The sequence below is a fragment of the Photorhabdus hindustanensis genome, assembly GCF_002968995.1.
GTDB lineage: Bacteria > Pseudomonadota > Gammaproteobacteria > Enterobacterales > Enterobacteriaceae > Photorhabdus > Photorhabdus akhurstii.
This window is the reverse complement of record NZ_PUWT01000039.1, coordinates 1-57,671: the sequence shown is the minus strand read 5'-3', so window position 1 is coordinate 57,671 and position 57,671 is coordinate 1. Positions and strand designations below refer to the sequence as shown.

The 57,671-nt window shown below is 42.9% G+C and carries 44 protein-coding genes and 3 pseudogenes (1 of these 47 running past the window's edge); 21 read left to right on the top strand and 26 right to left on the bottom strand.

The window, feature by feature from the left end:
* The 3 genes from pqiA to rlmKL form a co-directional block, all read right to left on the bottom strand.
* Window positions 1–560, bottom strand: the 5' portion of a protein-coding gene (pqiA, locus tag C6H66_RS14990) for a membrane integrity-associated transporter subunit PqiA (RefSeq protein ID WP_040152866.1). The gene continues 688 nt to the left of window position 1, outside the view; 560 of the gene's 1,248 nt are visible here — the first part of the coding sequence; its start codon is at window positions 558–560; the stop codon falls past the left edge of the window.
* An 85-nt stretch (window positions 561–645) separates the two neighbouring features.
* Entirely contained in the window at window positions 646–2,559 is a 1,914-nt protein-coding gene (locus C6H66_RS14985; RefSeq protein ID WP_105395997.1) for an ABC transporter ATP-binding protein, read from the bottom strand.
* A 5-nt stretch (window positions 2,560–2,564) separates the two neighbouring features.
* The gene (gene rlmKL / locus C6H66_RS14980) at window positions 2,565–4,682 is read right to left on the bottom strand and encodes a bifunctional 23S rRNA (guanine(2069)-N(7))-methyltransferase RlmK/23S rRNA (guanine(2445)-N(2))-methyltransferase RlmL (protein ID WP_105395996.1); all 2,118 of its coding nucleotides are present in this window, start codon (window positions 4,680–4,682) and stop codon (window positions 2,565–2,567) included.
* Window positions 4,683–4,782: 100 nt separating this feature from the next.
* On the opposite strand from rlmKL, the gene C6H66_RS14975 reads away from it, so the two are divergent.
* The 3 genes from C6H66_RS14975 to C6H66_RS14965 all read left to right on the top strand — a co-directional run bounded on the left by C6H66_RS14975 (window position 4,783) and on the right by C6H66_RS14965 (window position 8,992).
* Window positions 4,783–5,898: a YcbX family protein gene (locus C6H66_RS14975; RefSeq protein ID WP_105395995.1), complete on the top strand. Its 1,116-nt coding sequence runs from the start codon at window positions 4,783–4,785 to the stop codon at window positions 5,896–5,898.
* A gap of 273 nt (window positions 5,899–6,171) precedes the next feature.
* Window positions 6,172–7,455, top strand: a complete 1,284-nt coding sequence (locus C6H66_RS14970) for a glycosyltransferase (RefSeq protein ID WP_082300865.1) — start codon at window positions 6,172–6,174, stop codon at window positions 7,453–7,455.
* A 241-nt stretch (window positions 7,456–7,696) separates the two neighbouring features.
* Window positions 7,697–8,992 carry a glycosyltransferase gene (locus C6H66_RS14965; RefSeq protein ID WP_105395994.1) on the top strand — a complete coding sequence of 432 codons (1,296 nt, stop codon included), beginning with the start codon at window positions 7,697–7,699 and terminating at the stop codon, window positions 8,990–8,992.
* 12 nt (window positions 8,993–9,004) lie between these two features.
* On the opposite strand, the pseudogene C6H66_RS14960 reads toward C6H66_RS14965, so the two are convergent.
* The 6 genes and pseudogenes from C6H66_RS14960 to pepN all read right to left on the bottom strand — a co-directional run.
* Window positions 9,005–9,294: pseudogene (locus C6H66_RS14960) on the bottom strand (transposase); the annotation flags it as partial.
* A 48-nt stretch (window positions 9,295–9,342) separates the two neighbouring features.
* Entirely contained in the window at window positions 9,343–9,678 is a 336-nt protein-coding gene (locus tag C6H66_RS14955; RefSeq protein ID WP_105395993.1) for a hypothetical protein, read from the bottom strand.
* A 1,783-nt stretch (window positions 9,679–11,461) separates the two neighbouring features.
* Window positions 11,462–12,007, bottom strand: a complete 546-nt coding sequence (locus C6H66_RS14945) for a cell division protein ZapC (protein ID WP_105395992.1) — start codon at window positions 12,005–12,007, stop codon at window positions 11,462–11,464.
* A gap of 191 nt (window positions 12,008–12,198) precedes the next feature.
* Window positions 12,199–13,209 carry a quinone-dependent dihydroorotate dehydrogenase gene (pyrD, locus tag C6H66_RS14940; RefSeq protein ID WP_105395991.1) on the bottom strand — a complete coding sequence of 337 codons (1,011 nt, stop codon included), beginning with the start codon at window positions 13,207–13,209 and terminating at the stop codon, window positions 12,199–12,201.
* A gap of 369 nt (window positions 13,210–13,578) precedes the next feature.
* The gene (locus C6H66_RS14935; RefSeq protein WP_046396460.1) at window positions 13,579–13,848 is read right to left on the bottom strand and encodes a CCDC90 family protein; all 270 of its coding nucleotides are present in this window, start codon (window positions 13,846–13,848) and stop codon (window positions 13,579–13,581) included.
* 210 nt (window positions 13,849–14,058) lie between these two features.
* Window positions 14,059–16,671, bottom strand: a complete 2,613-nt coding sequence (pepN, locus tag C6H66_RS14930) for an aminopeptidase N (RefSeq protein ID WP_105395990.1) — start codon at window positions 16,669–16,671, stop codon at window positions 14,059–14,061.
* 346 nt (window positions 16,672–17,017) lie between these two features.
* On the opposite strand from pepN, the gene pncB reads away from it, so the two are divergent.
* The 5 genes from pncB (at window position 17,018) to C6H66_RS14905 (ending at window position 24,398) form a co-directional block, all read left to right on the top strand.
* Window positions 17,018–18,232, top strand: a complete 1,215-nt coding sequence (pncB, locus tag C6H66_RS14925) for a nicotinate phosphoribosyltransferase (RefSeq protein WP_105395989.1) — start codon at window positions 17,018–17,020, stop codon at window positions 18,230–18,232.
* Between the two features lie 207 nt (window positions 18,233–18,439).
* Complete coding sequence (asnS, locus tag C6H66_RS14920; RefSeq protein ID WP_105395988.1) at window positions 18,440–19,840, top strand: asparagine--tRNA ligase; 1,401 nt, start codon at window positions 18,440–18,442, stop codon at window positions 19,838–19,840.
* Between the two features lie 337 nt (window positions 19,841–20,177).
* Window positions 20,178–21,323: a porin gene (locus C6H66_RS14915; protein WP_105395987.1), complete on the top strand. Its 1,146-nt coding sequence runs from the start codon at window positions 20,178–20,180 to the stop codon at window positions 21,321–21,323.
* 504 nt (window positions 21,324–21,827) lie between these two features.
* The gene (gene ompC, locus C6H66_RS14910) at window positions 21,828–22,985 is read left to right on the top strand and encodes a porin OmpC (protein WP_282183121.1); all 1,158 of its coding nucleotides are present in this window, start codon (window positions 21,828–21,830) and stop codon (window positions 22,983–22,985) included.
* 222 nt (window positions 22,986–23,207) lie between these two features.
* Entirely contained in the window at window positions 23,208–24,398 is a 1,191-nt protein-coding gene (locus tag C6H66_RS14905; RefSeq protein ID WP_105395986.1) for an amino acid aminotransferase, read from the top strand.
* A 147-nt stretch (window positions 24,399–24,545) separates the two neighbouring features.
* Here C6H66_RS14905 and C6H66_RS14900 read toward each other — a convergent pair whose 3' ends face one another.
* The 4 genes from C6H66_RS14900 to C6H66_RS14885 all read right to left on the bottom strand — a co-directional run bounded on the left by C6H66_RS14900 (window position 24,546) and on the right by C6H66_RS14885 (window position 28,567).
* Entirely contained in the window at window positions 24,546–25,193 is a 648-nt protein-coding gene (locus tag C6H66_RS14900) for an MBL fold metallo-hydrolase (RefSeq protein WP_105395985.1), read from the bottom strand.
* 45 nt (window positions 25,194–25,238) lie between these two features.
* On the bottom strand, window positions 25,239–25,787 hold the full coding sequence (gene mepK / locus C6H66_RS14895; RefSeq protein ID WP_105395984.1) for a peptidoglycan L,D-endopeptidase MepK: 549 nt from the start codon (window positions 25,785–25,787) through the stop codon (window positions 25,239–25,241).
* Between the two features lie 99 nt (window positions 25,788–25,886).
* The gene (ldtD, locus tag C6H66_RS14890) at window positions 25,887–27,611 is read right to left on the bottom strand and encodes a L,D-transpeptidase (protein ID WP_105395983.1); all 1,725 of its coding nucleotides are present in this window, start codon (window positions 27,609–27,611) and stop codon (window positions 25,887–25,889) included.
* Between the two features lie 302 nt (window positions 27,612–27,913).
* Window positions 27,914–28,567 (bottom strand): TetR/AcrR family transcriptional regulator, encoded by a 654-nt coding sequence (locus C6H66_RS14885; RefSeq protein ID WP_046396467.1) that lies wholly within the window; start codon window positions 28,565–28,567, stop codon window positions 27,914–27,916.
* Between the two features lie 153 nt (window positions 28,568–28,720).
* On the opposite strand from C6H66_RS14885, the gene C6H66_RS14880 reads away from it, so the two are divergent.
* Window positions 28,721–30,034, top strand: a complete 1,314-nt coding sequence (locus tag C6H66_RS14880) for an FAD-dependent oxidoreductase (protein WP_105395982.1) — start codon at window positions 28,721–28,723, stop codon at window positions 30,032–30,034.
* Window positions 30,035–30,732: 698 nt separating this feature from the next.
* On the opposite strand, the gene C6H66_RS14875 is transcribed toward C6H66_RS14880, so the two are convergent.
* The 12 genes from C6H66_RS14875 to C6H66_RS14820 form a co-directional block, all read right to left on the bottom strand.
* Window positions 30,733–31,848, bottom strand: coding sequence for an ATPase, T2SS/T4P/T4SS family (locus C6H66_RS14875; RefSeq protein WP_105395981.1), 1,116 nt, complete (start codon window positions 31,846–31,848; stop codon window positions 30,733–30,735).
* Window positions 31,849–31,861: 13 nt separating this feature from the next.
* Window positions 31,862–32,959, bottom strand: a complete 1,098-nt coding sequence (locus C6H66_RS14870; protein WP_036778911.1) for a type II secretion system F family protein — start codon at window positions 32,957–32,959, stop codon at window positions 31,862–31,864.
* 6 nt (window positions 32,960–32,965) lie between these two features.
* Window positions 32,966–34,522: a GspE/PulE family protein gene (locus C6H66_RS14865; protein ID WP_105395980.1), complete on the bottom strand. Its 1,557-nt coding sequence runs from the start codon at window positions 34,520–34,522 to the stop codon at window positions 32,966–32,968.
* Between the two features lie 22 nt (window positions 34,523–34,544).
* The gene (gene pilP / locus C6H66_RS14860) at window positions 34,545–35,087 is read right to left on the bottom strand and encodes a type IV pilus biogenesis protein PilP (protein ID WP_044467156.1); all 543 of its coding nucleotides are present in this window, start codon (window positions 35,085–35,087) and stop codon (window positions 34,545–34,547) included.
* Entirely contained in the window at window positions 35,074–36,375 is a 1,302-nt protein-coding gene (gene pilO2 / locus C6H66_RS14855; protein WP_105395979.1) for a type 4b pilus protein PilO2, read from the bottom strand. Before pilO2 ends, pilP begins: the two co-directional genes overlap by 14 nt.
* Window positions 36,376–36,393: 18 nt before the next feature.
* Window positions 36,394–38,004 carry a PilN family type IVB pilus formation outer membrane protein gene (gene pilN, locus C6H66_RS14850; RefSeq protein ID WP_105395978.1) on the bottom strand — a complete coding sequence of 537 codons (1,611 nt, stop codon included), beginning with the start codon at window positions 38,002–38,004 and terminating at the stop codon, window positions 36,394–36,396.
* Between the two features lie 4 nt (window positions 38,005–38,008).
* Window positions 38,009–38,350 (bottom strand): toxin co-regulated pilus biosynthesis Q family protein, encoded by a 342-nt coding sequence (locus C6H66_RS14845; RefSeq protein ID WP_036778921.1) that lies wholly within the window; start codon window positions 38,348–38,350, stop codon window positions 38,009–38,011.
* A 119-nt stretch (window positions 38,351–38,469) separates the two neighbouring features.
* Complete coding sequence (locus C6H66_RS14840) at window positions 38,470–38,994, bottom strand: hypothetical protein (protein WP_105395977.1); 525 nt, start codon at window positions 38,992–38,994, stop codon at window positions 38,470–38,472.
* Window positions 38,995–39,058: 64 nt separating this feature from the next.
* Window positions 39,059–40,645 (bottom strand): shufflon system plasmid conjugative transfer pilus tip adhesin PilV, encoded by a 1,587-nt coding sequence (gene pilV / locus C6H66_RS14835; protein WP_046396473.1) that lies wholly within the window; start codon window positions 40,643–40,645, stop codon window positions 39,059–39,061.
* Window positions 40,646–40,753: 108 nt separating this feature from the next.
* Window positions 40,754–41,551, bottom strand: coding sequence for a prepilin peptidase (locus C6H66_RS14830; protein ID WP_105395976.1), 798 nt, complete (start codon window positions 41,549–41,551; stop codon window positions 40,754–40,756).
* A gap of 174 nt (window positions 41,552–41,725) precedes the next feature.
* Window positions 41,726–42,292 carry a type 4 pilus major pilin gene (locus C6H66_RS14825; RefSeq protein WP_046396474.1) on the bottom strand — a complete coding sequence of 189 codons (567 nt, stop codon included), beginning with the start codon at window positions 42,290–42,292 and terminating at the stop codon, window positions 41,726–41,728.
* A gap of 677 nt (window positions 42,293–42,969) precedes the next feature.
* The gene (locus C6H66_RS14820; protein ID WP_105395975.1) at window positions 42,970–44,757 is read right to left on the bottom strand and encodes a Hint domain-containing protein; all 1,788 of its coding nucleotides are present in this window, start codon (window positions 44,755–44,757) and stop codon (window positions 42,970–42,972) included.
* A 790-nt stretch (window positions 44,758–45,547) separates the two neighbouring features.
* Between C6H66_RS14820 and C6H66_RS14815 the strand changes: the two genes are divergently transcribed.
* From C6H66_RS14815 to C6H66_RS14760, 12 genes and pseudogenes are all read left to right on the top strand, one after another.
* Complete coding sequence (locus C6H66_RS14815; protein WP_105395974.1) at window positions 45,548–45,997, top strand: phage tail protein; 450 nt, start codon at window positions 45,548–45,550, stop codon at window positions 45,995–45,997.
* 13 nt (window positions 45,998–46,010) lie between these two features.
* Window positions 46,011–47,099 (top strand): phage tail sheath family protein, encoded by a 1,089-nt coding sequence (locus tag C6H66_RS14810; RefSeq protein ID WP_105395973.1) that lies wholly within the window; start codon window positions 46,011–46,013, stop codon window positions 47,097–47,099.
* An 11-nt stretch (window positions 47,100–47,110) separates the two neighbouring features.
* Complete coding sequence (locus C6H66_RS14805) at window positions 47,111–48,466, top strand: phage tail sheath family protein (RefSeq protein ID WP_105395972.1); 1,356 nt, start codon at window positions 47,111–47,113, stop codon at window positions 48,464–48,466.
* 54 nt (window positions 48,467–48,520) lie between these two features.
* On the top strand, window positions 48,521–49,708 hold the full coding sequence (locus C6H66_RS14800) for a phage tail sheath family protein (RefSeq protein ID WP_105395971.1): 1,188 nt from the start codon (window positions 48,521–48,523) through the stop codon (window positions 49,706–49,708).
* 11 nt (window positions 49,709–49,719) lie between these two features.
* A complete protein-coding gene (locus C6H66_RS14795) occupies window positions 49,720–50,178 on the top strand; it encodes a phage tail protein (RefSeq protein ID WP_040152823.1) in 459 nt (152 codons plus the stop codon).
* Complete coding sequence (locus tag C6H66_RS14790; protein ID WP_011146007.1) at window positions 50,175–50,354, top strand: DUF5908 family protein; 180 nt, start codon at window positions 50,175–50,177, stop codon at window positions 50,352–50,354. The genes C6H66_RS14795 and C6H66_RS14790 overlap by 4 nt, the downstream gene beginning before the upstream one ends.
* Window positions 50,341–51,024, top strand: a complete 684-nt coding sequence (locus C6H66_RS14785) for a CIS tube protein (RefSeq protein ID WP_105395970.1) — start codon at window positions 50,341–50,343, stop codon at window positions 51,022–51,024. Before C6H66_RS14790 ends, C6H66_RS14785 begins: the two co-directional genes overlap by 14 nt.
* A complete protein-coding gene (locus C6H66_RS14780) occupies window positions 51,021–52,622 on the top strand; it encodes a phage baseplate assembly protein V (RefSeq protein WP_105395969.1) in 1,602 nt (533 codons plus the stop codon). Before C6H66_RS14785 ends, C6H66_RS14780 begins: the two co-directional genes overlap by 4 nt.
* A 12-nt stretch (window positions 52,623–52,634) precedes the next feature.
* Window positions 52,635–53,078, top strand: a complete 444-nt coding sequence (locus C6H66_RS14775) for a GPW/gp25 family protein (protein WP_105395968.1) — start codon at window positions 52,635–52,637, stop codon at window positions 53,076–53,078.
* Window positions 53,075–53,498 (top strand): annotated as a pseudogene (locus C6H66_RS14770) (hypothetical protein). Before C6H66_RS14775 ends, C6H66_RS14770 begins: the two are co-directional and overlap by 4 nt.
* 43 nt (window positions 53,499–53,541) lie before the next feature.
* Window positions 53,542–56,283 carry a hypothetical protein gene (locus tag C6H66_RS14765; RefSeq protein ID WP_105395967.1) on the top strand — a complete coding sequence of 914 codons (2,742 nt, stop codon included), beginning with the start codon at window positions 53,542–53,544 and terminating at the stop codon, window positions 56,281–56,283.
* Window positions 56,276–57,430: pseudogene (locus C6H66_RS14760) on the top strand (hypothetical protein); the annotation flags it as partial. The gene C6H66_RS14765 and the pseudogene C6H66_RS14760, both read left to right, overlap by 8 nt.
* A gap of 19 nt (window positions 57,431–57,449) precedes the next feature.
* On the opposite strand, the gene C6H66_RS14755 reads toward C6H66_RS14760, so the two are convergent.
* A partial coding sequence (locus C6H66_RS14755) for a transposase (protein WP_146111051.1) occupies window positions 57,450–57,671 on the bottom strand: 222 nt, incomplete at its 5' end.

The following is a 57,671-nucleotide window of genomic DNA, read 5'->3' as shown; positions in this document are numbered from 1 at the left end:
GCTCTCACCTGGAGAAGGCAGAACAGGCAATATGGCAAAAAACTTAAACCTAACCCAATATCACCATAAGCCATCAATTTAACAAAGCTGACTAATACCCCTGCCAGAAAGATTTCAACCATACACCAGCTTTTCATCTGAAATAAAACCCTGGCCAACCAGATTTTTATCTTCTGAGAAATAACAACACCCTGGCATAAGAGAATAATCGCTACCATACAAAACGCAGGCACCAATTGAACACAGAGTAAAAAGAATGTTCCCACACTGACGTAATTCTCATTAAACATCACCTGAGGGATTTGAGATAAGGTAATTTCACTGCCAATTCCCGCCACACTCATGCTAACAAACGGAAACAAGCAAGCCATTAACAGCATAAATAATGCACTGACTGCATAACCTGTTGGCTGATGTTTAGGTTCTTTCCACCATGTGACTAATGCCGTCTTACAACGAGGACAAACCGCCTTCGTTCCCTGAACCTCTTCTGGCAATGTCACCAGCAAATCACATTGAGGGCACAATACCATTTCATGATGATGGCTACTGGAACACAAGGTTTTTCTCCTGTAAGGAAATTGGGAATATCCACAGAATCATACTCGGAAAAATTCCGCGGTATGATTCTGCTAATTATGTTAACTATTGGTTATTTTTCAATGTTTCCAATTCATGCCAACGATCAAAAGCAGCTTCTAATGCTCGCTCTTTGTCAGACAACTCAGTCAGTATTTTTTGGGTTACTACATGAGGCTGACTAAAAAAGTCAGGATCACTCACTTGAAACTGTAACTGATCAAGCTCTTCTTCCAATTTCTCCAGCAATGATGGTAATCGCTCTAACTCTCGTAATAAATGGTGGCTCATTTTGTTACGAGAATTTTTTGGCGGTTCCTTAATCTTTTCTACTTTAACTTCCGTTTGCAGTTTTTTCCCATTTTGCTGGCGCAACGATACAACCTGTTCGCGCTGTTGCTGAGCATCGTAATAACCACCAACATAATTATTGATCACACCATTACCTTCAAAAATCCAACATTCGGTCACGGAGTTATCAACAAATTGACGATCATGACTCACCAGCAATACAGTACCTGTATAATTGTCTACCAGCTCTTCCAGCAACTCTAATGTTTCCACATCCAGATCGTTGGTTGGCTCATCAAGCACCAACAAATTACTGGGTTTCAGAAACAGACGCGCCAGTAACAACCGGTTCCTTTCACCACCAGAAAGCGCTTTAACCGGTGTCATTGCCCGTTTTGGATGAAACAGAAAGTCCTGCAAATAACCCAGAACATGACGAGGACGACCATTCACCATCACTTCCTGTTTACCTTCTGCCAGGTTATCCATTACGGTTCTTTCCGGATCAAGCGCTATCCGATGCTGGTCAAAATAAGCAATTTCTAGTTTAGTACCACAATGAACTCGGCCACTATCAGATTGCAGCTCACCTAACATTAGTTTCAATAAAGTTGTTTTGCCACAACCATTTGGTCCCACCAGTGCAATTTTATCCCCACGCTGAATTTGCGCACTGAAATTATTGACCAGTTTCTTTTCACCAATTTGATAGTTAACATTTTCCAGCTCAAAGACAATTTTGCCGGAACGGCTCGCTTCTTCCATCTGTATTTTAGCGGTTCCCATTACTTCACGGCGTTGGGAACGTTCAACACGTAATGCTTTCAATGCTCTGACACGTCCTTCATTACGAGTACGACGCGCTTTAATCCCCTGACGAATCCATACTTCTTCCTGAGCCAACTTACGATCAAATTCAGCATTTTGCATCTCTTCCACACGCAATGCTTCTTCTTTGCCTTCAAGAAATTTATCGTAATTACCCGGCCACGACACTAACTTACCGCGATCTAAATCGACAATGCGGGTTGCCATATTGCGAATAAATGAACGGTCATGGGAAATGAAAACAAGACTACCCTGAAAATCTTTCAGGAAGTTTTCTAGCCATTCAATCGTATCAATATCCAGGTGGTTAGTGGGTTCATCAAGCAGTAAGACTTTTGGTGAACTGACCAACGCCCTCCCTAATGCCGCCTTACGCAACCAACCACCTGAAAGTGAAGAGAGCTTTGCCTCCGCAGGTAAAGAGAGCTGTTTCAATACGTCATTAATACGGCTGTCCAGTGACCATAGCCCACGAATATCCAGCACCTCCTGCAATTCCGCCAAGCGGTTGAGGTTTTTCTGATTCGGTTCTTGCTCCACCAAACGGGAAACCTGATGAAAAGATTTAATATATTCGGCCTGCTCCTGAACACCTTCGGCAACAAAATCAAAAACCGTCCCCTCCACATCACGGGGAGGGTCCTGTTGTAAACGGGAAACAACCAGATCCTGTTCGTAAATAACCTGACCATCATCCAACGGCTGCTCTTTTGCTAATACCCGTAACAAAGTCGACTTTCCAGCACCGTTACGACCAACCAGACAAACTCTTTCATTTTCTTCTATATGCAATTCTGCATTATCAAGTAATGGCGCATCACTGAACGACAACCACGCACCAGATAAATTGATCAACGACATAGTAATTATTTTTCCTCACCAGCGTGGCGTAATAACCAGCAGTTGTGAATCTGACGGTTACGGGCAAAATCCTGCGACTGAGTTTTACTGGTGATCTCTTCCGCCACCAAGCCAACTCTTTCCAGCTCAGCAAAATCCATTTTAAAACCTCGTTTATTATTGGAGAACATCAGCGTTCCCCCACGACGCAACAAGCGCTTAAGCTGTCTCATCAACATGATATGGTCGCGTTGTACATCAAATGCATCTTCCATTCGTTTAGAATTGGAGAACGTCGGCGGATCAATAAAAATCAAATCAAACTGTTCACTGGCCTGAGATAACCAAGCGAGGCAATCTGCCTGAATCAACCGATGCTGACGCCCTGTTAATCCATTAGCCTGTAAGTTCCGCTCAGCCCATTCGAGATAAGTGCGAGACATATCAACCGTCGTTGTTGAACGCGCGCCTCCCAATCCAGCATGTACTGTCGCAGATCCGGTATAAGCAAACAGATTCAGAAAATCTTTCCCTTCACTCATTTCACCTAGCATTTTCCGGGCAATACGATGATCAAGGAACAAGCCGGTGTCCAAATAGTCAGTTAAATTAACCCAAAATTTTGCGTCATACTCATTTACCAGAAAGAATTCTCGTTTTTCTGCCATTCTTTCATACTGGTTTTTACCCTTCTGACGCTGACGAGTTTTAAGTACTAATTGATTTGATGAGAGTCCAAGAACTTGCATCGTTGCACTGATAGCATCGAATAAACGCTGACGCGCTTTATTGGTATCAATACTTTTCGGCGGAGCATATTCCTGAATCACCACTTTATCCGCATAACGGTCAACAGCCACATTGTATTCTGGCAAATCAGCATCATACAGACGATAACAATCAATCCCTTGCTGTTTCGCCCAATTAGTTAATTTCTTTTCATTTTTACGCAGGCGGTTGGCATAATCTTCCGCCACATTCATCTCTGATGAGTGCGGTTTATCTGACAACTGATAATTTTTCTGTACGCAATCCAGTGGACCATTTTTAGCTTTAAACTCACGTTCAGCCCGTAATTGCAAGCAGCTCAGCAACTCAGGCGATGCACTGAATAGAGACAAACGCCAGCCAGGGAAACGGCTTTTCATTATCCGCCCAAATAAACTGTGTAATGCAACCAATGCAGGTTCACTTTCCAAGCGCTCACCATAAGGTGGATTACTTAACACTGTTCCGGCAGGACCTTCTGATAACGGATTTTCCAGACGACTGGCATCACCTTGCTGGAAAGTTATCAACTGTGCAACCCCGGCTCTACGAGCATTTGACCGAGCCATATCCAACACTCTACGATCAATATCAGAACCAACAAAACGGGAAGCTGTCTCCTGAAGACCTTTACGAAAGCGGGTTTGCGCTTCTGTGGTCACCTCACGCCAAATTTCTTCATCATGTTGCAACCAGGCAATAAAGCCCCAGTGGTTACGATGCAGCCCAGGAGCACGATCAGCCGCCATCATTGCTGCTTCAATCAATAATGTGCCGGAACCACACATAGGATCGACCATCGGAGTACCAATCTGCCAGCCTGAACGTAGAATAATCGCCGCAGCCAGATTTTCTTTCAGCGGAGCCTGACCAGCAAGATCGCGATAACCTCGGATATGCAAACCATCGCCACTCAAATCCAATGCAACACTGGCTCTCTCTTTATTCAAAAAAACATTAATGCGAATATCCGGCTGTTGCTTTGCCACATTGGGGCGTTGATCTAACTTACGAATAAAGCTATCGACAATGGCGTCTTTAACCTTGAGTGCGCCATATTGCGTATTCCGTATCTCTTCATTTGTGCCACTGAAATGCACAGAGAAAGTACTGTCTATAGAGAAAATCTGGCTCCAATCAATAGACTGAACGCCAAGATAGAGATCTAAATCGCTATAGACATTAAATTCGTTTAGCGGTAGCAAAATACGTGATGCCAGCCTGCTCCACATCAGGCTTTTATACATCACTCTGTCATCACCTTGAAAATGAACTCCGCCTTGCACAATTTTGCATGATTGCGCCCCCAGCATTTCCAGTTCGTTCTTCAATAATTCTTCTAATCCACGCGCCGTGCTGGCAAACAGAGAGTTCATGTTACATATCACCAAAAAGAAAATTGTTACGCATTATAGCTAATCCAGGTGACATGTCATAAAGTTGCGTGTGTAAAAAATGTTTCATGGAGATTAACGGATGATCACTCTGTCTCGCCTGTATACCCACCCGGTAAAGTCTATGCGTGGTTTGCAACTTTCCCATGCATTAGTCAGTGAAAGCGGCCTTATATTTGATCGCAATTTTATGATCACAACGACAGACGGGACTTTTATTACCGCCCGTAAATATCCGCAAATGTTGTTATTTACTCCGGCTATGTTAAATAACGGTATTTATCTGCGTGCGCCCAACGGAGAAAATGCCACCGTACTTTACAGTGATTTCCTACCTGAACAGCAGCCCACGGAAGTATGGGGCAACCATTTTACAGCCCTAATTGCACCAGAAACAATTAATCAATGGTTAAGTCGTTTCTTTGATATTCCAGTGCAATTACGCTGGTTAAGCCATGAATTAAGCCGCAGGGTAAAAAAACACCCTGAAATTCCATTATCATTTGCTGATGGTTATCCATTTCTACTCATTAATGAAGCTTCATTTCACTTATTACAACAGCGTTGTCCGGCCAGTATTAAATTAGAGCAATTTCGCCCAAATATTGTTATTACCGGTGCGGAAGCATTTGCAGAAGACAGTTGGCAATCAATTCAGATTGGCGATGTTATTTTTGATTTACCCAAACCCTGTAGCCGCTGTATTCTGACAACCGTCAGTATTAATAAAGGTATTAAAAATCCCAACGGAGAGCCATTAGCGACATTGCAATCATTCCGTACAGCAGAAAATGGTGATGTCGATTTTGGTCAGAATCTCACTGCCCGTTCAAGTGGTATTATTAGAATCGGAGATAATGTCACTATATTAGCTAAAAAAAATCCGCGTAAATATGGCAGTGGCGAAAAAGCTGAAGATATTGATTTACCAAAAATAAATGAGCAATCTGTCACTATTGAATATAATGGAAAAACCTTTACAGGTAATAATCAACAAATTATTTTAGAACAACTGGAACAACAAGGAATTAAAGTATCCTACTCATGTCGGGCGGGAATATGTGGATGCTGTAAGATTTCTTTAGTTAAAGGAGAAGTTTCTCCTTTAAAAGCCACAGCGATTAAAAACGATGGCCATATTCTAGCTTGCTGTTGTATTCCAAAGAATAACCTTATTCTTAATAATAGCGAAGAATAGATCTTTAAATTAAAATCAAACTAACGTGCCATAAATTGGCACGTTGAACGCCAATTCCTCTATCCTTCCTTCCCATTGTGGCGCTAACACCGCTTAAAAGGGGAGGAAATCAATAAATTTTATAAATCAATCACAACGGTGATTGTTATAACGAATTTATTATTACAATAATGAATTAATTATTACCATAATGAATTTATAACTACTGTCATAAAATGATTACACTCTAACAGGAGCTTAAGTCACTCAGAAAAAACACCAAAGGAGTAAGTCATGGCACGTATTGTCATTGCAGCGGTCGCAACCCCTGGACATGTCTATCCAATGTTAAAGGTCGCTCAATCACTAATAGCACAAGGACATCAGGTAACCGTATTTACCGGTGCATTATTTCGCCAACAGGTAGAAACTTTAAGCGCGCAATTTGTCCCTTTTGATGAACAGATAGACTTTGACTATCGTCATTTAGAACAGCATTTCCCCGACCGTGCTCAACTTCCTCCGGGAAATGTACAAATGGCACTGGCATTCAAAAATTTCTTCTCAGCTCCAATCCCAGTTCTTGACCGCCAATTACGACAGATTATCCGTGAACAACAAGCAGATCTGCTTATAGCCGAGAACTGCTTTTATGGCATATTACCCTTGCTACAAGAAGAAAAAACCCATCGTCTTCCAGTGATAGTCATTGGCATAACACCTTTGGCTTACTCTTCGAAAGATTCAATTTTCTGGGGGCCTCGTATCCCACCTGCGGTATTACCACCAGAATTGACACATGAACAACTCGTAGATGAAACCAACCAACAACTCATAGCCGAAGTACAAGATAGCTTCAATGACGCATTAGTTCAGTCAGGAAGCTCTGCGTTAACCAGACCTTTCAACGATGAAGTGATTATCAGTGCTGATCGCTTTTTGCAACTCTCAACTCTGGCATTTGAATACCCACGAGAAGGATTGCCTGATACAGTCCATTTTATTGGCCCCCTCCCCAATCCAGCACCGACAGCAACATCACCTCAATTATGGGAGGAAGATGATCCACGTCCATTGGTTATAGTTACTCAAGGTACTATCTCCAATACCGATTTAAATCAGTTGATTCTCCCCACATTGCACGCACTGGCTACATTACCGATACGTATATTGGCAACCACCGGTGGCAGATCGGTAGAAACACTGAGTAAAGATCTACCTGAAAATGCACGCATTGAAGAATTTATTTCATTTGAGCACTGGCTGCCAAAAGCTTCATTGCTAATATCCAACGGAGGTTATGGAACCATCAATTATGCTCTCAGCCACGGGACTCCGTTACTCATTGCAGATGCAGGAGAAGGCAAGCAGGAAGCAGCTTTTCGTGTTGTATGGGCTGGATGCGGAACTAATCTGGATACAGCACACCCCACTGAATTTCAACTTAAGCAAACAGTGGAAAATATGCTGAGTACAGACTTATTTAAACAACGTGCGCAAATTGTCCAAAAAGATTACGCAAGACATGATGCATTAGCAGCAATATCCCGTCACGTAGAACAATTAATTCTTGAATAAAGCCGCAGTAACCAAACCCTAGATACCTTCGTCTTTCCTCTCCGTTTTAGTGCTAACACAGACTAAGAGGGGGAGGAAATCGGCATATGTCATAACTTCATAAAAAATAAATTACAGTGATTATTGTCATGATAAATTATTATTACTACAATGAATTTGTAACAGTAATCATGAAATGATCACACCCTGAGTCAGGAGCTAACTAGCGTAATTAAATCAAAACAGTACAAAGGAGTAAGTTATGGCACGAATTGTCATTGCAGCGGTCGCAACGCCCGGGCATGTCTATCCGATGTTAAAAGTAACTCAATCACTGATAGCACAAGGACATCAGGTAACTGTATTCACCGGCGCATTATTTCGCCAACAGGTAGAAGATTTAAATGCAACATTTATCCCCTTCGATGAGCAGATAGACTTTGATTACCGCCACTTAAAACAACGTTTTCCTGATCGAGCGCACCTTCCTCCAGGAAATCTGCAAATGGCGCTAGCGTTTAAAGATTTCTTCTGTACCCCAATCCCATTCCTTGACCGCCAACTACAACAAATCATCCATGAACAGCAAGCAGAACTCCTTATAGCCGAGAACTGTTTCTATGGCATATTGCCACTGCTGCAAAAAGAAAAAACTCATCGCCTTCCAGTGATCATAATTGGCATAACGCCTCTGGCTTACTCTTCGAAAGATTCAATTTTCTGGGGACCACGTATTCCCCCCGCATTACTACCATCAGAGTTGACACATGAACAACTCGTGGATGAGGAAACACGACAACTAATAACCGAAGTTCAGAATAGCTTCAATGACGCATTAACTCAGGCGGGATGCGCTACGTTAACCCGATTTTTCAATGATGAAGTCATTTTGGGTTCTGATCGCTTTTTGCAACTTTCAACCCTGGCATTTGAGTACCCACGAGAAGAATTGCCTGATACAGTCCATTTTATTGGCCCTCTCCCCAACCCCGCCCCGATAACAGAATCACCTCAATTATGGGAAGAAGATGATCCACGCCCATTGGTTATAGTCACTCAGGGCACCATGTCTAATACTGATCTAAACCAGTTAATTTTCCCCACATTGCGTGCACTGGCTACATTACCTGTGCGTGTATTAGCAACCACCGGTGGTAGTTCAATAGAAATACGGCCAGAAAACATACCTGACAACGCACGTATCGAAGAATTTATCTCATTTGAGCACTGGCTGCCAAAAGCTTCATTGCTAATATCCAACGGGGGTTATGGAACCATTAATTACGCCCTCAACCACGGTACACCAGTACTCATTGCCGATACGGGGGAAGGTAAACAGGAAACAGCGTTTCGCGTCGTATGGGCTGGATGCGGTATTAATCTGGATACAGCACAACCGACGGAATCTCAGCTTAAGCAGACAGTGGAAAATATGCTACGTACAAATTTATTTAAACAACGGGCACAAATCGTCCAAGATGATTACGCCAGTCACGACGCATTAGCAGCAATATCCCATCACGCAGAACAATTAATCTTCGAAAATCGTGCTAATTAACCTGAGTTCTGGTTAAACCGTCACTAACATATCCATTTCTGAGTAGGAGATATTCAGTGACGGTTTGTTCTCTTTGATACAATAAGCTATGAGTCCCCCGACACATTCAACATTAATCTCTGCACACCATGATGCCGTGAATATTCTATCTGAAAAATATTCTTTAATTGATCATTGATAACTTCTATGATGAAACGCTTTGACAACATCATGTTATCCCACACCGAAAGCGCTTTTGCCTCCATGTTATTGCGTGTATCAGTGATGAATGTCACGCCTGTTGCGTTTAAATCATCAAACAGAGCCTAAAAGAGTTCAACTAAATTTATCCAGAATTCAGGTTAATTAAGTTAATTTACGTATAAATTAACATGAAAATTAAACATGACAGCCACTCCGCCTTTCAACCAGACATTCACACTATCATCTCGTAAAGGGGATAAATAGCCTATATTGTTACCGATGTAAATATTATCTCCCACCCAATTACGTAAATCATTCTCATGTATATACGGCAAGTTAAAACCAGGAACTCCACAGTTAAATTTATCCCCATCTAGTTGAAAAGTTACTGTAACATTATGACCTTCCAAGTTTACTGTTGCATCTTCTGTATTTTGATCCAGCCATTGATTAAAAGCCAATAAGATAGCTATTTTGAAAGAAACAAGTGATAAAGTCATCATAGATACATCTCCCACATCATTTAATTATCAATAACAGAATGATTAATTCGAAATTATTTAATTTTTCTTTGGCAGCAGTTAGTAAGAAATCTAATTACTCCTTAATTTTATCTTCATTGTTTTGATCTATAAGCTGTTTTATTTTAGCCATCAATATACCTCCAGAAACTATTAATTAGATGGATAATTACATTGTGACAAATAACTACCCTTGATGTCTAAATAATATAAGGTTATGACAAAATAATAAGATTATCTCAGAAAACTAATCAACAAAACTAAGTATAGTACGTGTTTAGTTGATATCTGAGAATACCATCACATTATCAGAAAATAGATAAATTGAACCCAAGAGAAAAATTAGTGAATATAACAGCAAGTGACGAATTAAATTAATTATAGGCAGGTCAAAGCCACTTAAGTTGAACATCATAAATTTCTGGAAACGACAAATGTCAACACATCTATTTATCTTTAAAGAGCTTGGGCTAATCATGGACCATCGTTGCACCTGAGAAAAATCAGTCGCGGCATATGCTGTTTCTCTGTCTATTCGCTCCGGCTCAATAAAACAGAGTGGCATTGGCAATGACTGGAAAAATTGAATTAGTTTATGTTCGTACCTCACCCTTTGCGAGAAGTCGAGATGGACAAAAGCTATTTCGGGGGTAAACGTAAGGGAAAACGTTGACGAGGTTCAGCCGGGAAAGTCCCTGTTTTTAAGCTTTCTCTCAAGGAATATGAATGGAGATTTAACACACCTAGTGTAAAAGACCAGTTATACATTCTAAAACAAATAGTTAAAGAGAAAATATAATTGTTATTTAGGACAGCCTCAAGCTTTTATATAAAAGACGGATTTAACTACAAGTGCGGATCTTTAAAAAGACGTTAATTTAAGTCCATTAATCATTAACAGGGGGTTAAAAAGAAATTAGTGAGAAAAAATATTATCCGAAAAACATAAAAAGGTATATTTATACCATCAGGCTATTTACGGGTTGATTTATGAAGATAAAATAAAGGAGGGCGACTGATGAAAACTGCTCAGAGTTGCCGGTAAGACAGCGCTATTAAAGAGAAAGTGAGTATGATTAACGTTGGTCAAACGTAAAATACAGTATACCATGATGATTAAATTGAATAAAAATCAAGTAATAAAAGTAGTAAAAACAACAGCAAAAATCTTATGGTACCGATTAAAACCAGAGGTCAAAAATATGGCTTTTAATAACAGTTTAAAACCAATCGATCATAAAGCTATCAGTAAAAAATGAAAAAAACAATTGGCTTTATCAATGTATATACTCCTAGTCAGCAAATACAAATAATAATATAAAATAGATTAACAAGACAATGAACTTAAAAAAAAAGAATAAGACTCTAATAATGCTTTTAACTTAGGGATAAACTTTTGATGCCAGAGAGGAATAAATTTTTGGCAAAAATCATCGACGCAGCAGTAAAGTTCTTCTAAATTAGACATGCCTGATGATCTCCACAATTTTGTTTTCTTTAGCAAAAACTTTGATCGAGCCTCAGGCACTGAGCTCCCTTCTTAAGCAAATCTCAGGTTAATTAACTTCATTATATCTCCTCTCCATCTCAAAGCTAATACTATCCAGAGGGGAGGAAATTATTAAAATACTTCTTATCTATTTTTCACACCAACTTCAAATAAACAAGCTATAGCTATTACATATAATAGGCAAATCTCTGTGATAATAGCCAACAGGAGATTCTAGGACACAGAAAAAAGTGACTTACTCATAATCACCCCAAATCAAACCGCGGTGCCATAAATTGGCATACAAACAGGTTCCACAAATGGCATCAATCGATCATTCATAATCTTAATTGGATCGCAAAAACTCATTACCCGATCGGATAACGTTAATTGTAGTTGAGCTAACAGACAAAGGCTCGCGCTATCTCCAGCTTCTACGACCAAGAATACAGCATCTGTCCCGCAATCCTGGAGCCGTACCTGAATTAGCTCGCCTTGTACCGGCTTTTCTATCATGGCAAAACGGGAAAAATACCAGCTTCTTGGCATCTGCGGCTTAATAAAGCGGAAAGCCACTAACGCATTAAGAATTAATTCAGCCCTGGATTCATCTGAAATATTAATTTGGCGTGTCTGTTCTTCAAAACAATAATAAAGCGTCGCATCTTCTACAGAAAACGAAGTTTCTCCCATTGCATAGGGTGTCAGTATCTTCGCAGGAAAACAGGAACGAAAAACCATACCATTAGACAGGTCGAGCATTACACGGTCATGGTCAGTATCAAAATACCAGCGCCATTGGTCATCGGGTTTAATGTTCATGAGTTATCCTTTTATGCCAGAAAAACTTACATCGCCAAACAGATTGTAAATAACTTGCCCGCTATTCAGTGAAATAAGCCCTGCCATAATTAAAAGACACGTGAAGATACAGATAAAATTTAGATGTTCAGAGCAAATATAGATGAGTTGGGGGCAAAAATAAACCCCCAATGATAAATTAACAGCAAGATTTAGATATGATTGACGATATCTTTGATTAATTTTGGACCATGATAGATAAATCCAGAGAAAATCTGTATCAAAGAAGCCCCCGCCGCTATTTTTTCTCTGGCAGAGACAAGTGAATCTATTCCACCAACACCGATAATGGGAATTTTACCGCTTAATTCCTGAGAGAGCTGATGAATAATCTCTGTACTACGCAACTGGACCGGCCGACCACTTAACCCACCAGCTTGTTGGCAATAGTTAAGTCCTTCAACTAATCTCTTGTCTAACGTTGTATTAGTTGCAATAGCACCATCGATATTATGACGAATTAAACTATCTGCAATTTGAATCAACTCTTCTTGAGAAAGGTCTGGCGCAATTTTTACCGCAACAGGGACATATTTCTGGTATTTTTGTTGAAGTTCACTCTGTTTATTTTTAATCGCCGATAATAGATCATCCAACGCTTCGCCGTATTGAAGCGTTCTTAAGCCAGGTGTGTTAGGTGAAGAGATATTAATTGTGATATAGCCAGCATGAGGATAAACTTTATCCATGCAGATTAAATAATCATCTTTCCCATGCTCTACTGGCGTATCTTTATTTTTGCCAATATTGATCCCAATAACTCCGCCATATTTTGCCTTTTTGACATTCTCTACCAGGTTATCAACACCAAGATTATTGAAGCCCATACGGTTAATTAACCCTTCTGCTTCAACGATACGGAATAATCTCGGCTTATCATTTCCTGCCTGAGCGCGTGGGGTTACAGTGCCAATTTCAATAAAACCAAATCCCATTGCACCAAATGCATCAATACAATCGCCATCTTTATCAAGGCCCGCGGCCAGACCGAGGGGATTTTTAAACGATAGACCCATACAAGTAACAGGCTTCGTCGCAACTGACTGGCGGATCAGAAACTCGAAAGGACTACCGGTAATACGCTTAAGCTGACGGAAGGTTAATTCGTGCGCCCGTTCCGGATCAAGTTGGAACAACGCTTTCCTGACTAGTGGGTAGCACATAATTCTGAACCTATTTAATTAATCTATAAACATTAAATTATAAAAGTAAAACTATACACATTCATGTGCCACTTAGAAATTTTTGAACTAAAAAGCGCTCATTTTTAATCCTAAAAATATTTAGGCAGGTAGAGTAACCGAATAATATGGGATGAATCTACAGAAATATGCTAATTAGGCGCAAATCTCTCCTAGATGTTGCGCGTGAAAGTCGGGAAAATGCATTGATATAACAAGAATACACTGGTGACTACAATCGTTGACTTTTTTGCCCAAGATACTTTGCTTCTCTCGAACAACTCAAAGGGAGGCAAACCAATGGATGCTCTTTAATATCTTGAGCAATTTTCATACTACAAGTATCAAGCATCAACCAATAAAAATGTATTTCAATGCCGCAATAACAACAGCAATACCAACTGCTAATGTCAGTTTCTTAATCCAATCTAAATCTGTTTTTATAGTACCAATATCGGTTTTAATGCTCTCAGTAGCAACTGTTAGATCTGCTTTGGTGACAACACTTATGTTTTGCAGTTCTGTAATAACTTCAACGATTTTTTCAGACTGCTCATCGTTAAAACCAGACGCTTTGAGTGCCTTAACTGCTGTATGTGTATCCATTGTAAGTAAAGCCATTCTTTTATCCTCTAAAGTTGCTGGTTGACCGCCCTTAAATTAACGATAATACCATAGAGATATAAAAATTAACCACATATCAGTTTTACCATGAGATACTGACCACTGCATTTTACTTCCAACCCAATGCTGGCAAGAAGAAATTTATTATCCAGAAGATAAATTGGAAAAAATATCGGGCTAAATAACCATTAGCCCGATAAACAATTATCAGCTTTCTAATGCCTTGGTAATTTTTTCAAACAGATCACCAGACAGATTTTCCAATTCTTTCAACTGTTCCAACGCACTACGCATCATGTTTTGACGTTTTTCATCATAACGTTTCAGGCGAATCAGTGGTTCAATCAAACGAGAAGCAACTTGTGGGTTACGGCTGTTAAGATCAGTCAAAATTTCCACCAGGAATTGATAACCGCTGCCATCTTCAGCATGGAATGCAACTGGATTATTAACAAATGTTCCAATCAGAGCGCGCACCCGGTTTGGGTTACTGATACTAAATGAACGATGATTCAGAAGATTACGCACATTAGCCAGCACATCTGCCGCCGGGCTACTTGCCTGTAAGCTAAACCATTTATCCATCACCAGACCATCCTGATGCCATCGATCATCAAATTCCGCCATAAGTTGATCACAGCAAGGCAACTCTGCCAGCACCGCACCAGATAATGCCGCCAGTGCATCAGTCATATTGTCAGATTGATGATATTGATTTGATACCACTTTATCAGCCTGCCCTTGATGACCAAAGGCCAGATAATATAGACAGATATTACGCAGAGAGCGCAGAGCAATATCCTGATGAGCGACGCGGTATGCACCGATATTGATAGCGTTATAAATCACCGCAAACTCATCAGCCATTTCCTGAGCCAACGTACGGGTGATTGCATCCAGAACTTCATGAATCGCTTTAGGATCGATAATCGTAAACAGTTCCGCCATCTCACTTTCTGATGGTAAAGTCAGAATATGAGCCGCCAGAGCCGGATCAATTTCTTCATCCAATAATACCGCTCGGAAAGCATCCACCACATGCATTGGCAATTCGATCGGCTGCTTCTGCTGATAACGGATAACGTTCAATTTGATATAGTTTGCCATCAGCGACTGAGCCGCATCCCAACGTGAAAACGCATTGCGAGCGTGTTTCATCAGGAATGCCAATTGCTGATCACTGAATGTGTAATCCAGTTTCACCGGCGCTGAGAATTCCCGTAATAAAGAGGGAACCGGCAGTGACGGCACATCATCAAATACAAACGTCTGCTCTGCATTGGTCACATTCAATACATGGTGAACCAGTTGACCATCATAACGTAGCGGAATCACATGACCTTTACTGTCATATAACTCAATATCCAGAGGAATATGCAGAGGCAGTTTCTCTTTTTGATCAGTGGTAGGTGGTGTCATCTGACTGACATGCAACTTATATTGCTGCTTTTCTGCATCATATTCATCGCGAACTGTCAGTACAGGAGTACCAGACTGGCTATACCAACGACGGAAAAGTGACAAATCCACATTTGACGCATCTTCCATTGCCTGAACAAAATCATCACATGTTGCAGCACTGCCATCATGGCGATGAATATAAAGCTGCATCCCTGCCTGGAATCGCTCTTCACCTAGCAAGGTATGAATCATACGAATAACTTCCGCGCCCTTCTCATACACAGTCAGGGTATAGAAGTTATTCATCTCAATCACTTTATCCGGGCGAATTGGATGGGCCATTGGGCTGGCGTCTTCCGCAAACTGCGCCGAACGCATAACACGCACATTATTAATACGATTAACAGAGCGAGAACCAAGATCAGAACTAAATTCTTGATCACGGAATACCGTCAACCCCTCTTTTAAGCTCAATTGGAACCAATCGCGGCAAGTAATGCGATTCCCGGTCCAGTTATGGAAATATTCGTGGCCGATCACAGCTTCTATATTAAGGTAATCTCTATCAGTCGCAGTTTCAGACTTCGCCAGCACATATTTGGAGTTAAAGACATTCAGCCCTTTATTCTCCATAGCGCCCATATTAAAGAAATCCACCGCGACAATCATATAAATATCGAGGTCATACTCAAGGCCAAAACGGGTTTCATCCCACTTCATAGAATTTTTCAGGGAAGTCATTGCCCAATCAGCCCGATCGAGATTGCCACGATCAACAAACAGCTCTAATGCAACTTCACGGCCACTACGCGTCGTAAAACTATCGCGCAATACATCAAAATCACCCGCGACCAAAGCAAACAGATAACATGGTTTCGGGAATGGATCTTGCCATTTCACCCAATGGCGCCCATCATCGGTTTCTCCCTGCTCAACCCGATTACCGTTTGAAAGCAGATACGGATACTTGGCTTTATCGGCTGTGATACGCGTTGTAAAACGAGCCAATACATCAGGGCGATCGAGATAGTAAGTGATGTGGCGGAACCCTTCTGCTTCACACTGGGTACAAAGCGCATCGCCAGAAACATACAGACCTTCCAGCGCCGTATTTTTCGATGGATGGATCTCATTAACAATTTTCAAAGTAAACTGAGCCGGCAACTGCTCAATGACTAGCGTCCCCTCCTGCTCACGGTAATGCGCCCACAGTTGACCATTCACATGAAGACTTTTCAGTGTCAAGTCTTCACCATCCAACACTAATGGCGTTATTTCGTGACTCAGACGTTTTATTTGGCTGATTGCAGTGATTTCCGTGTTATCGGCATCAAGATTAAAATCGAGTTCAATATCAGAAATCGTATAGTCGGGAGCGCGATAATCCCGGCGGTACTTAGCTTGTCGCTGTTGTGTCATAAGAAACCTTTTTGTTTCATGCCTGATGGAATTAATTCAATACCAAGCCTTACGCTGCCATAGAAAGAGGTTGAATTTCAAGAGTGAATAACGCACCTTCTGACGTTAAACATTCATTAAGAACGAGTATGATGTTGTGTAAGGAATATGTTTATTCTTTGGTGCTTGTCATCACCTAATGATCAAATAACATGATAACATTTGACCAAAGGCCCTGTTTAGCTTCGATATTTTGGTGAACTATATGATGTTATGCGACTTCAATAACAAAATAATCCCGGTATACTCTTCCCACTTTATCGATTTAGCTAATACGAATACGCTCCGTGAGGATGCATAACGCGCTATGACACTAGACGCTACCCCAATTATAAAATCACTGCTTGATACTGACGCTTATAAACTTCATATGCAACAAGCAGTGTATCACCGCTACAGCCACATGCCTGTTGTTGCAGAGTTTCGCTGCCGCGGCGATGAAATGCTAGGTGAATATGCCACAGAATTACGCTATCAAGTTAATACGATGGCTGATTTGGCATTAACCGATGCTGAATTTAATTACCTTTCCAGTTTGCCTTTTTTCAAGGCTGATTATCTGGATTGGTTAAAAACTTTTCGTTTTAACCCACAACAAGTCAATATTTCTGTTACAGAGGGTGGCCAATTAGCTATCCGTATTTCAGGATTATGGCATGAAGTCATTATGTGGGAAGTTCCACTACTGGCGCTAATTAGTGAATTAGTTCATCGCTATCGCTCACCAGATAATGCAGTGGAAAACGCAGTTAATCAGCTACGCAAGTTGATCAAACTGTTCTATCAAAATGCTGAAAATGAAGGAATCGATCTCTCCAGTTTCAAACTGATGGATTTCGGTACACGCCGGCGTTTCTCACACTGTGTTCAACACGCTATCGTCAGTGAGCTGCAACAGCATTTCCCTTACCTGATTGGCACTAGCAATTATCAACTTGCACAACAGCTTGGGCTCCCTCCGGTTGGCACACAGGCGCATGAGTGGTTTCAAGCTCATCAGCAAATCAGCCCGGATCTGGCTAACAGCCAACGAGAAGCATTACAAAGTTGGCTGAAAGAATATCCTAACCAGTTAGGCATTGCCTTAACCGACTGTATTACAATGGACGCTTTCCTGCGGGACTTTGATGCCCAGTTTGCCAAAAGTTATCAAGGCTTACGCCATGATTCGGGTGATCCCGTTCAATGGGGCGAAAAAGCGATCGCCCATTATCAAAAACTGGATATCGACCCAATGACGAAAACGCTGGTGTTCTCTGACAGCTTGGATTTCCAAAAAGCGCTAGCGCTCTATCGTCATTTCTACAACAGAATAAACCTGATTTTCGGTATCGGTACGCAACTCACCTGTAATATTCCAGGGGTTAAGCCACTGAATATCGTCATCAAACTTGTTGAATGTAATGGCAAACCAGTCGCAAAGCTTTCAGACAGCCCTGGCAAAACCATTTGTGAAGATAACGAGTTTGTTAACAAGCTACGCGCAGCTTTTGATATACCTCAGGTTAAACAAGCTTGTTAACCCAAGTTTCATGCCAAAATACCACTGTGCTGCTGGCAGATAACGCAGCAGCACATCTGAAAAGCGCCTTTCCCCTCTATTTCACCATTTAAATTGATGATTTCCTCTTGTTTCCTGAAACAGGGCAAGTAACATAGAACAAGTTGCCCCTTGTGGGGATATTCAATTTCACAAACCTGAACTGATATATAAAGAAGAGAGAAATCTATGAGCGTAGCGCCTGTAGTCGACGTACTGCAAGGCCGGGTTGCGGTTGATAGTGAAGTCACCGTTCGCGGCTGGATACGTACAAGGAGAGATTCTAAAGCTGGCATCTCCTTCCTCGCCGTCTATGACGGTTCCTGCTTTAATCCATTACAGGCCGTCGTTAATAATAATTTGCCTAATTATCAGGATGAAATTCTGCATTTAACTACCGGCTGTTCTGTCGAAGTAACAGGGACAGTCGTTGCTTCCCTAGGTCAAGGGCAGAATTTTGAACTACAAGCGACCCAAGTCGTGGTGATCGGCATGGTTGAAGATCCTGATACCTACCCAATGGCAGCAAAACGCCACAGTATTGAATACCTGCGTGATGTCGCTCACCTGCGCCCACGCACCAACCTGATTGGCGCCGTTGCTCGTATGCGCCATACTCTTGCTCAAGCATTACACCGTTTCTTCCATGAAAATGGTTACTTCTGGGTTTCCACCCCGTTGATTACGGCTGCTGATACAGAAGGCGCCGGCGAAATGTTCCGCGTCTCTACGCTGGATCTGCAAAATCTGCCGTTAACTGACAAAGGTGAAGTGGATTTCAACCAAGATTTTTTTGGCCGCGAAGCTTTTCTGACCGTATCCGGGCAATTGAACGGTGAAGCATATGCTTGTGCATTAAGCAAAGTTTACACATTTGGTCCCACCTTCCGTGCTGAAAACTCTAATACCAGCCGCCATCTGGCGGAATTCTGGATGCTTGAACCGGAAATCGCTTTCGCCAACCTCAACGACGCCGCTTCACTGGCTGAAAATATGCTGAAATATGTTTTCAAAGCCGCATTGGCAGAGCGCGCTGATGATCTACAATTCTTCGCTGAACGCGTAGATAAAGATGTCATCACCCGCCTGGAAAAGTTTGTCAATTCTGACTTTGCTCAGATTGATTACACCGATGCCATTGAAATTCTGCAAAACTGCGGCCAAAAATTTGAAAACCCAGTCTTCTGGGGAGTTGACCTCTCTTCAGAACACGAACGTTATCTGGCCGAGAAACATTTCCAAGCTCCGGTTGTCGTGAAAAACTATCCAAAAGATATTAAAGCTTTCTATATGCGAATGAACGACGACGGTAAGACTGTCGCGGCAATGGATGTACTTGCACCGGGCATTGGTGAAATTATCGGCGGCTCACAGCGTGAAGAGCGTCTGGATATGCTGGATAAACGTATGGAAGAGATGGGGCTTAATAAAGAAGATTACTGGTGGTACCGTGATCTGCGTCGTTATGGCACCGTACCTCATTCAGGGTTTGGACTGGGCTTTGAACGCCTGGTTGCTTACGTGACTGGCGTGCCAAATGTACGTGATGTCATCCCATTCCCGCGTACGCCAAGAAGCGCAAACTTCTAATGATTGCGTAAAACAAACATTAAGAAATTATTATATATAAAGCCAGCAAAAGCTGGCTTTTTTTATTCTTCAAATTCAAGATACGATCAAAAATCCCATTCCATTTACATTTTGCAATATATTATTTTCACTTTATTACAAAAATCGTCACTTTGTATCAATTAAATGATAGATAAAGTCTACGGCTAATGAAAAACTGTGCCCCGACTCGGACATCACGATATTTTCATAAATAATTTCAACGAGTTTCTTAAAGGAATTATTTCTGTCAGTAACAGATGTCCGAATAACACCAATGACGGTAATTAACGATAGTAATTAAATGAAGGTAACAATAATGAAGGGTAGTATCTTTTCCGTGGTCATCCCCGTGCTGTTGACTGCTGGTGTAGCAAATGCCGCTGAAATTTATAACAAAAATGGTAATAAACTGGATATCTATGGCAAAGTTGATGCGCGTCATCAATTCTCTAAAATTACCCAAAGCTCAAATAAATCCCCTATCTATAGTGAAAATGGTGATGCAAGCTACATTCGTTTGGGCTTCAGAGGCGAAACCCAAATCAATGACCAACTAACGGGTTATGGCCGTTGGGAATACAATATTCAGGCTAACAAAGCTGAGGAAAACAATTCCGAAGGCAATCAAACCCGTCTGGGCTTCGCTGGTCTGAAATTGGCTAAATACGGTTCCCTAGACTATGGTCGTAATTATGGTGTTCTCTATGACGTCAATGCCTGGACCGACGTACTGCCAGTATTTGGTGCAGACTCCATGTCGCAGGCTGACACCTACATGACTAATCGTGCTACCGGTGTCTTGACTTATCGCAATACAGATTTCTTTGGCTTGGTTGATGGGCTGAACTTCGCCCTGCAATACCAAGGTAAGAACGACGAAGACAGCAAAAACGGCCGCAATTCAATTCGTAAGCGCGGTGATCTCATTAAGCCCAATGGTGGTAGTAATGGTGACGGCTTCGGCCTCTCTGTTACCTACGATATAGGCAATGGTATCAGCGTAGGGGGAGCCTACTCCAATGCTGACCGCCCGATTACACATGAAAGGCTCGTTACTTCTGTCGCTCGCGGCGAAAGAGCTAAGGCATGGAACGTTGGCGCCAAATATGATGCAAACAACGTATATCTGGCCGCCATGTATGGTGAAACTCACAATATGACCTCTTTCGGCTACCAAGATTTCGTCTCCGCAAAAACCCGTAATATTGAATTAACGGCCCAATATCAGTTTGATTCTGGCCTGCGTCCATCTCTGGCATATGTTCAATCCAAAGGAACAACTTCTTTCACTCATCAGGACTGGGTAAAATATATCTCTATTGGTTCTTATTATAACTTTAACAAAAATTTATCCACTTATGTGGATTATAAAATCAACTTAGTACATGACAACTTCTACACCAAACATCTCGATGTCAACACAAATAACGCGGTAGGTGTAGGTTTGGTATATCAATTCTAACAGTCTGATTAAATTAGGCAGGTTAATAGGAGATCCAATTAACATGTTATGGTGCTCACTTAAAGTGAGCACTACATTTTTTCAAGAATAATCATTATTAGGTATCTGTTAAAAAATGGTATATAACACATCGACAAGCATATCAGTAAGTTACATATAAGAGATATTATTGATGAAATAAACATCATATTTTACTCTTTTTATTAAAATAAACAGGTAATCTTCTTCCGCCACTGACTGCGATCCATTTTTCACTTTTTCGATCAACTGGACCGACCAGAGTTCAAAAAACGATCTCACATTTACATTTTGAAACACTTTGTTTCACATTTTTACTAAATTTTCTTTTTTATCGCATTTTGTGAGTGGATAAAAATAACAACCAATGAAACACTTGACAGTGAAACAGACGACACTAAACTCTCACAAATAGTTCCGTAAATTTTTAAAGAATTATTTTTGGCAGTGGCAGGTGTCCGAATAACACCAATGAGGGTAATAATAATGATGAAACGCAATGTTCTTGCAGTAGTAATCCCAGCTCTGTTAGCTGCTGGCGCAGCAAATGCAGCTGAAATTTATAACAAAGACGGCAACAAACTGGATCTGTATGGTAAAGTTGAAGTCCAGCACAAATTCGCTAACAACAAAAGCGGCGAAGATGGCGATAACTCCTTTGCTCGTCTGGGTATCAAAGGCGAAACTCAAGTTAATGACCAACTGACCGGTTTTGGCCGTTGGGAATACAATATCAAAGGTAACCGTGCAGAAGGTGATGACGAAACTAAGACTCGTCTGGCTTTCGCTGGCCTGAAGCTTTCCGACTACGGTTCTCTAAACTATGGCCGTAACTACGGTGCAGTTTATGAAGTCAACGCTTGGACCGACGTGTTGCCAGTATTCGGTGGCGACTCAATGGCGCAGACTGATAACTTCATGACCGCCCGTTCTACTGGTCTGTTAACTTACCGTAATACCGATTTCTTCGGTCTGGTCGATGGCCTGAATTTTGCTCTGCAATATCAGGGTGAGAACAGCAACAACACAGCTAACAACCGTGCCGACCGTAAAGACAACGGTGATGGCTACGGTTTCGCTACAACCTATGACGTAGGTTACGGTATCAGCGTCGGTGGTGCATACTCTAATTCTGCTCGTACTTCTGCACAAAAAGGGACTTCTAAGACTAAGTATGATTCTGATGCATTAGGTGATCGCGCTGAAGCATGGAACATTGGTGCCAAGTACGATGCTAACAACATCTATCTGGCAGCCATGTACGGTGAAACCCGTAACATGACCCGCTTCGGTGGAACAGTTGGTGGCGAGAATATGGAAAATATCGCCAACAAAACCCAGAACATCGAATTGACTGCTCAATATCAGTTCGATTTCGGTTTACGTCCATCCATAGCTTACGTTCAATCTAAAGGTAAGAGCCTGAACGACGATGCTGGTTATCACTATGCATCAGGTAAGAAAGCATCTAGCAGTAATGATCTAGTTAAATATATCTCAGTCGGTAGTTACTACTACTTCAACAAAAACTTGACTACCTATGTTGATTACAAAATCAACCTGTTGGATAGCAATGAATTCACCAAAGAGATGGGTATCAGCACTGACAACGTTGTTGGCGTAGGTATGATTTACCAATTCTAATTACCGTTGGTAAATAGATTTAGCTGAACAAGTTAAACATCATTAAGAGAAAGCAGCGCTTATGTGCTGCTTTTTTAGTCTTATTGTTTTCCTTCTTTTTCTCACTCCGCAAACTGCCTCACAAGATTATCTTCTTTTTACGACAAATAGTTGGCAAACTGCTTTAGCAACGTTAACCTGACTACCCTTTTGGGCTTAACTCTGAGCTTTGGAATTACAAACATGTTTGAGAAAATCACAGCAGCGCCTGCTGACCCTATTCTTGGCTTAGCCGATAGTTTCCGTTCTGATCCTCGTACAAATAAAATCAACCTTGGTATCGGTGTCTATAAAGATGAAACAGGAAAAACCCCTGTTCTGAGTAGTGTTAAACAAGCTGAACAATATTTACTGGAAAACGAAACAACAAAGAATTATCTGCCGATTAGCGGCTTAACCGAATTTGGCTGTGTAACTCAAGAATTACTGTTTGGCAAAGATCACCCAGTCGTCACAGATAAGCGCGCCCGCACAGCACAAAGCCCTGGCGGTACAGGTGCTTTACGTATTGCTGCGGATTTCATTGCCAAACAGACTAATGCTAAACGGGTTTGGATCAGCAACCCAACCTGGCCAAACCATAAAAACGTTTTTTCCGCCGCTAGTTTGGAAGTCCGTGAATATAAATACTATGACGCTGAAAAACACGCGCTGAATTTCGAAGGCATGCTAACAAGCCTGTCTGAAGTTCAGGCAGGTGATGTTGTTTTGTTCCACGGTTGCTGCCACAATCCGACGGGCATCGATCCCACCCCAGCACAATGGGCTAAGCTAGCAGAAATGTCTGCGGAGAAAGGCTGGTTGCCTCTTTTTGATTTCGCTTATCAAGGATTTGCCAAGGGCCTGAATGAAGATGCAGAGGGCCTACGCATTTTTGCGAAAAATCACAATGAACTGATTGTTGCCAGCTCTTACTCTAAAAACTTTGGCCTGTACAATGAACGTGTCGGCGCCTGTACCATTGTTGCTAGTGACAGCGATACAGCCGAAAGAGCGTTCAGTCAGGCTAAAGCGATCATCCGTGCGAACTATTCCAACCCACCTGCTCATGGTGCATCTGTTGTCACCACCATTTTGTCAAATGAAGATCTGAAAGCAGCTTGGGAACAGGAACTGACCACCATGCGCGAACGTATTCAGCGTATGCGTCAACTGTTTGTCAATACCTTGCAGGAAAAAGGGGCAAAACAGGATTTCAGCTTTATTAGTAGCCAAAATGGTATGTTCTCATTCAGTGGCCTAACAAAAGAACAAGTAGAACGTCTGCGTGAGGAATTTGGCATATACGCAGTCAGTTCCGGTCGTATTAACGTCGCTGGTTTGACATTGGAAAACATGGTTCCACTATGTGAAGCCATTGTTGCAGTACTCTAAATTAACATTTGCCTTACTATATTTACCTTACTATGAAAAAGTCGCTGAATTTCAGCGGCTTTTATCATTCAGAAGATTCGACACTCGACACAATTGCGATATTAATCTCATTGAGTACATCAAAATGAAAATAGAACGGGTTGATCATCACCAACCTGGTACTTCATCCTGTAAAAATGGATTCGTCTGGCGCTCATAACCTAACGTCGACATTGGCCCGTGCCCTGGAATAAATTCATAATCATCACCAAGTGGCAGAAGTTTATCTTTAATTGAGTTAATTAACTGCTGGTGATTACCGCGTGGGAAGTCACTACGCCCAACTCCCCCTTTAAACAGAACATCTCCCATATAAATCAGTTTATCCGCATGATTTACAAACACAACATGCCCTGGCGTATGCCCTGGACAGTGCAACACAGATAAATCAACGCCTCCTACTCGTAGTTCATCACCTTCATTTAACCAGCGATCAGGTTCAAATGATGGGCATTCTTCAATGCCAAACATCCGACTCTGAGCTTGCAAGCCTTCAATCCAGAAAGCATCTTCCTGCTGCGGTCCGTAGACCGGCACATTAAAATGTTTAGCGACTGCCGCTGTTGCACCAACATGGTCAAAGTGACCATGAGTCAATAAAACTTGGGTCAATTTCAAACCACGACGTTCTATCTCGGCGATCAGCTTCTCTGCTTCTCCCCCCGGATCAACAATTGCCGCCTCCTTACTCTCTTCATTCCAAATAAGGGTACAATTCTGCATAAAAGCAGTAACAGGAATAATTTGGTATTTCATTATTTCATTTACTCCATAGTCAAAACAAAATAGTTACTCACCAGATTACCATGTCCTGACGGGACCTGTATCAATATGAACGAAATTACTGTGTGGATAGTATCCTACTCCTCCCGCTTTCATTTTCAGAGCAGCCTTGCAGATACGACTAAGCTCAATACCTTCAATATGAAAATCCATCGCCCGCCCGCGAGTATGGTAACTCTGTCTAGCCACGCCTTTACTTTGCTTGCGCAACTGATTGTTGGTTACCAGTGAACGGTAACCAGAAATAAGTTGTACAGGTTTATTAATCCCCATCATCATTTGCAGCAAATAAATCTGATCAAATAATTTAGGATCGATAGTCTTAACTCTATTTTGACGATAATCTCGAAACAGATGATCCAAGCGGGCCAGCTCTTCTTTGTTGTAACGATAGCCGTCAAAAAATTCGGCTTTAATCGTTTCACCCGTATGTAAGTTGTCAAAACGTAAAATCCGTGGGCGTGGAGTGGCCAGAGTAGCAAAAGCATGCCCCGGAAAAAAACTCAAGCCCAAAGCAGCAGCCCCCACACAAAGCCACTTACGGCGATTATGATCAATTATATCCATGAAGAAATGTCTACTCAGATTATGGAAAAAGTAAATCACCAGGCAACTGGTCACTGGTCACTGGTCACTATGACAACTAATAACAAAAATTAGTTGCATTTAGTTTTGTAAAGGTAACAACTTTGACAAAAACTGGGAACCTTGTCTCACACTATTATCGTAATCATAAATATCGGTACGGTACTGAGGAATCCCCTGTTCATCTATCCAGGCAGTTAAATAATACAAATAGACAGGAATACGCTGTGGAATGTTGACATAAACGGTATTGCCCTGTTTCACGGTATCAGTCACTTTGTTTTGAGTCCACCCCACATCTCCCAATAACATATTTGCTAATTCTGAAGCCTTGTTAATCCGTACACAGCCAGAGCTGATCGCCCGGATGTCTTTGTTAAACAAGTTATGGTTCGGCGTATCATGCAAATAGATAGCATCCGAATTTGGCATATTAAATTTATAGCGGCCTAATGAGTTAGTCGGTCCCGGAGCTTGCCATATTCGATAAGGAAAGTTAGCAGGCGTAATCACGCTCCAATCAATCGTATAAGGGTCGATGACACTGGCATCAGCACGCCAGTTGGAAAAGATAACGTATCCTCCCCGTTGAAAATATCCGGGATCATCAAGCCCTCGTGGTGCGATATCTTTTCTTGCCAGGCTAGTTGGCACACTCCAGGGAGGATTAATCACCACATTATTCAGCACACTACTCATAATGGGTGTTTTACGGCTTGGACGACCAACGATCACTTTCGAATCCAACACTTCCTGATCATTAAGATAATAATACAATGAATAATCTGGAATATTGACCATAATTCCTGTAGACACATGGCTTGGGATAATACGCAAGCGTTGGATATTAAGCGCTATCAAACCCGCTCTAGTTTGAGGTGAAGTATTTAACCAATCTCTTGTGCGTTTACCAATTACTCCATCCTGCGCCAACCCTTGCCAATGCTGAAAATTTTTTACCGCAGTCACCAGTTCAGGATCGTAGACATGATCTGCTTGAGCTGTCAGTTCACTCAACATCCCAAGGCGAATAAGTATTTCTCTCAACACAGCGACATCAGAACTACTCTGTCCCGGTTTTAGCGCACTTTTATCAGAAAGCTGTGGCCACGGTTTACTATCAGCCAGTTGTTTCATCATCTCCTTGCGCATATTTTCATATTGAGGATGTTGTGGCGCCAATGCTGCAACATAAGCGGCCACATTGTGATCGATAATAGCTTGCTGCCACTGATCTATAACTGCTGGTGAAGGTAATATAATTTTGTATGGTGTAGTGCTGTTATATAACATAGTGCGATAGAGCCAGCTTTGGCCCTGCTGACCGACATCTGAGACAAATTGTAAATAACCTAGCATAGCATCCGATAAGATGAGATCACGTCCCATCTGACTCAATTGAGCCTCATTGAGTTCAGTCAGCCATTGACCAAATTGCGGCTGAAACCCTGCCAATGCAAGTTCTGAAAGTTGTTGTTCAAAACGTTGAACCGCAATTTTATCTTGCCACAAAGGTTGCATCTGATTGGCAGAGTACAAACGAACCAATTGGTCAAAGAAAACAGGCTTAACTTGCGCTGGTATCCAGCTTCGCAGCATTTTACGACGCTCTGTTTCTGAAATCACAGCAGTTTGCGCTTGTTCGAGTGTTATTGCCTCAGATATCTTTTCAGTCTCTATTTTTGATAGATTCTGCGTATCACCTTCAATCAGCCTATTCTGATGATTAGCTAAAGCATATCCAGCTACCATGAATGTACTGCAAATAACCGAAACGCGCAGTGGCTTTATCACTCTTTTTACCATATCAACATACCCATCTTCGGAACATCTTCACAAATTAATTTTAATTATGACAAATTCAGACGCTGATCAAAGAAAAACAATAAGTTAGTTAAATTGTAAACTATTTGTTTGCAAAGGAAATAGAGTAATCAACTACAAGTAAACCAACACACAAGAGCAAAAAAGACGCCAAAGCGTCTCGTCTATAATTCAAGGTATGCAAACCGCTTTCTTTATTCAGCAGAGAGACCCACCTAATAACAGGCAGGCCCTCAATTCAACGCCATTCCTACAATAATTTCTGGTTTACTACAAAGCAACTATCATGAAACCGTACCATATGCAGCGAGAAATGACTGAACAGCGATGGCAATTCGCTGAGATTTCTCCTCTGGAGTCGGTAAACCAATACCCAAAGTAGCCTTAAGCCTTGGCGTTCCAATGATGCCATCGATAAACACCTCTGCGGAGATTTTCGGGTCTACTATGTTCAATTTTCCCTCCTTCATCTTTCGTACCAGATATTCGACAAGAAAATCTACGATCTTTTTGACTCCCTTTTCATAATAGATCTTACCTAACTGCGGAAAACGTTGAGACTCCAACGTTACCACCCGGTAGTTTGCGATCATTGTCTCAGAGAGAATTGCCGTGAGAACTTCCTCTGCAAAAATGGTTAACGCTTTCCCAATATCTGGTTCGCGGTTCATCGTCTTGTCCAGACCGACTTCAACTTCTTCTATTCTTTGCCTGACGACAGCGACTAACAACTCTTCTTTAGAAGGGAATCGGCTATAATAGGTTCCCTTCGAAGCATTAGCACGTTTCGCCATCTCATTGATACTGGCACCATCAAAACCCCGTTCTGCAAATACCTGAGCAGCAATTTTTAACAGCTCGTTAACTCGTTCTCCTGAAATTCTAGAGTACGAACGGGTTCTTTTGTGATCTGTTTGGGCTTTAGGTGTACTTGTCATGTAAAAAAACCTAAATTTTTATTGGTACCGAACGGTACGGTATACTATTATTAAGACTATAGCAGTAACACGACTGATGGCTGTGATCCTAGCCAGCTATAGTCACCATGATTCTTTCAGAATCACATCGTACTACTTATGGAGAAAAAAGAAATGAACGTTGGAATAATCGGCTCAGGGATTGGTGGTGCATGCCTGGCACATGGCCTGCGTAAAAATGGAATAAAAGTGAAAGTTTATGAACGTGGCTCTGCTACGTCATCCATACTTCCCGGTTATGGCATTTACGTCGATACGTTCGGCCAGCAGGCTATGCAGGAATGCCTACCGGAAACTAACTGGTTAACCTTTAAAAAGATTTCAAAACCTGTCGGTGGACAGACAAGATTCTATGATGAACATCTACATCTTCTTCTTGAGGCTCAGAGAAATATTCACGGAGAGGATGGACAAATTATTACCGAAGATCGGATGTCAATCAGCAGATCTGAACTTATAGAAGTACTAAACGAGGGGCTATCAGACACCGTTCAATGGAACAAAACGTTCGAGCGCTATGAACACATGCAAAACGGTAAAGTCAGGCTTTTTTTCACAGATAAAAGTCATGAGGATGTTGATGTTCTTATCGGTGCAGATGGAAGCAATTCAAGAGTACGCAAGCAGTACCTCCCCGCGATAAAAAGGCTTGATATTGGCGTCACTCTCACCGTTGGACGTGTGCGCCTTACCCAAGCTCTTGCTGACTCATTGCCTCCATATTTGCTGGATGGGTCGCCCAACAATATCGTGCCTAAAAGCTCTGGTGGATTGTTTGTCTCTCTATGGCGTGCTCCAATCAATACCCAAGTAAAGGCCACATCGGCAGAAATTGGCGATTTTGTCATGTGGGCCTACGCAGCAGCAACGAATAGCTATCCGAATACGATTACCGATTTTCCCGCGGAATCTCTGTGTGATCTGATCTGTACCCGTATTGCTGCATGGGACCCAAACCTGCATACCTTGATTAAGCAGAGTGATATGGAAAACATCTCTGTGATTCCGTTACGCAGTATGGATCATCTCTTACCCTGGCGTTCCAGCGCTGTCACACTCCTTGGCGACGCTATTCACAACATGACGCCAATGGTGGGCATGGGAGCAAATACAGCGCTTCGAGACGCACTTTTGCTCACACAGACTCTGACTCGGGTAGCGTCAGATCATGAAGATTTAATCAAAGCGATTTCAGATTATGAACAACAAATGCGAACATATGCTAATGAAGCCGTTGAGATTTCGTTACGTACCGCGTTAAATGCAGCCGATCGTTCGATGATCAAGCGAATACTGTTTCGAACTGTACTTCGGGTTGCACAAACTTTACCGCCAATAAAGCGAGTGCTATTCCCGATAACAAAATCTGCGCAACACCAGGGAAAAATAAAATTAGGTACTACACACTCTTTGAGTAGTACGCAATAAGAGGCTTTCACTTTACCTCCAGATAACTTGAATAAACGATTAGCAAAGAATTTGCTGTAATATTGCGTCGGCTCAAGAATAGAGTCTGGTTTTGGTAAACCAGTGAGAACTTCTTTTTGAAAAATAAAGACTTGATAAGGCAGAATCGATTATTTACTATCGTATCGGCCAGAATATCTTGTCTAAAAAATATAATAAAAATCCATGCCCGGATTATCTGGTAGGTTTTTGCCAAATTTACAATGGCTTAAATCTATATTTTCCGGGCTACAAAAAAATTAAAGAAGCTATGTATTTTTAAATCTATTAATTTTGTCATTTATAATATCCAGATAATTCACTGGCAATTAATGAAAATAATTGAAAGTTAATATAATATTTTAAATCAATTAGTTAACTCAGTAAAACAGAACAGAAAACCTTATTCGATTCATATCATTACATTTAATTATCCGAGAGTCTGTACATAATCCACAGTATTTTTACATTTAAAATCCTTTTACATTTAAAATTCAATTGCCCTCCTTAATCACAAACATCAATATTCAGCAGCATTTAATTATTTAACCTGTAATATCATTATTTTAAAAATAACAAACATTTAATTAATAGAAGAAAATAATAAATTATAGATAAATTTTTTATTATTATTTTTATATTCTCATCATCATTTTCAGGGATATGTGTAACGTCACACTTTAAATACGTGGTTTGAATTCACAGTATCCATTACTTTGTAAGCACAAAACATTCATATTGTAACGATCATTCATAAACCCGGAAACTTCACAAATTTCTGACACTATTCTTCCCGGTTCCATTGCGATCTTTTCTATTACCACCACCAAATTCACACTTTTGGCAATCATCCAACCTATAGTTTCAGGCGTAAAACCCTGCGCCGCTTCATTTTCATAAATGTAATGCGCCAGTTTTTGTAACCCCTCTTCAGATGAGTTGGCATGCATGGTTGCTACTCCTCCAGGATGGCCGGAATTCCAACTCTTGAGCAAAGTATAAGCTTCACCGCCGCGAATCTCACCCACTACAATCCGGTCTGGACGCAAACGCATTGTCGTTCGCAGCAAACGACGCATATCCACATCCTTACTAGTTCGTAACAGCGCCCGGTTAGCATTATTAAGCTGTAATTCCATCGTATCCTCAATCGCCACAATACGGTCACTCGGGCATTGCAGGCTAATCTCGTACAAAATAGTGTTAGCCAGCGTCGTTTTCCCACTGCCGGTACCCCCAACGATTAGAATATTCTTGCGCATCATCACAGCTTCACGAATTGCCTCAATTGGGTGTTCAAAACTGCGTTTATAACTCGCTATTCCAGATGCCAACCGCATGGCGGTAACGCCTATCGGCTTAATAATGCCGCTTTTGCGGTAATCAGACAGCGATAATACCACCGGAGAGTGTTTACGAATGGCAATAGTCGGCGCATTTGCCAGCGGAGGCAAGACACCGGCAATCCGAGCGCTCCCCAATGGAAATTCACCTTCAATCAGACCCACATCAACGCCAACATCTGACTTTTGCAACGAAGCCGAAATCAGTAAAATCCGCTCTGCCGCATCCGCCGGAAAATGAGATTGCGCTTCATTCATGCCTTGGTTATGCAATTCAATCCACAGTTTTCCATCAGGATTAATGATGATTTCCACCACGTCTTTGTCATCAAGCGCTCGGAGGATAATCGGCCCGCAAGCTTCTCTCAGCTCATTCAACGCCTTCTCACGACATACGCCGCCTGTTCCTTGAATTTCACTGGTTCCAGTTTCAATATTCTGCCTGATTTTCATCGTTAATCTCGAATTAAACAGATGGCATAGATAACGACTGTTCAATGGCGTTTTCAATGCCCGATACCGCCGTCACCACCAGCATCAACATGCCGCCAATCATAAGAATTGAAGCCAACAGGAAGCCACGCGTCACTATCTGAACCTTAACTATCGTTTCATCCAACCAGTGCCGTGCAAACTTCGCCATTGATTGATCAAAACCCTGCAATCGTGACAATAACCTCAGATAACTGATCGCCTCGTCATCCGGGAAACGGTAACCGGTATCGCGCAATGCCTCACCAAAACCAGCCCCCATTGAAATATGCTCGAGCGTAGCCGCGATACGCACATACAGCCAGCGGGAACCCGCCTGTTCCAGCAGCAATTCCAGCGCCGATTGCAACATCATCCCTGAACGGATCAGCAACGACACATTCAATATGAACATACTGCCATGAATGGTTCTGTACAGTGACCACGGCGGAAACCGGTCAAGCACTGTTCGCAGTCGCCCCCCCAGAAAAGATAGCGATAACAACAATAAAATGATCAATATCACCAGCAATATCAGCGAATAAAATCCATAATCGTTGACAAATGTTCCCATCAAATAAAGGGTATAAGCCGCACCATCCCAGGTTTCCGGCTTAGAAACAGCGGCCAGTTTGGGCACCAAACTCCCAGCCACAATATGCAGCAATACACATATCATCCCGATGAGTATAAGTGGATAAATAGATGTGCCAATAACGGCACTGCGGATCTTGCTACCCGCTTCGATCATGGCGATCGCATCCATAAAAGCGCTACGTATGTCGCCGGAACGCTCACCCGCAGCAATCACCGCGACTTCATTGGGACCAATCCATCGCTGTAAACTCTCCGCCAAGGTACTGCCCTGACTGACCGATTCATAGCAACTACTTAACACCAACGCACAACCATTGTTGGGTTTATGGCCTTCGTTGCTGGCGATATTATACATTTCACGTAATGCATCAATCAGCATGATGCGATTTTCCAGCATCATGATTAGATGCCCGTAAAAACGAATCCGTGCTTTATTACCAAACTGGATCTTCGCAAATCGATAGTTCAGTCTTTCAACAAAATCGGTCATGGACATAGCGTTTCACTCTATTTGATGGATCGCAGGAATAATCGGTCCCATCACACGTTCTGCGGCACGGGGATCGATTATTCCGTCATTTATTTTGCGAATAAGTGCGTCGATCTTGCTTAATCCCGCCATCTCCGAGATCCAATATCGAGTCGCTTCGTGATGATGACCCATTCGATAAGCTTGCATTAAGCCGGGGGAAGTGCGTATCACTTCAGCGACTACTGTTCGGCCCAAGGTGCCGCACTGTTTGCAATAGTCACAACCTTCCCCCTGTAGACAAACCGACTCCGGCTGACAATAAAGATTGAGTCGTTTCAACAGACGCTCGGAGACTTCTTGCTCATGCCCTCGCAGGGGAACTTTACAATGAGGACATAACACCTGAATCAGCGCTTGGCTGACTAAACCAATCACCAGACGCGAATCCATTAATAGCGACTCCATCACAGCCTCATCCTGCAAGCGGGGCAAGATCGCTAAAGCATCGTTTGCATGTATCGTGGTCCAAATAAGATGGCCGGTCATTGCGGCACGAAATGCCATCTTTGCCGTCACTGCGTCGCGTATCTCACCGACCATAATCACATCAGGATCGAGTCGCATTGCATCAGCAATTGCCATCGCCCATTCCTGTTCGACAACCATGCTATCACCTCGATCTCCAGTTATAGGCGATTGATTAGCGCCTTCAATTTCATATTCGGGTGGATCTTCAAGCGTAAGCAGATGGATGCCGGCTTGCTCGGTTATCATCTTCTGCATCACAACTTTCAAAGTGGTGCTCTTTCCACTACCGGTCGCACCAGACAAAAGAACCACACCGGCCCGATGCTCCATAAGTTCTTCCAGTATCTGGCACTGTTCCGGCAAATAGCCGAGATCGCTTAAGGTGCACACCGTACCGGGGCTGTCCGCATACAACAATCGCAGCACCATCAACATGCCGCGATCGAGTGGACGGGTATTAATACGCGCCCCGGAAAGTCCGCACTCAGCCAGAAACTCATCTTTCATTCGCGCGCGCTGCGCCTGCATCGGTTTAAACGTCGGCTCTGCCACATCACACATACTTTGATAGATAGTCGCGCATAATCGCAATCCTTCTTCTGGCCGCAGTTGTCCTATTGACCGCAAATAACCATCGATACGGCAACGGATTTCACAATAATTACGGCGAGCAACGATATGCAAATCTGACGCCCGTTCCTCAGTCGCTTCGCCGATTAAGCGAATGATATAACGCTGAACATCCGATTCACTCCCTCCCAGTCCATGACTCTCGCTCTTACTGAGACGGTACAATTCCAATATGCTCCCCATGCCACAAGTGACAGTCTGATAGATAAGGCCATGTCTTTTAACCGTCTCTTCATAGGCCAGCACATGGGGATCAAGCCGGTGGGAAGCAGATACGGCAAGTACGCATTGCCCCTTCTGCTGAGGTAACTCAACAAGACATATCAAACTGCGGTTAGCTAACTCTATTTCAAGTACGCCGCTCAAGGCAGATAAAACTTTTGCACCCTGCCTGACCATACACAACAGATCGGAGCATGTTATTTCCATAAATATCGCCACCCATCAGTAACTAACGGCTTAACGGCAGCGGCGGCGCAACCATCAAGTCAAGGCTATCCAGCAACGATGCATCATTGGTAGCCGTAAGACCTACCTCATAGAATCTCCCCTGTTTGGAGAAAGTCACTCCCCCGGTATCAATGCGGACCACTTTATAACCATTCGGCAACTGTTCACCTGCTTTCACATCCATGATGCCGCCTGAACGAAGCCGGAGCGTAGCGGTCAGAGCCCCATTGCGCCCGAAGATTGACTTAACCAGAGGCAGGCCATTATTAACGGCATCTCTTTTATTCACCATTCTGGAAATTTTATCGAATTCAGCCTGAGCATTTGCCCTTGCGGTTTCAGCTTTAAGTAACATCAAATCCGTCTGTAACTTTTCCAGTTGCGCAGCAACGCTGTCAGTGGTTATCGCTGGCAATGCAGGCTTCTGTGCAACATGGCGCTTCGTCTGAACTGCCGGTAACTCAGTAGATGATGTTTGCGCATATGTCAGGGAAAATACCGACACCACAAATAGACTGATTATAAGCTGGCTAATTTTTTGCATAGAAAACTCCACTCAGCTTCCACTCAGGAAAACCATCAGATAACACAATTCTGGCGCTGGTCACTCTCAATCCGGGGAGCGGCTTACCTGAAAACAGTGCATCTGGCGCTAATTGAGAAGTCAGTGTCCAGTTATAAGTCTGCCAATCAGGATTGGCCCACTCGCGTGTTTCGCCTTCCGGCAAAGGGGGCGGAGGCGGCGGTAAAATGGAAGCTCCCTCAGTCAACGTTGGCGGCGGCAAACCTAGCGCCTGAAAATAAGACATCAGCTCAACCAGCGCCTGATCTGACGACTGCAACACATCGTCGTTGTTTTCCTGATCATGACTCTGCGACTGCTCAAACGGTATCAATACCTGTGCCTGCTCCCCACCATTGGAAATCACCGGGCCAGCCCGGAAAATATTGATAGCAGCAACCTGGAAAACATTGATCGGCATCCCATCATGGCGCTGATAACTCACAGAAATCGCATTAGCATCCAACATAATGGCTTCAATCTGCCAACCCGCGAGTGATAAGGGAACCTTGGCTAAAGCTTTATTCCATGCAGAAAACTGAGACGCCATTGTCGGTTGCGCAAGCCACGGATGTGGCGGAGGAATTTCCACCACCTCATTGGATAAATCCGGTACCCTTATTTCTGTATTCTGCTTATAGATGTGCCACATCCACCAACCGCCAACTAACAAGAACGCAGTACCTGCGGTCATGGCAAAGACCTTAATTTGGTACTTCGACATTTCGCCGGTTAAACTCTCAAGCTGACCAACAGATTTTCTCAATGCGGACTGCGGCAACAGTTGCGCCAATGGTACCTCCAACCACGGCGATTCAAACTCCTTCGGCGCATAAATCGCATTCCACACCCCATTGGCGCCCTCTACCAACTGCACCGTATCACGCAATTTCGCTTCGATCTCTTCACGAGTGCCGATCAAATCACGTCCTGCCATTATCGCGCCCTGATGTACCGCTACCAATGCATAATGTCCATCAGGCAAATGAAACGCACCTATCCAGTTAGGTTTATCCACCGCTTTAGCAAGAACGGCCGCCAATGAATAACAACCCGGTACTCCTGACTCCTTTGGTACATACCCGACCTGTATACTTCGTCCAACACGATGCCGGACAGCCAAAGTAAACCCTGCGGCAATTCCATTTCTGCGTATGTGAGAACGTGTTAACACAGTGACAGGCGGTCGCCAGATGATGCCTGCGACCAACGTCTTACCATATAGCTTGATTTGCATAGCGCGCTCCGCGCCCGTTTCAGTCTGGGTCATTTTTCAATCTACCACCATTCAATCTACCACTATAGGAGTAATCATGACTACGATCACATTATGGTTTCTTTTGCCCTGACGGCTCCCACCCAAGAATTGATTATCCGGGCTGCCCAAACCACTACGATCACTGGTATCTGACTGCTGTTCAAATCCTGATAGCACCAGTGTTTCACCTGAATGTAGTCTCACCTTCTGACTGAATGCGCGTAAATCTATTGTCGGCAACTGCACCTGACCGGTCGCTTTCTCGCCAAATTTCTCCAGCCTCTTTAAATCGCTCAAACTAATGTTGTACTGCAACAATATTTGCTTGTCGGCCATTGCATAAGGCAGCATCAACATATTAAAACCCGTCGTCACTGTCGCTGGCTCGATCCCTACTGAAATGCCAACTTGTGGCGTCGAGGTACTAGAAGTTGATGAAACATAACCGGTCTGGGTTGCAACCTGCATCGGTACCGCTTGCAAATTCAGTGTAGTCACCGAAGGTTGAGTCACTATAGAGACTTTACCTTGGGTCGATAATGCCTTGATCAGTAAATTACTGTCACTAAATGGCCCCTTAAGAATATGAATATTGGTACTGATATCCCCCCCCTCGGTAACACCGCTGCCCGCGCCACCCACTCCGATATGAGCGTCTTTATAGGCCAGTGACCAATCAACGCCATACTGATCAGCCCGATCGAACGTCAGGTTAAGGATCTTGACATTAAGCACCACCTGCGTTGTCAATAATTTGTTCTGCTGATCAATATAATCCTTAATTCTATCAAGTACTTCGGGTGAATCAGTTACCACCAATGATGCCGTCGCCATCGACAAAGTTAACTTACCTTCGCCAGGCGTTAGCATATTTGCCACTGCTTTTTGGATCTCATCCATAACCGAACGGGTCAAAGAAGTCGCGAGAGTTTGGGAACTACCGCTGTTGCCGTTACCGCTATCACTTCCATTTAAGCCCCCGCCGAACGTGGCATTGGTCGTCGCTGTCACGCTGGAAGATAATGCATCCGTACCGGGCAATGCATATATTTGAAACACTCGCGCCTCTGTTTTGAAAATATGCACTGCTCCATTGTGTACTTTCCAATGCAATCCTGATGACAAAATGACCGAATCAAGCAAACCTGCCAAGGAGCCATGCCAATGCACGTTTATTTTCATCTCTTCTGGTTGACCGCCCTCAGATATTGACTGCGCGTTCGAATTGACAACAACCTCCTCCTGACCACTCTCTTTCACCTCCGATGCCGAACTGGGAGGAGACACTGTAAACCGTGCATCAGCACTGATCAGCACCGGCACGCCACAGATACGCTTGATCTTTTCCGCAAACTGACTCAACGTCATCGGCTCCGCTTCCTCCAGCGTCAACATGCAAGAAACAGTTTCACCCTCCTTCTTTGATGGAATCTCCTTAGTTGATACCCAATAACCATGCTCGTGAACATGCACAGCCGTCATGGCGGCAGTATTGCGTAACTCCTTAATAATACTGTTAGCATTTGCCATCTCAGCATCTGCCTGCCGATCAACATTAGAGATTGCTGCACAACTTGCCAGACCAGTCGCTATACAGGGCAACAATATCAATCTGGAAAACGTCAAAAACTGGATATGCATGTTATTACCCCTGAGCCTGTACATGAACAAGCCGCTGTTCCTGATAAATATCGACAACAAAAGGACGATTCGCCATCGTATAGGCTTCGAACAGCTCGCTTACCGCATGGATAAACGTGCCATTAAAACGCAGACCTGCTCGGATAGGGAAATCATAGGAAGCATCCCATACCACTTGGTAGCCAGACCTACTCGCCCATTCTTGTGTAACATCGCGCAGAGTTTGCCCCGGAGTTGCTGTCCACACCGTCGCCACAGGAACGGGTGTACGCATCGGTGCTGCATAAACGGCGACACTTGACATACAGACAAGTACCGTAAAAACATATGTGATTATTTTGTTCATCGATCTTTCCAAAAAGAAAAAAAGTAAGCCAAACAACCTGTTAACCAAGACTAGCGACCCAAAGAAAGCCCGCTTGCGAAACAACAACGAGTATTTCCAACAACTAATATTTCCAACAACTACAGTATTTCCACCAGCGCACCGTCAGATACAAACTTCCGAACATCATCCGGCAATCGTCTGGCAAGCAGACTCTCTACCCGTTTTCCTCTACCGTCGATGAGTCTGGAACCCTGCTTAAAACCAATCTGATCGGGTTCAGCACTCCATTTAAGTAATTCTCCGAAAGCGCCATGCAACAACCCATTGTCGCCGGAGAGGATATTTTTGCGGAAAATATAGACATGAGTCCCTGAAATAAATCCCCCCCAGAGACACTGACTGGCAACGTTGTCACACCAGGCATCGGTATTCACCCACGTCATATGTAGAGTGGTCAATGCCTGTTGCATCTTGCGACTCTTGATCACGCCGACGGAATGATGATTAAGCAATTGCACACCGGCTGAAGCATAGCTACGAAACAGCGCGGCTACATCAGTCTTGGCACGCACTGACTGCACACGCACTTCATACAACAACTCACCAAAAATCAGTTGCATGATAAATACAACGGCAATCCCAACAATCGCTAATGGCCACATTTATGTTCTCCTATTACTCTAGATTGGTTAACGCCAAATCATCAGATGCACAAGATGCTGCTTATCAGTTATGAATTTTCAAAATATGGGTACTGTTTTTAGAAGAATGGAACACGCTGGCAATGTTATATTTGCGATGTGGCCCAGCAATGAATGACACTATGCAAGTTCTTGTATTCTTTAGATTTACCTTGGAATTCTCTTCGGGATAATCCCCCAGTCCAGATCGTTGAAAAACAAGCGGTAAATCAGATTTTTGGCTGTTGCCATTTTTATCCGCTTCATACACAGCCAACACGCAACGCATACGATGGTTATTAGCAATCGGAGGTGTAGAGACGGTGACTAACACAGGGGCATTTGAATTGTTAAAAAAAGGCTGACGCCGACTGTTTACTTTGCCGTCACCGCTAACATAATAGGCATCTCTCTTACTTGTTATTCCTGACGACATTCCCGATGCAAGCCAATAACCACTGCTGATTACCGCTTGATTTGCCAATAACCGCCGGCTTCCACTAGCATCTCTCCATTCCAAATCTGACTTATCAACATTAATCCCCTGACACACCAACAGTTCACCCTGCTTGCTCATGGAGAGGTTACCTAACGCAGGGCACTTGCCACCGACAAGATTTCCAGTTTGAGTGTTGATCACTAAATTATTGCCAACAACGACGTTATTATCTGCATGAATATCACCGGCAGCCAAAGTCCCTTTATTACCGGGATTAGCATTACCATCAAGGATAAACAACGTGCCATGTTCTGGATTGACAACCACTTCACCATCGCTATTTTGTTCAATATAGGAGGGGTTTCCCTGAGAGCGGGCAGAAAAGGCTATCTTATTCACACCATTAACCATACCGGGGCCTTGCATCGACAGAGTATTCACCTGCTCAAGACTATGACCGCCCATGTTGATGCTGGTTTCCATTCTATTCCACTCTGGATGCCCGCCTATTTTTTGTCGATGAAGCAAGTCGCCCGCCAATGTTCCCGGGCCATAGATTGACGCATCCCGCATGAACGGAGCATAAAAAATACGGCCAATCTCCTTGGGTTGATCATTGAAAAAACCAGAAAAAGATCCAGGCGCATTGACTTGACCATAACTATTCCAATAAGTGGCCGGATTACGATGATCCCGATTTTTATAATCCAGATACAGGCCGCCAACCCCAATCAACTGCGCAATCTTCATCGAATGTTTAGCAACATCAGGCTGTTTTCCATTAGCCATTGCTGGAACGCTATAAATCAACGGATCAATGCGTTTTTTGCCATTAGGCAACATAACAATTCGCAATACGCCATCATATTTCTGACCAAGCGGATTAACCGTATTCTGATCAAGCCCCGGAGGTAAATAGGGGGGCAACTCTGCCCAATTAATTGGTGCCGGAGTGGGTCCACGACTTAGAGCGACATAATTATCATTAACATAATCCACCACCGCATCGCCAAGATGTTGGATCTGCCCGGCGACAACCTGATTCACCAGCATGTCACTCTGTCTGTTGAGATAAACCACGCCAACCACCATCATTGATGCCAGTACTATCAGTGCGACAGTCACTTCCAGCAAAGTGAAACCTGCATCATGGCGGCTTATCATCAATATAGATACAGACTCATCATCATGCATAAATAGTCCTTCTTAATAGTAAGTAAGAAAATCTACTCCATCCGATAAACTATTTACCCCAAAAGCGATCCCGCCAAGGGAACGACACTGCGGCCCACTTATGCCGGGCTACCTATTGAAAAGCGCCATAATCAATCCCGCGACTGCCAGACCCGGGCCGAAAGGGATCTGTGGCGCCGTTCTCATTCTGCGTAGTCGCCAAATCGCCAGATAACTTATTAGTGTGAAACTTGCTGCCAGCAAAATCATGAATGGAAGCGCTTCCACCCCCAACCAGGCACCAAGCGCCGCCAGAAATTTAGCATCTCCCATTCCCAACGCATCACGCTGGACCCATTGCTGGGCAATCCACGCCACCAGCCTGAAAAACAGATATCCACAAACCGCGCCACTGACGGCCAAAGGTAATGCCACAAATCCGGCAGAATGCAGATTGAACAACAACCCTAGCCACAGCAAAGAAAGCGTCAGTTGATCGGGCAGCAGCATATGTTCAAAATCAATGATCGCCAGTGCGATCAACATCGAACTCAGCACCAATAACCCCAGCAACCCGTAACTCCAACCCAGATCCAAAGCTAGTAAAGAAAAAAGTAGCGCTACCGCACCTTCAACCAGTGGATAGCGTATAGAAATCGTACCGTTACAGTATCGACAGAGCCCTTTCTGGTACAAATAGCTCAACAGGGGAATGTTATCGCGGGCCGCTAACACGTGGCTGCAACGTGGACAATGAGAACGGGGAAAACAGAGATTAAAGTCGGCAGCCTCGCTATTGATTTCGGAGAAAATCATCATCGGCAAGCGGCAGATCACCACATTAAGAAAACTTCCGACACACAACCCTAACAACCCGGATGCCAGAACCAAACACCCGGTAGAAGATTGCAACCACCCTATCATCATGATGATCTCCCGGCAGATTCAGCACACAACGAACCGCATTGGATAAGAGAACAACAACAAAACTAGTGAAACCGACTTGTTTCCATCACTAAGAAAATGCAGCTTGAGAAGCCTTCACCAAGCCTGCCAAGCCACATATCACATCAAAACAATCAATGTTTTAAAATCAATGTCCTAACTGGCAGAAACAAGCGTCACGGTATTTGCATCATTGGCATTACATGCCGATTCAATTTGCGCCAAAGTCGAATCTGGTTTAATTTCTATGCCAGATTGTTGCCCTTTCCCACTCCCAACGGCCATTTTCGACCAACCAGCAACCCGCAATTTCAGCGAAAGTTGCTGGCAAGCCTCATCAGGCACATTTTGATACTCAATCTTAAAGGTTTGAGCGGTGGCATCGCCCGGAGAAATGGTTACCTTGCCATTCCAACTATTAAAAATAATCCCGGTCTTACCATCCTGAGTCATATTGGCGGGAACGACTTTGTAATTAATGGCGATCTTATTATCCAAACTGTCATAGCCTTTGGCGCCATTTTTAATTGACTTCAAATTTGCAGCCATCTGAGTAATATTCGACGATTCAGTTGAGATTTCCGAAGCCCGGAACAACTTACCAATCCCGGCTGCTGCTGCGGCCAATATCACAATGCCGACAATCATCACAACCAATGCTTCAATCAGCGTAAAACCTGATTGACGCCTGGCGCCACGCAGTACATTGACTTTCTTATTCATGCTAATCACTCCAAAATCAAAATAAGAGACGCATTACCACTCACATACTCACCAAATGAAACAAAATATTAACGCAATAATAACACACATAAAAACATTTAAAACACTTTAGTGTTTCATATTGAAATTAATCCTATAGATTACAATTTGAAAAATAAAATTGTTTAAAACGTTCAAAAATCACACAAACGATCGTCAAAAACTATCAAATATTTTAATTTCAATCGTGAATGTCGATTAAAATTGATGATATAGCTCATTAAAAAATCAATGGATTTTATTCTGTCAATTAGCTGCAAATAATAATTTATAAATATTTTTTATATATAAAATTAACTTGTTGTTAAGACTTGCTGTTGTACCGGGCCTGTCACAGATCACATTTTTGTAAAAATGGGACATACAACAGTGTTCAACACTGAGTGCTCTTTGTTAAAGAAAAAAGCCTTTAATTAACCAAGGTTTTTTAAATGCAGATAGCGAATTTTTGCTCGCTATCTATTGAGAAAGGAATAGAGAATTTAAGCTTAAATGAAACGAAATCAACACTAAGCCGATATCTTAAATCGGAGAGTGTGGTTCTTTGACTTGACAAAACTATAATAAGTAAAAGACCACCTCCATTAGGAGGTGGTGCAGTTTAATACTGACAATTAAAATTCAGTCTCTTAAAAAGATCAATTTGCTATCGATACCTTTCTTTGCAGGTTATTATCACCGACTAAAATGCCGCCAGCAAAAAGCAAAGCATCTTCAGGTAACAATTCACTTTTATCATCTGTTTTTTCTAACACGAAATTATATACGTTTAATGGATCTGTGTTTCTCAATTTAACTGAGCTAAGGGTAGTTTGACCATCACGTGTATATATTGTATCACCAACCTTAAGTTCATCGGCTTTGACTATTCCTCGTAATGTTGCAACAGGATGCGTTGGCGTCAGTGAAACTTTTTCACCGTTATTATAAATTAAATCAACAAATTCGGTATCGTGACCTACAATACGGCTTTTCACTTGTAATACACCACCTTGCTTTGTTAAAACGCTATCGCCTGAACGTATATCTTCAACCTTCTTCTTAGAACCATCGGCCATATCTACTAATGTACCTTCAGCAATACAACCATATTGGATGTTAATCGGTGGGTAAATGAATTGTGAATCAGACGGAGTACTTCCGCCCTTATTAGTATAAGTGAATGGAATAGCAGATGCTTCCTTATCAGACTTATCAGGAGTTGTGAGAATAGTAGCCTGTAAATCCAATACATACCTCTCGTTATTCTTCCAGCATTTTTCCCCAAAATCAGCGTAACCTGAGCCTTTGGAGAAATCCCATGTCAATCTTTTACCGCTTTCATCGACCTTTACATGTTCCCAAAATATATTTTTATCAATTTCTCTTGCTTTACATCCACCACCAGTATCAAGGCCAACCAGCGTCAAATCCGCGCTTATGTGTAAATTCTTGGTTCCCTTAGGCTTTTTATTCTCATCAATCAGGATATAGTCATCGAATTCAACACTGCCAATGATTTCCATGTTGATATATGTATTCTTATTTGGCAGCTTTGGCGTCATTGGACCATAATCGCAAGCATCGGGAGCTCCGTGTTCAGGATTTGCTCTATTTAAGCAAACGATTATTGGGCGCCTATGCTGTAAATACTCCTTATAACCAGGGTCCGTGTTACATATCTTCTTTTTTACATAATCAGGTGCATTAGGTGACGTGTTACACATCTCTTTTGGAACATCGTCGAAATAAAGTATATTTGATTTCATGATAATTGGCCCGTCACTGAGACTTATTCCATTTATTTTTCCCTGATATGTTGCAACAGCGATAACAGAAGATTGATTAGGATTATTAATACCATCAAGTATATCTTCTTCAGAAACGGCTTCCGTTGTATGGCTCCGTACTTCCTTACCCTTTATACTGCTTGAACCTGATGCGATTACCTGTCTAGATTTTTTATCTTTATCAAGTGCAAAAACCACAAGTGAGTCTTGGAACGATGAAGGAAGGGAAGGATCAGGATAGTAAAGAGAATTAAAAACTGTAGCTGAAATTGATTTATAATCTTTAGAAGGTATGATTACAGGCTGCCCGAAAAAATTTTCAGGATCTTTATTCGAGCGATGTATTTCAAGCGATTTCCCACTCTTAATCAGTGCATGTTGCTTTGCTTTTATCGTCTCAATATCTTTAAAAACATCAGGATGCTTCTGTTCAGTAATACCACTGTAGCGTAACAGTGCTCTATAGCCCCCCTCATGTGAAGGGATAGTTAAATTGATTACTTTAGGTTTATTAGGTGTCTTAATGCTATCTAAAAGTTCAGATACAGCCTTATAATCATCTATAGATAACGTATCCAGTTTCGTATCAGCAAGGTATGAAATTATAGGGGTGAGCAGTATGGTAAAAAAAATAAATATTCTTTTGTATAGAGTCATAATTTTTCCTATGAAGGAATAAAAATTTCTTAAGTCAGAAACATTACACAAACTTTATTTACAAATCGCTATTTATTGAACTTTAAACTGACAGGTAACATATTAATATTATCTTGAAATTATTAATTAGAGGGAAAGCATATTAAAACCAAAACCACATATATAATTAATAGTCACTTGTAAGAAAACGTCAAGATTTTTATATTTTCTTTCCTTGTGAAAAATTTTTCGCATAAATATCTACTGGGCTGTGTACTCAAACATTAGGTAAGTGTTATTAAATAAGATTCCAAAATAGCGCTACATCTTATACTACTCATAATTCTATGTATAACAATGGGTTGAAGAAACTCATGTGTAGCAGGATTATGAAACGTTATTTAACTTTAATCACAGCAGATATCCCAATAAAAGTTTACTCCAGATAATTAACTCATCATAAATCTCTTCCTTCATAGTGAAATAAAAAAGTCACAGGCACTTAATATCACCCACCGTTTTCAATAATCAGACTTAATCTATTCCAAACTAAAATAATGAAAAACTTGCTATGAACATATAAAAATGTCGGTTCTGTAACATTATTAAAAAACCCATCTTGAATCACTTTGTTAATTAATGATAAGAATAAAATAAAAATTATTTTCACAAATCAAAAAATATCCATCATGAATAATAATCTTTAAAAATCATGTTGTTGCGGTAGCCATATCTATATTTTCAGTGTTAGTAAAAAAACGATAGAGCTTTTCTTAGATTTTAAACATCAATAACTAATAAAGGAAGAATCATGGCTATAAATCCAGAACAAATCGCTGTTGAATATCCCATTCCTACTTATCGGTTTGTTGTTTCAGTCGGTGACGAACAAATCCCATTTAACAACGTTTCCGGGCTTGATGTTCATTATGATGTCATCGAATATAAAGATGGCATCGGTAATTACTATAAAATGCCGGGCCAACGTCAATCTATCAATATTACCCTGCGTAAGGGGGTCTTCGCTGGCGACACCAAACTGTTTGACTGGATTAATTCTATTCAACTTAATCAAGTTGAGAAGAAAGATATTGCAATTAGCCTGACCAATGAAGCTGGCACCGAAATCTTAATGACCTGGAACGTGGCGAATGCATTCCCAACGTCATTCACCTCTCCCTCTTTTGATGCCACCAGCAATGAAATCGCTGTTCAGGAAATAGCACTGACAGCAGATCGTGTAACCATTCAAGCAGCTTAAAAGGAGAGATTTTATGACCACAAAAACAACCTACCCCGGTGTTTATATTGAAGAAGACGCTTCGCTGTCACTCTCCGTTAGTTCCAGTGCAACAGCAGTACCTGTTTTTGCTGTTGCAAATGACAACACACTAATACCAAATAATTCCTATGTTCGTATTAGTAGCTGGTTAGAATATCTCGCACTAAAAGGTGAAAATGGGAAATTTGATCCCACCGACAAACTTGATATCGCACTGCGAGCCTATTTTATTAACGGCGGTGGATATGGCTATCTCGTCAAAACCGAAGAATTAAAACAACAAGTGCCAAAACTTGACGATGTGACATTGCTGGTTGCTGCGGGAGAAGACATTAAAGATGCCGTAAGTACACTTTGCCTACCGGGCAAAAGTCTATTTGCTATTTTTGATGGCCCAACAACCCAAATAACTTCAGACCAACAACCAGACGATGTACTTAAATCTTATCCAGCAACCCAATATGGAGCAATTTATTATCCCTGGCTGAACGCTGAATGGGGAGAAAATAAAGCCCTGGTTGATATTCCCCCCAGTGCAGTCATAGCCGGTATTTATGCCAGTATCGATAGCACCCGTGGCGTCTGGAAAGCACCGGCTAACGTGGCTATTCAAGGTGGATTACAACCTAAATATCCGGTAACCGATGACCTGCAAGCACAATACAACAAAGTTAAAGCACTAAATATGATCCGTACCTTTCCTAAGAGCGGCACACTGGTATGGGGTGCTCGTACTCTTGAGGACAGCGATAACTGGCGTTATATCCCGGTTCGACGCCTATTTAACAGCGCAGAACGGGACATTAAAAACGCCATGAGCTTCGCGGTGTTTGAACCCAACAGCCAACCGACTTGGGAACGAGTACGCAGTGCCATCAATAACTATCTATATAGTCTGTGGCAACAAGGTGGTTTAGCGGGAAATAAACCAGATGACGCTTACTTTGTTCAAATTGGCAAAGGTATCACCATGACCGATGACGATATCAACCAGGGAAAAATGATCATCAAAATCGGTATGGCAGCAGTTCGTCCAGCAGAGTTCATTATCTTGCAGTTTACACAGAACACCGCTCAATAATTGGAGGCAACATGCCAACAATACCGGCTTATCCTGGCGTCTATATTGAAGAAGATGCGTCATTAAACCTTTCTGTTAATCAGGGGAACACGGCAATACCCGTTTTTATTGGCTTGTTTTCGCCAAAAAACATCAACCTAAAATCACAAGTAACACGCGTTAATAGCTGGCTGGATTTTACTAATCTGTTCAATGCGGGTTATATTGCACCAATCGCAATTAAATCAACAACGGATACAACAGTTGCTGCTACTCCCGGTATCTCTGTTGATGCAGACAATAAAGCTCCCACTTACACTTACAAGGTAACAGTTAACCACACGACCAGTAGTGATGCCCTAAAACTTTATTTCCAAAATGGTGGCGGGCCTTGTTATATCCTGCCACAACCAGATAAGTTAACAGATGGATTTCTGGACTCAATCCCTGAGTTAATTAAGCAGGCTTTAGAAATTACCTTGATCGTCTGCCCTGAATGGGATTCTGATTACCAGAGCAAAATATATAACAGTCTGACATCTTCATTATTAAATGCCGGCTATTTCCTTATCGCTGACAACCAGAATAAAGACACTGCACTCATTACTAAAGTAGCATCACAAACTGCGACGTATTATCCGGCAGTTAAAGTCTCACAACTTATCCAAGCAGAAGATAGCCAGATAGCAGTATCAGGTTATAAAGATGCAGAAACAGAACCCGATGCAATCACCAATCTGGCGCAGCTCAAACAAAAAAACCCAACTGTCTACCAACAAGCGGTTCAAAAAATACAGGCAATACAGGACGAAATAGCCGCCAACGGCAACACCATTCCTGTCAGTACTGTCATGGCTGGCATATATTGTGCCACTGATGCCAGCCGTGGCGTCTGGAAAGCGCCGGCTAATGTTGTACTGAGTGGGATCAGTGATGTGGCCGAACGGCTTACTGATGATGAACAAGGAGAGATGAATTCCAAAGGCATCAACGCTATTCGCTATTTCAGCCACAAAGGTTTTGTCGTATGGGGCGCTCGTACTCTGCAAAACGATGACAACTGGCGTCACATTCCCGTTCGGCGTCTCTTTAATGCGGCAGAACGGGATATCAAGCAGGCCATGCAATCCGTTGTCTTTGAACCCAATAGCCAACCCACCTGGGAACGCGTGAAGTCAGCCATTGACAACTATCTCTATTCCTTATGGCAACAAGGGGCATTAGCGGGAAATAAACCTCAGGAAGCCTACTTCGTTCAGATAGGTCAAGGTATCACCATGTCTGACGACGACATTAAACAAGGGAAAATGATTGTCAAAGTGGGCATGGCCGCGGTACGTCCGGCTGAATTTATTATCCTTCAGTTTTCACAAAATGTAGCACAGTAACCGTGCTGGGACGCGGTTAAACACCGCGTCTATTCAGTCGTTAAGGAGACAATAATGAAGATAAAACAGCCAAGTGTCACCGTCACAAAAGATCTGATATCCCAAAAACCAAATAATGAATTTATCGGCATACCGGTTTTTATCGGTTATACCCGACAACCCGGAAACGAAAGCACTAACGATAAAATCACCATCAAGTTAAACAGCCTGGCTGATTTTCCCCGAACATGGGATAAGTCAGGATTAATGTACTATTCAGTGCGCCACTTCTTTGAGAACGGCGGTCAACAAGTCTATGTGCTGTCACTAGGCAATGATGAGAATCGAAAAGATTTTCAATCAATTATCACCGCACTACAACAAGACTCAGTTACGAAAGCAATTTCCACAGAGAGCGAAATCACGTTGATTGTCGTGCCCGATATTGCCCACTTTAATGATCCCCGCGCCCAAAAAGACCTTTGGTTACAATTCTGGCAATCAGTACTCGATCTTTGCAAGAGTCGACGCGGTATCATGGGATTATTGGATGCCCCAGACAATCCCACATTAGCCGCTGAGTGTTTAAAACAGTTTTCTTCCGCTGATCGACAATGGGGCGCAGTATACTGGCCCCGGCTAAACAGCGCCTATCAGGATAACGAGCAAAATACTGTCGTGCTTTCACCTACCGCAGCGGTTGCTGCCATCATCCAGCGTAACGATAACCAAATGGCCGTCTGGAATGCACCCGCTAATGTCGCGTTAGCCAAAGTGATCAGCCCGATACGCGCTTATATTGAAGCCGATGACCTCTTTAATCCCAATGGCACTTCGTTGAATCTGGTCCGCAGCTTCCCCGGCAAAGGGATTAAAATCTGGGGATGCCGAACGTTAGAAAATACCCACGATTCCCCCTGGCGTTATATTCAGACCCGCCGTCTGGTTTCCTATATCGAAGCTTATATGACTCAACTTGGCCGAGCCTTCGTCTTTGAACCCAATAACGCTACCACCTGGATGAAGTTTAAAGGTCAGGCGTACAACTGGCTGCACCAGTTATGGTTAAAAGGCGGATTGCGGGGCACCCAGGAAGATCAGGCATTTGAGGTATTACTGGGTGTTAACGAGTCGATGAGTGAAGCAGATATGCTGGCCGGGAAAATGATCATGAAAATCAGGTTGGCGGTCTTAATTCCGGCGGAATTTATCGAACTGAGTCTGACATTTGACACCCGCACCGGTAACACCAGCGAAATTTAACCGGGAAAAATATGAATAATTTATACACCCCATCAGTGTCACACCGTTTTATCGCCAGTTTTCTGTTTAATAATATCCCCAGTCCGCTCGACATTGCTTTTCAGCGGATATCAAGTCTCAGCCGTGAGTTGCAAACCACCCAACTCAGTCAAGGTGGAGAAAACGCCAGAAATGTCTGGCTGGCCGAAAAAATCCACCATGGCCGTCTGCATCTGGAACGCGGCGTCATGACGGTGACACCACTCACTCTGATGTTTGATCGCGTCCTGCGGGGCGAAAAAGCGGTTTATGCCGATGTCGTCATCATGCTGCTGAATGAAAATTCAGTCCCCGTGGCAAGCTGGACGCTAAGTAACGCCCTGCCGGTTCGTTGGTCCACCGGCGACTTTGATGCCAATAGCAATGCCGTCTTGGTGAATTCCCTAGAATTACGTTATCAGGATATGCGCTGGTTAGGAGTGAAAGTATGACTGTCGAAATTAAAGAATTGATTATTCAGGCAAAAGTTACCGATTCCGCGAGTGACTTATTGTCCCCGCGAACATTAGCCCAGGAGGCGCTGGATAATGCCCGTCTGATTGAGATGGTAAAACAGGAGGTGTTAGACGCATTGCGTGAAGCAGGAGGCCGTTATGAGCTTAATTGAACGCGGCTTGTCCAAACTCACCCTGACTGCCTTCAAAGACCGGGAGGGGAAAATTTCCGTGGGAAGTTTACAGGCGATGTATAACCCCGATGCCATTCAACTCGATTATCAAACCCATTATCAACAGGATGAAAGTGTTAACCATACCAGAAAAAGTAGTCACTATGTGTCATCGCAACCGGCTGGCTTGTCATTAGTCCTGCTGTTTGATGCTTCCATGCCAGGCAATAATATCCCAGTTGAAACACAACTGACGACCCTGAAAGCCTTATGCGCCGTTGATGCCAGCACCCATGTGCCCCACTTCCTGAAAATCAAATGGGGCAAAATGCGCTGGGAAAACAAAGGCTATTTCGCTGGCCGGGCCAGTGGCCTTACCATTAATTACACCCTGTTTGACCGGGACGCCACCCCACTGCGAGCCAGTGCCACTTTATCTTTGGTTGCAGACGAAAGCTTTGTTATTCAGGCCACTGAGCAGCAGTTAAAATCACCACCGGTCACCGCAGTCAGTGTGACAGATATGCTCACCCTGCCGTTGATTGCCTTAGGCGCTGGCGCTTCTCTGGCAAGCGGCATTGATTATCTCTCCCTTGCCTGGCAAAACGATCTGGATAATCTTGATGACTTCACCCCAGGGCAAACACTGCAAGCACAGGAGAAGGCATGAAAATACCTGAGATAACCATTAAGATAAGCGGCAAAACCCTCAATCAATTTACGGCTATCAACCTGACAGTAAACCACTACATCAATGGTATTCCCTCGGTTAACATCACTCTGGGTATCGCCGGCGATGCTAACCATATTTTTGATGTCAAAGCACAAGCTGAACTGGCAAACTGCCGCCCCAATAATGAACTTATCGTACAGATCCAAAAAACCATATTGTTTAGAGGGATCATTGTTCGGCAAGCACTTAAGTTCAAAGGCCAGGACAGCCTGATGACCTTGACGGCAAAACATCCATTGCAAAAATTAACAGATGGCCTCCACTCACAGCTATTCAGCAAACAAAGTGATGAAGCGATTATCAAGAGGCTATTCAGTCAGGCCGGTATACAAACGACGATAAAACAGGCCCCTCAGCTCAAAACCGTGCATGAGCAAATGGTGCAATTTCGCTGTAATGACTGGACATTCTTAAAAAGCCGACTTATCGCCACTAATACCTGGCTGCTGCCCGGCAATGAAGTCGTTACACTGATAACACCTAAAGCGCTGAATCAATCAACTGTACATACGATCCATCAGAGCACCAACGATCAGGACATTGTACTGTTTGAAGCAAACTTGCAATGGGATAACCAGCGCAGCCCCAAAACGGTCAGTGTACAGTCCTGGGACATTACCCAACAAAAACTGTCTCAGACAATTCAGGTGAAGAATAGTGGGCTTGGCAGTAATAAACTAGCGGTAGACAGCATAACTACACTGACCAATAAAGACTGGCAATGGGTTTTTAACTATCCACTGGATAATGAGCAAGCTAAATATCTTGCTCAAGGCATTATGGATAACCTGCGAAGTGATAACGTCTCCGGTAGTTTTGAAGTCGAAGGTGATAGCCGCTATCAGCCGGGTGATGTCCTCGCGCTGAATGGCTTTGGACAGGGGATGGATGGTCAAGGGATTATCACCGGCGTGAGCCAGATAATTAATCAGCGGCAAGGCTGGCGTACCCGGTTAACCTTAGGTATGCCGCCAGATGCAGAACAGGCAGTTCCTCCGGTTAAAGAGTTGCATGTTGGTATTGTTGAAAAATACCAACCAGACAGCCAGTCACTGGGACGTATTCCGGTCAAGATACCGGCGTTAAACTTAACCAACAGTGTACTTTTTGCCCGCTTGGGTAAGCCTTATGCCAGCCATGAAAGCGGATTTTGCTTCTACCCTGAACCAGGAGATGAGGTGATTATCGGTTTCTTTGAATGCGATCCGCGCTTCCCGGTGATATTAGGTTCCATGCACAACCCGAAAAATAAAGCTCCGGTAGAACCCAGTGAAAAAAACCCAATGAAAACCTTAGTCATCAAACAAGGAGATCATCAACAGGCTTTAGTGTTCAATAATCAAGATAAAACTGTCGTGCTCAATAGCGGAAAAAACACGTTATCTCTGCAACAGAATAAAGATATCACGCTTAATTCAGCTAACAACCTCATCACCAATGCTCAGGAAATTAAAATACAGGCCGAAAAATCCCTGTCCGCCTCAGGAAAATCGGGTGTAGATATTAAAGGAGCAAAGATTAACTTAACACAATAATAAGGCAATGAAATGACAAACAAAATATTAGCCGATATTTATGGTCGGGGCTGGGCATTTCCGCCACAGTTTTTTATCAATGACAACCCGCCTGAAATACAATCTGGCGTCATTATGGCAGAAGGGGCAAAAAATGTCCGTCAGAGTATAAACATTCTTTTTCTGACGGAACCCGGTGAACGAATTATGCGTGAAGACTACGGCTGTGGTCTGAATGATTACCTGTTTGCCAATATCAGTGATGAATTGATGGCAGACATTCAAACCCGTATTGAAGAACGGGTATTACGCTATGAACCACGCGCAGAAATTACCGCGATTCAAGTGAACCAGAGAACAAACTTGCCCAACACTCTACATGTTCAGGTTACCTATGCGTTGAGAGGTAGCGACATCAACCAACAGATTGAAGGCGTCCTTGAAGTTAATGAAGGCCGGGTACAGGTGAGTTTATGAGTAAACAACTGGTGATTGATGGCGACAACCTGCTATTCGAACCGTTGTTTGGCAATCGGCAAGTCACAATTCTGGGACCTGCGACCATTCGAGGCAGCGGACACGCCAAAATCCAAGGCAAAAAAATCGTTATTGTGGGTGACGAAAAAAAAAGTACAGCTTCAAGCTCAATATATTACCCCTAGCCATCCGGTACCCGGCATGGGCATAGTCACCATTGCCCAGTTAGACGCGAACCAGCAGGTAAACTTTTGTCGTACTCCCGCCACGGCAATTGTTGTCGGGCAACAATTTATCGCCCGTTTTACCCCGACCCAACCTGCTAATAATCCGTCAACTGGCCCAGATCCAGATGTGACAACGCCGAGTATGGGCAAAGGCCGCTTTATTGCCAGCCAATATGCAGTCAGTGCCGGATAAATAACCTCTTCAACCCTACTTTTAAATAACAGGTGGAATAAATATGGGACAAGCCGAGTTAGATAATAAACTCTCTGCTATTGTGCCGGATACTGTATTTAAACTTGATGAAAGAAGTACACTGGATATTTTAAACTGGCTTAAAGCTTATACTGGAATAATTCCTTTCGATAAAGCTTATGCTGAAAAAATCCCTTTCGATCAAGAGAAAAAACAGTTCTGGGATAGTTTTTACTTTATTCAAGAAAATACTCCTGAAGAATTAGCGGATATTTATCAACATGCTAATAAAGCAGATGGCCTTTTACCGCCACATCAAGCTTTTGTTTTTGCTTTTTTAAAGTTATTAGAAACACCCAACCGATTATTAAATACATTCCCGGCCCGACACCGCGATCTTTATTACCGGGAATTACTGGGACTAAGCCCCAGAAAAGCCCAAGCGGATAGCGTTGCTTTAGGCATTACCTTAAATACAGATAACTCAGAATATCTTATCCCTAAAGGAACCCTGTTTGATGCCGGGCAGGATAGCGTCGGCAACCCATTACAATATACATCAGAAACAGATTTACTAGCGAATCAAGGGGAACTGACCGACCTGCGTTGGTATCGGAAAGATAAGGATAGCTGGCAATCGACAATACCTCTTAGCCTCTCAGATAACATTGCATTACCTGAAAATGGTATTCAACTTTTTAATCCAACAGCCAATGACGTACCGGTTCTATCCGGTTATCTGATTAAATCATCTTTATTTTCTATGCCCGCTGGAGAACGTCATATCACATTGACGCTGGAAAACGATTGGGAAGGTCAAGCGGGACATCTCACAGCTAAAATCAGTGCAGAAGATCACTGGTTATCGTTGTTGGCAGAACTTATCGACAAAAAAAATATTAAACTGGAATTATCATCCACGGCTGATCCTACCAGCCCGCCAGATAATCTTGATGGCATGACATTCGACATACCGGTATTAAAACTAGGTACGACTCAGAAACCCATGTTGCCCAAAATTACCGGGATTGAAATCAATATTAACGGCAACCGCAGTGTGCACTATGCCTCTGACGGTGGTATTGAGCAGACGGATACCGCCAGCTTCCCTTTTGGTCAATCACCGTCGCTGGGTTCTGGTTTTAATCTGGTTGCCCCAGAATGGTATGGCACTGAAAACGCAACATTGACGATGACTCCTCAATGGGTTGGCTTACCGACAAGCAGTTTTTCAACATGGTATGAAAAATATAATCCGAAACCTGCCAGTAATGGGGTGTTCGCAATACAAGGTTACTTAGTCACATCTCAAAAGAGAGACGCTCTCAATAACGCTGAATCTCAGTCATTATTTGGTGGAACAGGTGCCCCACAAGGGCAAAGCCTGACATTTACCTTGCCGGAGATGCATTATCCCCTCACAGACAGCCCATCGCCCAACGAATGGCCTGCATCCGTGCGCATAGAATTGGCCGAACAGGATTTTATGCACGCCCAGTACTGGCAAAATCCCACGGATAAAAATGTTCCTTATACGCCACAAATCAGTGCATTGCAGATTCAATTCAGCGCTAAAGCTAAACCTGAACAATTCACCGTTTACCCGCTGACGCCTTTTGGTTGGGCAAACACAAACGAAGATCCCCTTTCATTCACTAACGACGCACTCTATTTGGGTTTCACTAATGTGTTACCGGGACAAACTTTATCGCTATATTGGCAGTTAGAGGGCTTTAAAGCGCTCAATTTATCCTGGTTTTATCTCAATCAGAGCAACACTTGGAGTTCATTGGATAAGCTAGTTGACGACCAAACCCATAACCTGTTTGACCAAGGTATCTGGCGCACACTACTGCCACAGGACGCGTCAAATCAGGCAGCTCTGATGCCAACAGGACGATACTGGCTGAAAGCAGAAATAACCCATCAGGCTGAATCTCAGGATTACCCAAGAATTAAAGGCATACTGTACAACGCCGCCACCGCTACCTTAATCAATGCAGAACTCGTTGAAACTGACCACTTTATCAATGGATTACCCGCCGACAGTATTACACAACCGGTCAATGCGTTAGTTGCTATCGATAGTGTCAATCAGCCTTGGGTATCCTGGAACGGCCACCCGAAAGAGACAGAACAAGCCTTTATGACACGGGTTTCTACCCGATTGTCTCATCGTAACCGGGTACTGAGCTGGGATAACATTGTCACTTTATTGAAAGAACAATTCGTCAGCTTATTTGATGCTAAATACCCTTCCACGAGTCAGTTAACCAAAATTCCGGCCCCGGAAGAACAAAGATTAATTGTGATCCCAGACAGCCGTTACAAAAATAACGATGATGTACTACGCCCAACCTTGAGTCCGGCCCGGTTGGAAGAGATGGTTAAATGGATAAGTCAGTTAAGCAGTCCCTGGACAACGATTAAAATCGATAATCCCACCTACGTTAACGTTGATGTGAGTTATCAAGTAGCATTTATTTCCGGTGTTAACCCCGATTACGGCCATCATCAGTTACAACAGCAATTAAGCCGAATCTATATGCCGTGGGCAGAGGATACCGCCATCGGTGTGACACTAGGTAACCGCATTGATTACTACCAGTTATTAGCCACCATCCAACAATCCCCTCTGGTTGAACGGGTCACCAACTTAACGTTGAAAAAATCGTCCCAAACTGCAGGAGCAGTCGGCGACAGTGTAGAAGCTGCTGATAATGAAGTACTGATTTTGGTTTGGTCAGAAAATAGTTCCACTAATAAAGGAGCAGACAGTGAATAATCAAGACGCCCTGTTTCCCATCGTTAAAGACGATATCGCCTTTGAGACCTTACTCACTCAAGCTAAGACGGTCATTGAGCAACAGTCTGGGCAACTCTGGAACAATACCGAAGAAAATGATCCCGGTATTACCTTATTAGAAGCCTGTTGTTACGGCGCATCTGATCTCTCCTATCGCCATTCGCTAGCCCTGCGCGATTTGCTTACCCCCGAAAAACAAGAGCAGACACTGGGTGATGGCATTTTTCCAAAGGAATTCGGCCCACAACAAATGCTGACCTGTGGCCCGATCACTGCGGAAGATTATCGCCGGGCTTTACTGGACTTACATAGCAGCGACACCGACAATGAAACAAGTGAAGATTATTTTTTCTTTAATGATATCCAATTGATTCGTGAACCTGAAAATGAACGTTATCAGTACTGGTATAACAAAGAAAGCCGTGAATACAGTTTTATTCAAGAACAAGATCAAGAACGGCTAACACTAAGAGGAAACTATTGGCTTTATTTACTCCCCAGCAGGAAAACTCAGATCAATAATAAGCTAGATCAGGAAAAGCTCAATGATTTCCTAAACGATAACCGTAATCTGGGGGAATCCGTCAGTAAAATTATCTGGCTGCAACCCGTAGATTTCTTATTGCAGCTTGATATTGAACTTGATGATGATGTCAGTGATGTTGCTGATATATTTGCCCAAGTTTATATGACAACGGAACAAATGGTGCTTACAAGCCCATTACGTTATAGCACCCAAGCTATGATTGAACAAGGTTACAGTAATGAAGAGATATTTGAAGGCCCTTATTTACATCACGGTTGGATACCGGAATTATCGGCGGCTAAAGATTACACCAAGCCGACAGAATTAAAGCTCAGCCATCTGGCTAATCGTTTACTGGCTATTCCCGGAGTACAAAATATTACCCGATTGGCATTAGGCAAGCATGATGAAAACATTTCTCCGCTGGCGGACGATAGTTGGTCCTGGACAATCGCTCAAGGATACTATCCCAGGCTATGGGGTAACGATCCCTTAGACTTAATTTCCTCATCAGCAAGCCCACTCACTATTACCGCCAAAGGCGGAGTAAAAATCACTGTTTCTAAACAAGATATAGAGAACAAAATCATTGCAGAACCCAGGGCAACCGCATGAATGCTTAAATATTATTCAGATTAGAAAATCCTGCTTGTACGACTTGTTCCAGAAATTGCGTTTTCATCCAGGCTCGCATTCGTTTCTTTCTTATACTTAATTTGCTGCCTTCTGTTTTCAGCATATTCAAGGCAATTCGCCTCAATATCGCGATATTTTCCGCCGCATTTTCTCGATAAATCTGACAATCATCCTCATGAAACGTCGCATCCAATACCCAATGGAG

Bases quoted from the DNA above. Each gene is read 5' to 3' on its own strand.
- C6H66_RS14900 (WP_105395985.1), bottom strand. From the start codon at position 25,193: ATGAAATACCAAATTATTCCTGTTACTGCTTTTATGCAGAATTGTACC.
- C6H66_RS14935 (WP_046396460.1), bottom strand. From the start codon at position 13,848: ATGGCTTTACTTACAATGGATACACATACAGCAGTTAAGGCACTCAAA.
- C6H66_RS14815 (WP_105395974.1), top strand. From the start codon at position 45,548: ATGGCTATAAATCCAGAACAAATCGCTGTTGAATATCCCATTCCTACT.
- C6H66_RS14785 (WP_105395970.1), top strand. From the start codon at position 50,341: ATGAGCTTAATTGAACGCGGCTTGTCCAAACTCACCCTGACTGCCTTC.
- C6H66_RS14820 (WP_105395975.1), bottom strand. From the start codon at position 44,757: ATGACTCTATACAAAAGAATATTTATTTTTTTTACCATACTGCTCACC.
- C6H66_RS14965 (WP_105395994.1), top strand. From the start codon at position 7,697: ATGGCACGAATTGTCATTGCAGCGGTCGCAACGCCCGGGCATGTCTAT.
- pilO2 (WP_105395979.1), bottom strand. From the start codon at position 36,375: ATGACCCAGACTGAAACGGGCGCGGAGCGCGCTATGCAAATCAAGCTA.
- C6H66_RS14915 (WP_105395987.1), top strand. From the start codon at position 20,178: ATGAAGGGTAGTATCTTTTCCGTGGTCATCCCCGTGCTGTTGACTGCT.
- C6H66_RS14800 (WP_105395971.1), top strand. From the start codon at position 48,521: ATGAAGATAAAACAGCCAAGTGTCACCGTCACAAAAGATCTGATATCC.
- C6H66_RS14830 (WP_105395976.1), bottom strand. From the start codon at position 41,551: ATGATGATAGGGTGGTTGCAATCTTCTACCGGGTGTTTGGTTCTGGCA.
- C6H66_RS14905 (WP_105395986.1), top strand. From the start codon at position 23,208: ATGTTTGAGAAAATCACAGCAGCGCCTGCTGACCCTATTCTTGGCTTA.
- C6H66_RS14780 (WP_105395969.1), top strand. From the start codon at position 51,021: ATGAAAATACCTGAGATAACCATTAAGATAAGCGGCAAAACCCTCAAT.
- ompC (WP_282183121.1), top strand. From the start codon at position 21,828: ATGATGAAACGCAATGTTCTTGCAGTAGTAATCCCAGCTCTGTTAGCT.
- mepK (WP_105395984.1), bottom strand. From the start codon at position 25,787: ATGGATATAATTGATCATAATCGCCGTAAGTGGCTTTGTGTGGGGGCT.
- pncB (WP_105395989.1), top strand. From the start codon at position 17,018: ATGACACTAGACGCTACCCCAATTATAAAATCACTGCTTGATACTGAC.
- C6H66_RS14870 (WP_036778911.1), bottom strand. From the start codon at position 32,959: ATGTCCATGACCGATTTTGTTGAAAGACTGAACTATCGATTTGCGAAG.
- C6H66_RS14805 (WP_105395972.1), top strand. From the start codon at position 47,111: ATGCCAACAATACCGGCTTATCCTGGCGTCTATATTGAAGAAGATGCG.
- C6H66_RS14795 (WP_040152823.1), top strand. From the start codon at position 49,720: ATGAATAATTTATACACCCCATCAGTGTCACACCGTTTTATCGCCAGT.
- pyrD (WP_105395991.1), bottom strand. From the start codon at position 13,209: ATGTGCTACCCACTAGTCAGGAAAGCGTTGTTCCAACTTGATCCGGAA.
- C6H66_RS14825 (WP_046396474.1), bottom strand. From the start codon at position 42,292: ATGAATAAGAAAGTCAATGTACTGCGTGGCGCCAGGCGTCAATCAGGT.
- C6H66_RS14955 (WP_105395993.1), bottom strand. From the start codon at position 9,678: ATGATGACTTTATCACTTGTTTCTTTCAAAATAGCTATCTTATTGGCT.
- C6H66_RS14885 (WP_046396467.1), bottom strand. From the start codon at position 28,567: ATGACAAGTACACCTAAAGCCCAAACAGATCACAAAAGAACCCGTTCG.
- pilV (WP_046396473.1), bottom strand. From the start codon at position 40,645: ATGCATGATGATGAGTCTGTATCTATATTGATGATAAGCCGCCATGAT.
- C6H66_RS14790 (WP_011146007.1), top strand. From the start codon at position 50,175: ATGACTGTCGAAATTAAAGAATTGATTATTCAGGCAAAAGTTACCGAT.
- C6H66_RS14970 (WP_082300865.1), top strand. From the start codon at position 6,172: ATGGCACGTATTGTCATTGCAGCGGTCGCAACCCCTGGACATGTCTAT.
- rlmKL (WP_105395996.1), bottom strand. From the start codon at position 4,682: ATGAACTCTCTGTTTGCCAGCACGGCGCGTGGATTAGAAGAATTATTG.
- C6H66_RS14840 (WP_105395977.1), bottom strand. From the start codon at position 38,994: ATGTGGCCATTAGCGATTGTTGGGATTGCCGTTGTATTTATCATGCAA.
- C6H66_RS14880 (WP_105395982.1), top strand. From the start codon at position 28,721: ATGAACGTTGGAATAATCGGCTCAGGGATTGGTGGTGCATGCCTGGCA.
- pepN (WP_105395990.1), bottom strand. From the start codon at position 16,671: ATGACACAACAGCGACAAGCTAAGTACCGCCGGGATTATCGCGCTCCC.
- C6H66_RS14845 (WP_036778921.1), bottom strand. From the start codon at position 38,350: ATGAACAAAATAATCACATATGTTTTTACGGTACTTGTCTGTATGTCA.
- C6H66_RS14775 (WP_105395968.1), top strand. From the start codon at position 52,635: ATGACAAACAAAATATTAGCCGATATTTATGGTCGGGGCTGGGCATTT.
- C6H66_RS14985 (WP_105395997.1), bottom strand. From the start codon at position 2,559: ATGTCGTTGATCAATTTATCTGGTGCGTGGTTGTCGTTCAGTGATGCG.
- pilN (WP_105395978.1), bottom strand. From the start codon at position 38,004: ATGCATATCCAGTTTTTGACGTTTTCCAGATTGATATTGTTGCCCTGT.
- C6H66_RS14975 (WP_105395995.1), top strand. From the start codon at position 4,783: ATGATCACTCTGTCTCGCCTGTATACCCACCCGGTAAAGTCTATGCGT.
- asnS (WP_105395988.1), top strand. From the start codon at position 18,440: ATGAGCGTAGCGCCTGTAGTCGACGTACTGCAAGGCCGGGTTGCGGTT.
- pilP (WP_044467156.1), bottom strand. From the start codon at position 35,087: ATGCAAAAAATTAGCCAGCTTATAATCAGTCTATTTGTGGTGTCGGTA.
- ldtD (WP_105395983.1), bottom strand. From the start codon at position 27,611: ATGGTAAAAAGAGTGATAAAGCCACTGCGCGTTTCGGTTATTTGCAGT.
- C6H66_RS14875 (WP_105395981.1), bottom strand. From the start codon at position 31,848: ATGAAAATCAGGCAGAATATTGAAACTGGAACCAGTGAAATTCAAGGA.
- C6H66_RS14945 (WP_105395992.1), bottom strand. From the start codon at position 12,007: ATGAACATTAAACCCGATGACCAATGGCGCTGGTATTTTGATACTGAC.
- C6H66_RS14865 (WP_105395980.1), bottom strand. From the start codon at position 34,522: ATGGAAATAACATGCTCCGATCTGTTGTGTATGGTCAGGCAGGGTGCA.
- C6H66_RS14765 (WP_105395967.1), top strand. From the start codon at position 53,542: ATGGGACAAGCCGAGTTAGATAATAAACTCTCTGCTATTGTGCCGGAT.
- C6H66_RS14810 (WP_105395973.1), top strand. From the start codon at position 46,011: ATGACCACAAAAACAACCTACCCCGGTGTTTATATTGAAGAAGACGCT.